Source organism: Streptomyces sp. NPDC002306, assembly GCF_053593435.1.
Genome location: NZ_JBSFCK010000007.1, coordinates 56412 through 113722, shown reverse-complemented (window position 1 = coordinate 113722; position 57311 = coordinate 56412). Strand labels below are relative to the sequence as shown.

General features: G+C 71.9%; 47 protein-coding genes and 3 tRNA genes (2 of these 50 cut by a window edge). 31 read left to right on the top strand and 19 right to left on the bottom strand.

Going from position 1 to position 57311, the window contains the following annotated elements; translation table 11 throughout:
* The 5 genes from chvE to ACWCQK_RS16305 form a co-directional block, all read left to right on the top strand.
* Window positions 1–389, top strand: the end of a protein-coding gene (gene chvE, locus ACWCQK_RS16325; RefSeq protein ID WP_451155804.1) for a multiple monosaccharide ABC transporter substrate-binding protein. Its footprint begins 718 nt before the window's first position; the window shows 389 of its 1107 coding nt (coding positions 719–1107); its start codon lies beyond the left edge, outside the window; the stop codon is at window positions 387–389.
* A 42-nt stretch (window positions 390–431) separates the two neighbouring features.
* On the top strand, window positions 432–1982 hold the full coding sequence (gene mmsA, locus ACWCQK_RS16320) for a multiple monosaccharide ABC transporter ATP-binding protein (protein ID WP_451155803.1): 1551 nt from the start codon (window positions 432–434) through the stop codon (window positions 1980–1982).
* Complete coding sequence (gene mmsB / locus ACWCQK_RS16315; RefSeq protein ID WP_451155802.1) at window positions 1979–3223, top strand: multiple monosaccharide ABC transporter permease; 1245 nt, start codon at window positions 1979–1981, stop codon at window positions 3221–3223. Before mmsA ends, mmsB begins: the two co-directional genes overlap by 4 nt.
* A 51-nt stretch (window positions 3224–3274) precedes the next feature.
* The gene (locus ACWCQK_RS16310) at window positions 3275–4420 is read left to right on the top strand and encodes an aldose epimerase family protein (RefSeq protein ID WP_451155801.1); all 1146 of its coding nucleotides are present in this window, start codon (window positions 3275–3277) and stop codon (window positions 4418–4420) included.
* A gap of 153 nt (window positions 4421–4573) precedes the next feature.
* The gene (locus ACWCQK_RS16305; RefSeq protein WP_451155800.1) at window positions 4574–6238 is read left to right on the top strand and encodes a pyridoxal phosphate-dependent aminotransferase; all 1665 of its coding nucleotides are present in this window, start codon (window positions 4574–4576) and stop codon (window positions 6236–6238) included.
* Here ACWCQK_RS16305 and ACWCQK_RS16300 read toward each other — a convergent pair.
* Window positions 6162–6728: an ATP-binding protein gene (locus tag ACWCQK_RS16300; protein ID WP_451155799.1), complete on the bottom strand. Its 567-nt coding sequence runs from the start codon at window positions 6726–6728 to the stop codon at window positions 6162–6164. The genes ACWCQK_RS16305 and ACWCQK_RS16300 overlap by 77 nt on opposite strands.
* A 128-nt stretch (window positions 6729–6856) precedes the next feature.
* On the opposite strand from ACWCQK_RS16300, the gene ACWCQK_RS16295 reads away from it, so the two are divergent.
* Together ACWCQK_RS16295 and ACWCQK_RS16290 are read left to right on the top strand one after the other, a co-directional pair.
* Window positions 6857–7687: a helix-turn-helix domain-containing protein gene (locus ACWCQK_RS16295; protein WP_451155798.1), complete on the top strand. Its 831-nt coding sequence runs from the start codon at window positions 6857–6859 to the stop codon at window positions 7685–7687.
* Complete coding sequence (locus ACWCQK_RS16290; RefSeq protein WP_451155797.1) at window positions 7684–7926, top strand: DUF397 domain-containing protein; 243 nt, start codon at window positions 7684–7686, stop codon at window positions 7924–7926. The genes ACWCQK_RS16295 and ACWCQK_RS16290 overlap by 4 nt, the downstream gene beginning before the upstream one ends.
* Window positions 7927–7963: 37 nt before the next feature.
* On the opposite strand, the gene ACWCQK_RS16285 is transcribed toward ACWCQK_RS16290, so the two are convergent.
* Together ACWCQK_RS16285 and ACWCQK_RS16280 are read right to left on the bottom strand one after the other, a co-directional pair.
* Window positions 7964–8617 (bottom strand): DUF4360 domain-containing protein, encoded by a 654-nt coding sequence (locus ACWCQK_RS16285; protein ID WP_451155796.1) that lies wholly within the window; start codon window positions 8615–8617, stop codon window positions 7964–7966.
* A gap of 430 nt (window positions 8618–9047) precedes the next feature.
* Window positions 9048–9506, bottom strand: a complete 459-nt coding sequence (locus ACWCQK_RS16280; RefSeq protein ID WP_451155795.1) for an RrF2 family transcriptional regulator — start codon at window positions 9504–9506, stop codon at window positions 9048–9050.
* 216 nt (window positions 9507–9722) lie between these two features.
* Here ACWCQK_RS16280 and ACWCQK_RS16275 point away from each other — a divergent pair, with 216 nt between their 5' ends.
* Genes ACWCQK_RS16275 through ACWCQK_RS16255 form a run of 5 tightly spaced genes read left to right on the top strand, consistent with a single transcriptional unit; the run spans window position 9723 to window position 15278 of the window.
* A complete protein-coding gene (locus ACWCQK_RS16275; protein ID WP_451155794.1) occupies window positions 9723–10937 on the top strand; it encodes an MAB_1171c family putative transporter in 1215 nt (404 codons plus the stop codon).
* Between the two features lie 33 nt (window positions 10938–10970).
* Complete coding sequence (locus ACWCQK_RS16270) at window positions 10971–11495, top strand: toxin (protein ID WP_451155793.1); 525 nt, start codon at window positions 10971–10973, stop codon at window positions 11493–11495.
* A complete protein-coding gene (locus ACWCQK_RS16265; protein WP_451155792.1) occupies window positions 11492–12676 on the top strand; it encodes an MAB_1171c family putative transporter in 1185 nt (394 codons plus the stop codon). The genes ACWCQK_RS16270 and ACWCQK_RS16265 overlap by 4 nt, the downstream gene beginning before the upstream one ends.
* Complete coding sequence (locus ACWCQK_RS16260) at window positions 12673–13884, top strand: MAB_1171c family putative transporter (protein WP_451155791.1); 1212 nt, start codon at window positions 12673–12675, stop codon at window positions 13882–13884. Before ACWCQK_RS16265 ends, ACWCQK_RS16260 begins: the two co-directional genes overlap by 4 nt.
* Entirely contained in the window at window positions 13881–15278 is a 1398-nt protein-coding gene (locus ACWCQK_RS16255; protein ID WP_451155790.1) for an FAD-dependent monooxygenase, read from the top strand. The genes ACWCQK_RS16260 and ACWCQK_RS16255 overlap by 4 nt, the downstream gene beginning before the upstream one ends.
* A 7-nt stretch (window positions 15279–15285) precedes the next feature.
* Here the strand turns inward: ACWCQK_RS16255 and ACWCQK_RS16250 are convergent, their stop codons facing one another.
* Entirely contained in the window at window positions 15286–16131 is an 846-nt protein-coding gene (locus ACWCQK_RS16250; protein ID WP_451155789.1) for an SMP-30/gluconolactonase/LRE family protein, read from the bottom strand.
* The gene (locus ACWCQK_RS16245; protein ID WP_451155788.1) at window positions 16128–16901 is read right to left on the bottom strand and encodes an IclR family transcriptional regulator; all 774 of its coding nucleotides are present in this window, start codon (window positions 16899–16901) and stop codon (window positions 16128–16130) included. The genes ACWCQK_RS16250 and ACWCQK_RS16245 overlap by 4 nt, the downstream gene beginning before the upstream one ends.
* A 110-nt stretch (window positions 16902–17011) precedes the next feature.
* On the opposite strand from ACWCQK_RS16245, the gene ACWCQK_RS16240 reads away from it, so the two are divergent.
* From ACWCQK_RS16240 to ACWCQK_RS16230, 3 genes are all read left to right on the top strand, one after another.
* Complete coding sequence (locus tag ACWCQK_RS16240; RefSeq protein ID WP_451155787.1) at window positions 17012–17644, top strand: hypothetical protein; 633 nt, start codon at window positions 17012–17014, stop codon at window positions 17642–17644.
* A gap of 141 nt (window positions 17645–17785) precedes the next feature.
* Window positions 17786–19231, top strand: coding sequence for an acyl-CoA synthetase (locus ACWCQK_RS16235; protein ID WP_451155786.1), 1446 nt, complete (start codon window positions 17786–17788; stop codon window positions 19229–19231).
* Entirely contained in the window at window positions 19228–20562 is a 1335-nt protein-coding gene (locus tag ACWCQK_RS16230) for a carboxyl transferase domain-containing protein (protein ID WP_451155785.1), read from the top strand. The genes ACWCQK_RS16235 and ACWCQK_RS16230 overlap by 4 nt, the downstream gene beginning before the upstream one ends.
* Window positions 20563–20660: 98 nt before the next feature.
* Here ACWCQK_RS16230 and ACWCQK_RS16225 read toward each other — a convergent pair whose 3' ends face one another.
* Complete coding sequence (locus ACWCQK_RS16225) at window positions 20661–24299, bottom strand: S8 family serine peptidase (RefSeq protein ID WP_451155784.1); 3639 nt, start codon at window positions 24297–24299, stop codon at window positions 20661–20663.
* A gap of 732 nt (window positions 24300–25031) precedes the next feature.
* Between ACWCQK_RS16225 and ACWCQK_RS16220 the strand changes: the two genes are divergently transcribed.
* From ACWCQK_RS16220 to ACWCQK_RS16210, 3 genes are all read left to right on the top strand, one after another.
* The gene (locus ACWCQK_RS16220) at window positions 25032–26069 is read left to right on the top strand and encodes a rod shape-determining protein (protein WP_451155783.1); all 1038 of its coding nucleotides are present in this window, start codon (window positions 25032–25034) and stop codon (window positions 26067–26069) included.
* A gap of 19 nt (window positions 26070–26088) precedes the next feature.
* Window positions 26089–27600 (top strand): GAF domain-containing sensor histidine kinase, encoded by a 1512-nt coding sequence (locus ACWCQK_RS16215; protein ID WP_451155782.1) that lies wholly within the window; start codon window positions 26089–26091, stop codon window positions 27598–27600.
* Between the two features lie 432 nt (window positions 27601–28032).
* Window positions 28033–30498, top strand: coding sequence for a lamin tail domain-containing protein (locus tag ACWCQK_RS16210; RefSeq protein WP_451155781.1), 2466 nt, complete (start codon window positions 28033–28035; stop codon window positions 30496–30498).
* A 66-nt stretch (window positions 30499–30564) separates the two neighbouring features.
* Here the strand turns inward: ACWCQK_RS16210 and ACWCQK_RS16205 are convergent, their stop codons facing one another.
* Genes ACWCQK_RS16205 through ACWCQK_RS16195 form a run of 3 tightly spaced genes read right to left on the bottom strand, consistent with a single transcriptional unit; the run spans window position 30565 to window position 31524 of the window.
* Window positions 30565–30768 (bottom strand): hypothetical protein, encoded by a 204-nt coding sequence (locus ACWCQK_RS16205; protein WP_451155780.1) that lies wholly within the window; start codon window positions 30766–30768, stop codon window positions 30565–30567.
* A gap of 4 nt (window positions 30769–30772) precedes the next feature.
* A complete protein-coding gene (locus tag ACWCQK_RS16200) occupies window positions 30773–31261 on the bottom strand; it encodes a hypothetical protein (RefSeq protein WP_451155779.1) in 489 nt (162 codons plus the stop codon).
* A gap of 2 nt (window positions 31262–31263) precedes the next feature.
* Window positions 31264–31524, bottom strand: coding sequence for a hypothetical protein (locus tag ACWCQK_RS16195; RefSeq protein WP_451155778.1), 261 nt, complete (start codon window positions 31522–31524; stop codon window positions 31264–31266).
* Here ACWCQK_RS16195 and ACWCQK_RS16190 point away from each other — a divergent pair.
* The 8 genes from ACWCQK_RS16190 (at window position 31523) to ACWCQK_RS16155 (ending at window position 38780) form a co-directional block, all read left to right on the top strand.
* A complete protein-coding gene (locus ACWCQK_RS16190; protein WP_451155777.1) occupies window positions 31523–31813 on the top strand; it encodes a LamG domain-containing protein in 291 nt (96 codons plus the stop codon). The genes ACWCQK_RS16195 and ACWCQK_RS16190 overlap by 2 nt on opposite strands.
* 478 nt (window positions 31814–32291) lie before the next feature.
* Window positions 32292–33473, top strand: coding sequence for an ATP-binding protein (locus ACWCQK_RS16185; RefSeq protein WP_451155776.1), 1182 nt, complete (start codon window positions 32292–32294; stop codon window positions 33471–33473).
* Window positions 33470–34321: a roadblock/LC7 domain-containing protein gene (locus ACWCQK_RS16180; RefSeq protein ID WP_451155775.1), complete on the top strand. Its 852-nt coding sequence runs from the start codon at window positions 33470–33472 to the stop codon at window positions 34319–34321. Before ACWCQK_RS16185 ends, ACWCQK_RS16180 begins: the two co-directional genes overlap by 4 nt.
* Complete coding sequence (locus tag ACWCQK_RS16175) at window positions 34311–34694, top strand: DUF742 domain-containing protein (RefSeq protein WP_385778169.1); 384 nt, start codon at window positions 34311–34313, stop codon at window positions 34692–34694. Before ACWCQK_RS16180 ends, ACWCQK_RS16175 begins: the two co-directional genes overlap by 11 nt.
* Window positions 34695–35258, top strand: coding sequence for a GTP-binding protein (locus ACWCQK_RS16170; RefSeq protein WP_451155774.1), 564 nt, complete (start codon window positions 34695–34697; stop codon window positions 35256–35258).
* Between the two features lie 10 nt (window positions 35259–35268).
* Window positions 35269–36651 (top strand): cytochrome P450, encoded by a 1383-nt coding sequence (locus ACWCQK_RS16165; RefSeq protein WP_451155773.1) that lies wholly within the window; start codon window positions 35269–35271, stop codon window positions 36649–36651.
* Window positions 36652–36750: 99 nt separating this feature from the next.
* Window positions 36751–37995, top strand: a complete 1245-nt coding sequence (locus tag ACWCQK_RS16160; protein WP_451156028.1) for a cytochrome P450 — start codon at window positions 36751–36753, stop codon at window positions 37993–37995.
* Window positions 37992–38780, top strand: a complete 789-nt coding sequence (locus ACWCQK_RS16155) for an enoyl-CoA hydratase/isomerase family protein (protein ID WP_451155772.1) — start codon at window positions 37992–37994, stop codon at window positions 38778–38780. The genes ACWCQK_RS16160 and ACWCQK_RS16155 overlap by 4 nt, the downstream gene beginning before the upstream one ends.
* 137 nt (window positions 38781–38917) lie before the next feature.
* On the opposite strand, the gene ACWCQK_RS16150 is transcribed toward ACWCQK_RS16155, so the two are convergent.
* The 4 genes from ACWCQK_RS16150 to ACWCQK_RS16135 all read right to left on the bottom strand — a co-directional run bounded on the left by ACWCQK_RS16150 (window position 38918) and on the right by ACWCQK_RS16135 (window position 42583).
* Window positions 38918–41884 (bottom strand): FG-GAP-like repeat-containing protein, encoded by a 2967-nt coding sequence (locus tag ACWCQK_RS16150; protein ID WP_451155771.1) that lies wholly within the window; start codon window positions 41882–41884, stop codon window positions 38918–38920.
* A 305-nt stretch (window positions 41885–42189) separates the two neighbouring features.
* Window positions 42190–42266 (bottom strand) — tRNA-Ile (locus tag ACWCQK_RS16145).
* 166 nt (window positions 42267–42432) lie between these two features.
* Window positions 42433–42505 (bottom strand) — tRNA-Asn (locus ACWCQK_RS16140).
* A gap of 5 nt (window positions 42506–42510) precedes the next feature.
* Window positions 42511–42583 (bottom strand) — tRNA-Asn (locus ACWCQK_RS16135).
* Window positions 42584–42740: 157 nt separating this feature from the next.
* On the opposite strand from ACWCQK_RS16135, the gene ACWCQK_RS16130 reads away from it, so the two are divergent.
* The 4 genes from ACWCQK_RS16130 (at window position 42741) to ACWCQK_RS16115 (ending at window position 48379) form a co-directional block, all read left to right on the top strand.
* Window positions 42741–43046 carry a YtxH domain-containing protein gene (locus ACWCQK_RS16130; RefSeq protein WP_451155770.1) on the top strand — a complete coding sequence of 102 codons (306 nt, stop codon included), beginning with the start codon at window positions 42741–42743 and terminating at the stop codon, window positions 43044–43046.
* A 100-nt stretch (window positions 43047–43146) separates the two neighbouring features.
* Window positions 43147–44601 (top strand): FGGY family carbohydrate kinase, encoded by a 1455-nt coding sequence (locus ACWCQK_RS16125; RefSeq protein WP_451155769.1) that lies wholly within the window; start codon window positions 43147–43149, stop codon window positions 44599–44601.
* A 116-nt stretch (window positions 44602–44717) separates the two neighbouring features.
* A complete protein-coding gene (locus ACWCQK_RS16120; RefSeq protein ID WP_451155768.1) occupies window positions 44718–46451 on the top strand; it encodes an ABC transporter ATP-binding protein in 1734 nt (577 codons plus the stop codon).
* On the top strand, window positions 46451–48379 hold the full coding sequence (locus tag ACWCQK_RS16115) for an ABC transporter ATP-binding protein (protein WP_451155767.1): 1929 nt from the start codon (window positions 46451–46453) through the stop codon (window positions 48377–48379). The genes ACWCQK_RS16120 and ACWCQK_RS16115 overlap by 1 nt, the downstream gene beginning before the upstream one ends.
* 49 nt (window positions 48380–48428) lie before the next feature.
* Here ACWCQK_RS16115 and ACWCQK_RS16110 read toward each other — a convergent pair whose 3' ends face one another.
* The 5 genes from ACWCQK_RS16110 to ACWCQK_RS16090 all read right to left on the bottom strand — a co-directional run bounded on the left by ACWCQK_RS16110 (window position 48429) and on the right by ACWCQK_RS16090 (window position 56002).
* Complete coding sequence (locus ACWCQK_RS16110; RefSeq protein WP_451155766.1) at window positions 48429–49853, bottom strand: RNA polymerase sigma factor; 1425 nt, start codon at window positions 49851–49853, stop codon at window positions 48429–48431.
* 151 nt (window positions 49854–50004) lie between these two features.
* Window positions 50005–51909, bottom strand: coding sequence for a DNA primase (gene dnaG, locus ACWCQK_RS16105; RefSeq protein ID WP_451155765.1), 1905 nt, complete (start codon window positions 51907–51909; stop codon window positions 50005–50007).
* A gap of 212 nt (window positions 51910–52121) precedes the next feature.
* Window positions 52122–53384, bottom strand: coding sequence for an NAD(P)/FAD-dependent oxidoreductase (locus tag ACWCQK_RS16100; RefSeq protein WP_451155764.1), 1263 nt, complete (start codon window positions 53382–53384; stop codon window positions 52122–52124).
* 133 nt (window positions 53385–53517) lie between these two features.
* The gene (locus ACWCQK_RS16095) at window positions 53518–54816 is read right to left on the bottom strand and encodes a deoxyguanosinetriphosphate triphosphohydrolase (protein WP_451155763.1); all 1299 of its coding nucleotides are present in this window, start codon (window positions 54814–54816) and stop codon (window positions 53518–53520) included.
* Window positions 54817–55099: 283 nt separating this feature from the next.
* Window positions 55100–56002, bottom strand: a complete 903-nt coding sequence (locus ACWCQK_RS16090; RefSeq protein WP_451155762.1) for a sirohydrochlorin chelatase — start codon at window positions 56000–56002, stop codon at window positions 55100–55102.
* 235 nt (window positions 56003–56237) lie between these two features.
* Here ACWCQK_RS16090 and ACWCQK_RS16085 point away from each other — a divergent pair, with 235 nt between their 5' ends.
* Complete coding sequence (locus ACWCQK_RS16085; protein ID WP_451155761.1) at window positions 56238–56924, top strand: SanA/YdcF family protein; 687 nt, start codon at window positions 56238–56240, stop codon at window positions 56922–56924.
* 84 nt (window positions 56925–57008) lie between these two features.
* Here the strand turns inward: ACWCQK_RS16085 and ACWCQK_RS16080 are convergent, their stop codons facing one another.
* Window positions 57009–57311, bottom strand: partial view of a gamma-glutamylcyclotransferase family protein gene (locus tag ACWCQK_RS16080; RefSeq protein ID WP_451155760.1) — the 3' portion only. Its footprint extends 132 nt past the window's final position; the window shows 303 of its 435 coding nt (coding positions 133–435); the start codon falls outside the window, past its right edge; its stop codon occupies window positions 57009–57011.

Genomic DNA, 57311 nt, shown 5'->3' with positions numbered 1-57311 from the left:
GCCAGAAGGTCGACGCGGTCCTCTCGCCGTACGACGGGATCTCGATCGGCATCCTGTCGGCGCTGAAGTCGGACGACTACGGCTCCAAGAGCAAGCCGCTGCCGGTCCTCACGGGCCAGGACGCCGAACTGGCCTCGGTGAAGTCGATCATCGCGGGCGATCAGACGCAGACCGTCTACAAGGACCTCCGTGAACTGGCCAAGGTCGCCTCGAACATGGTCGACGCGGTCCTCAACGACAAGAAGCCGGAGACCAACGACACCAAGACCTACGACAACGGCTCGAAGGTCGTGCCCGCCTACCTGCTCCAGCCGGTGAGCGTCGACAAGTCCAACTACCAGCAGGTCCTGGTGGACGGCGGCTACTACACGGCGAACGAGCTCAAGTAACCGCCGGTCCCACTGATCTCTCACTGATTGGAAGGCACGACCATGGCGGGACCCGTCCTGGAAATGCGCTCGATCGTCAAGACCTTTCCCGGCGTCAAGGCGCTGTCGGACGTCACGCTGACCGTCCGCCAGGGCGAGGTCCACGCCATCTGCGGGGAGAACGGCGCCGGCAAGTCGACCCTGATGAAGGTCCTCTCCGGCGTCCACCCGCACGGCACGTACGAGGGCGAGATCCTCTTCGAGGGTGACGTCTGCCGCTTCAGGGACATCCGGGCGAGCGAGCAGCACGGCATCGTGATCATCCACCAGGAGCTGGCGCTGGTGCCGTTCCTCTCCCTCGCGGAGAACATCTTCCTCGGCAACGAGCACGCCAAGGGCGGGCTCATCGACTGGAACCAGACCCTGCGGCACGCCACCGAACTGCTGCGCCGGGTCGGTCTCGGCGACCACCCGGAGACCCGGGTCGCCGACATCGGCGTGGGCAAGCAGCAACTGGTGGAGATCGCGAAGGCGCTGTCGAAGAAGGTGAAGCTGCTCATCCTCGACGAGCCGACCGCGGCGCTGAACGACGAGGACAGCGGCAAGCTCCTGGACCTCATCCTGGAGCTGAAGAACCAGGGCATCACCTCGATCATCATCTCCCACAAGCTCAACGAGATCCGCCGGGTCGCCGACTCGGTGACGATCCTGCGCGACGGGCGGTCCATCGAGACGCTCGACGTGAAGGCGCCGGAGACCACCGAGGACCGGATCATCAGCGGCATGGTCGGCCGCGATCTCGACCACCGCTTCCCCGAACGCACCCCGCACGAGGCGCGGGAGGGCGCGGCGCCGGCCCTGGAGATCCGCGGCTGGACCGTGCACCACCCGATCGACCAGCAGCGCAAGGTGGTCGACGACGTGTCGGTGCAGGTGCGGCGCGGGGAGATCGTCGGCATCGCCGGTCTGATGGGCGCCGGCCGCACCGAACTGGCGATGAGCGTCTTCGGGCGGTCCTACGGCAGGTACGCGGGCGGCACGGTCCTCAAGGACGGCACGGAGATCCGTACGAAGACCGTCGCGCAGGCGGTCCGGCACGGCGTCGCGTACGTCACGGAGGACCGCAAGCACTACGGCCTCAACCTCATCGACACCATCAACCGCAACATCTCGCTGACCGCCCTCACCAAGGTCGCCCAGCGGGGCGTGGTGGACGAGCACGAGGAGCGCCAGGTCGCCGAGCGCTACCGCACGTCGATGAACATCAAGGCCCCGACCGTGTTCGAGCCGGTGGGCAAGCTGTCCGGCGGCAACCAGCAGAAGGTCGTCCTCAGCAAGTGGATCTTCGCGGGTCCCGATGTGCTGATCCTGGACGAGCCGACCCGCGGGATCGACGTGGGCGCCAAGTTCGAGATCTACACGGTCATCGACAAGCTGGCCGCCGAGGGCAAGGCGATCATCTTCATCTCCTCCGAGCTGCCCGAACTGCTCGGCATGTGCGACCGCATCTACACCATGGCCGCGGGGCGGCTCACCGGCGAGTTCTCGCGGGCCGAGGCCACGCAGGAAGTGCTGATGCGTCAGATGACGAAGGACAAAGAGGTAACGCGATGAGCACCGATGTGACCAACGTCCCGGCCGAGGCGCCGCCGGGAAGGAGCGGTGGCGGCGGCACCGGGGAGAACCTGCTGCGGCTGATGCTCGACGGCCTGCGCCGGAACATGCGCCAGTACGGCATGCTGATCGCCCTCGGCCTGATCGTCGTGCTCTTCGCCGTGTGGACCGACGGCGACCTTCTGCTGCCGCGCAACGTCTCCAACCTGGTCCTCCAGAACAGCTACATCCTGATCCTCGCGATCGGCATGATGCTGGTGATCATCGCGGGCCACATCGATCTGTCGGTCGGTTCGCTGACCGCGTTCGTGGGCGCGTTCGCGGCGGTGCTGACCGTGCAGAACGGCGTGCCGTGGCCCGCCGCCCTGGTGCTGTGTCTGCTGGTGGGCGCGGTGGCGGGCTCCTTGCAGGGCTTCCTGATCGCCTATCTCGGCATACCGTCGTTCATCGTCACCCTCGCCGGGATGCTGCTCTTCCGCGGGCTCACGGAGATCCTGCTCAAGGGCCAGACCCTCGGCCCGTTCCCGGACGGTCTGCAGAAGATGGGCAACGGCTTCCTCCCCGAGGCCGGCCCGCACACCAACTACCACAACATCACGCTGCTGCTGGGCCTCGCGGTGATCGTCTTCGTGGTCCTCCAGGAGGTCCGCGACCGCAGGCGCCAGCAGGAGTTCTCGCTGGACGTGCTGCCGGCCAGGCTGTTCCTGCTGAAGCTGGTCGCGCTGGTCGCGGCGGTGCTCACCGTCACGATGCTGCTCGCCAGCTACAAGGGCGCCCCGATCGTGCTGCTGATCCTCGGCGTGCTGGTGGTCGGCTACGGCTACGTCATGCGCAACGCCGTCTTCGGCCGTCACATCTACGCGATCGGCGGCAACCTCCCGGCGGCGAAACTGTCGGGCGTCAAGGACAAGAAGGTCACCTTCTACGTCTTCCTGAACATGGGCATGCTCGCGGCCCTGGCGGGTCTGGTGGTCGCCGCCCGCCTGAACGCGTCCTCTCCGAAGGCCGGCCTGAACTTCGAACTCGAGGCGATCGCCTCCTCGTTCATCGGTGGCGCGTCCATGAGCGGCGGTGTGGGCACCGTCCTCGGCGCGATCATCGGTGGTCTGGTCCTCGGCGTGCTGAACAACGGCATGAACCTCCTCAGCGTCGGCACCGACTGGCAACAGGTCATCAAGGGCCTGGCCCTGCTGGCCGCGGTCGGGTTCGACGTGTGGAACAAGCGCAAGTCCGGTTCGTAACTCAGCCGGGCCCCACCCGGTGGTGGGGCCCTCCATCTGCAGGAGCCGCACATGGACATGAGCAGACGTACGGTCATCGCGGGAGCGGCGGCAGCGGGTCTCACCGCCGCCGCCATGGGTACCGCCCACGCCTCGGGCGCCAGGAGGCCGGTGCGGGAGCTCTTCGGCACCCTCACCGACGGAACCAAGGTCCACCGCTGGTCGCTGGAGAACGGCGGCACCCGGCTGAAGGTGCTGTCCTACGGCGGCATCGTCAACGCCCTGGAGATCCCGGACCGCCACGGCCGGTACCGCAACGTCTCCCTCGGCTTCGCCACCATCGAGGACTACGTCGCCAAGAGCCCGTACTTCGGCGCCCTGATCGGCCGTTACGGCAACCGCATCGGCAAGGGGCGGTTCACCCTCGACGGCACGGCCCACCAGGTCAGCGTCAACGACGGCGTGAACAGCCTGCACGGCGGCACCCAGGGCTTCGACAAGCGCGTCTGGGACGTCGAGCCCTTCACCAAGGGCTCCGACGTCGGCCTGCACCTGCACTACGTCAGCATCGACGGCGAGATGGGCTACCCCGGCACGCTCCGTGTGAAGGTCACCTACACCCTCACCCGGTCCGGCGACTGGCGCGTCGACTACGAGGCGACCACCGACAAGGCCACCGTCGTCAACCTCACCAGCCATGTGTACTGGAACCTCGCCGGCGAGGGCAGCGGCTCGGTCTACGACCACGAGCTGTCCATCGCCGCCGCCCGCTACACGCCGGTCGACTCGGGGCTGATCCCCACGGGCGAGCTGGCCAAGGTCGCGGGCACCCCGTTCGACTTCCGCCGCACCAAGGCGGTCGGCGAGGACATCCGGGTCGCGAACCAGCAACTGCTGTACGGCAAGGGCATCGACCACAACTGGGTCCTCGACAAGGGCGTCACCGCGAGGCCCGTGCACGTCGCGGCCCTGCGGGACCCGTCCTCGGGCCGCTCCCTGAAGATCGCGACGACCGAACCCGGTCTCCAGTTCTACTCGGGCAACTTCCTCGACGGAACGCTCGTCGGGGGCGGCGGCCGCATCTACCGCCAGGGGGACGCCCTCTGCCTGGAGACGCAGCACTTCCCGGACTCGCCGAACAAGCCGTCGTTCCCCTCGACGGTGCTGCGCCCCGGCCAGACATACCGGACCTCTACCGTCCACACGTTCGACGCGTAAGTCCAAAACCCAAGAAGTCACACTTCTTTCACAAGAGTTGAACAGCGCCTCGCGCACCTCCGTATGTAAGGGCGGCCCGTGCTCCCCCGCGCGGGCCACCCAATGACGACGGGCCCGGTCGTCCCCGCCGGGCCCGCCCCATATGGAGGTTCCATGGCCGACAACGTCACCTCGTTGTTCCGCAGCACAGCGGCACACAGCCCGTCGATGGCGGCGCTGACGCGGGAGGGCGACGGATCGGGCCCCGTGGACTTCTGTATCCCCTGCAACCCCTATTTCCCCACCCCGGCGATGTTCGACGAGATGGCCTCCCGGCTGCGCGACATCATCACGTACTACCCGAGCGGCGCCGACACGATCACCGGCGAGCTGTGCAACCTGCTCCAGCTTCCGCCCCAGTGCGTGGCGATGGGCAACGGCTCCACCGAGCTCATCACCTGGATCGACCACCTGCTGGTCCGCGAGTCCCTCGCCATCCCCGTCCCCACCTTCGGCCGCTGGACCGACCAGCCGATGGAGACCGGCAAGCGCGTCGACATGTTCCCGCTCCAGGAGTCCAGCGGCTTCGCCCTGGACCTCGCGCAGTACGCCGAGTTCATCCGCAAGCGTGGCACCCGGGTCGCCGTCATCTGCAACCCGAACAACCCCGACGGCGGCTTCCTGCACAAGCAGGCGCTGGTCCAGTTCATGGACGCGATGGCCGACCTCGACCTGGTCGTCATCGACGAGTCGTTCCTGGAGTTCGCGGACGCGGAGGCGGAGCCGAGCGTCGTGCAGGAGGCGATGCTGCGTCCGAACGTCATCGTGCTGCGCAGCCTCGGCAAGAACTTCGGCCTGCACGGCATCCGCTTCGGCTACCTGGTCGCCAACCCGTCGCTGGCCGGCCGGGTCCGCTCCATGCTGCCCAAGTGGAACCTCAACGCGTTCGCCGAGCACGTGGTGTTCATGCTCAAGGAGCACGGCGCCGAGTACGCGCAGAGCCTCCATCAGGTCCGCCGTGACCGTCTGGACATGGCCGGCCAGCTCGCCGCGCTGCCCGGCCTGACCGTCTACCCCTCCCAGGGCAACTTCCTCTTCGTGCGCCTTCCCGTCGGCGCCGAGGGCACGGTGGTCCGGGACCGGATGCTGACCGAGCACCGGATCCTGGTCCGCGAGTGCGGCAACAAGGTCGGTTCGTCCAGCCGCTTCCTGCGTCTCGTGGTGCGCCCCCAGGTCGACGTGCGTCGCCTGGTGTCCGGCCTGGAACAGGTGCTCTACGGGACCAGGAGGGGAGCCGCCGTGCCCGAGCCTGCCACCGGCATCAACTACAGCTCGGGCACGGCGGCCGTGGACCGCCTGGTCAGCGCGACGAACGGAGCGGGTATCCCGGGCCTCGCCGCCCAGGCCATGGCCGTCGGCATGCCGGCCGCGCCGCAGGGCGGCCAGTCCATGGGCTCGGGCATGCCCATGCCCGCGGTGGCACAGGCGGCTCCGCAGCAGGTTCCCCAGCAGGTCGCGCCGCAGATCCCGCAGCAGATTCCCCAGCAGATTCCCCAGCAGGTGCCGCCCCAGATCCCGCAGCAGATCCCGCAGCCGATGATGGCGCCGGTCCCGGCCCAGTTCCCCGCGCAGATCCCGGCCGCCGCCCAGATGCCGGTGCCGGCTCCGGCTCCGGTCCCCGCGCCGATGACCGGCCCGACCCCGCCCGGTGTCCCGGCCCGCGGCGGCCTCACCGCGGCCCAGGTCAGGGGCACGAACGGCCTCACCCCGGCCCCGGCGACGGGCTGGCCGAGCGCCCAGAGCTGGCCGAACGCGGCGGGCATGGGCCAGACGGGCTGACGCCTTCCTCCCAGGTGCCCCGCACCGGCCCGCGCGCCCGGACCGGGGCGAGCCGGCCCGGCAGGTCCACCTCGGCCCGTACGGTCTTCCCCGGCGGCGGCTCCCGGTCCACCACCTCCCACCGGGCCGCGAGCGCCGACACCAGGACGAGCCCGCGCCCCGAGTCCGCGAGCGGCGGGGCGGGCCGTACGTCCGCCGGTCCCGGCGGGCGGGGATCGCCACGGGTGTCCGTCACCTCCACCCGTACGCACTCCGCGCCGAGCGAGAGCCGCAGCTCGAAGTCGCGGCCCGGCACCCGCCCGTGCGTCACCGCGTTCGCCGCCAGCTCGGCGACGATCACGGCGACGGCGTCGGACACGTCCGTGCCGTGCGGGACGCCCCAGGCGTGCAACTGGTTCACGGCGAGCCGCCGGGCGAGGCGGGCACCTCGCGGGGTGGCGCTGAGGCGTTGGGTGAACACACGTACGGTGACGGGTCTTTGCTGGGTCATGCCCCCCAATCTGGCGCCCCCGGCGGCCGTTTCTCCAGGCTGACACCGCGTACGCCGGTGCAGCGTACGTGAGGACGGGGTGGACAGTACCCGTCACCCAACGTGACCATGAGCGCGGGAGGTGACCGATGACGACGGACGGGTCGGCGGGCGAGCCGGAGTCCTCGGACAGTCTGCGGACGTTCGGGGCGGTGGTCCAGGCGTTGCGCGAGCACGCGGGGTACAGCAGGGAGGAGTTCGCGGAACTGGTGCGGTTCTCCAAGCACACGGTGGCGTCGGTGGAACTGGGCAGGCGCATGCCGGACCCGGCGTTCACCGAACGGTCGGAGGAGGTCCTGGGCAACACGGGCGCGCTACGCAGGGCGGCGGCCCATCTGGCACGCCAACCGGGGTTGGCGGCTTGGTTTCGCCAGTGGGCTCGGATGGAGGCCGTGGCGATCACGTTGTACACGTACGAATGCCGCATGATCCCGGGCTTGTTGCAGACGGAGGCGTACGTACGAGCCCTTGCGGCGGAGCAGTTACCGCCCCTTGGCGACGCCCAGATCGAGGAGCGCTGGACCGCCCGCACCGAGCGACAGAGGCTGTTGACGGAACGGCCGAACACCACGTTCAGCTTCATCCTCGAAGAGCATCTGTTCCTACGCCGTACCGGCGGGCGGGCGGTCACGCGACAGCTCGTCGATCACGTGCTGGGGTGCGCCGAACTGCGCAACGTCGAGATCCAGGTCATGCCCCTGGTGCAGGAGTCACATGCTGGACTCCAAGGACCTATCCGCCTACTGGAAACGCCCGAGAACCAGTGGTTCGCTTATAACGAGGGCCAGGAGAGCGGCCAGTTGATCACCGACCGAAAAGTGGTCAGCGTCCTCCAGGCGCGCTATGCCAGGATGCGTTCACAGGCTCTCACCATCCAGGACTCCTTGAGCCTGCTGCGACGGATGCGAGGGGATCTATGAACACGCCCGAACTGGCTTGGTTCAAGAGCAGCTACAGCAGCGCATCCGGCGACGACTGCGTGGAAGTCGCCCTCGCCTGGCGCAAGTCCAGCTACAGCAGCGGTGGCTCCGGCGACTGCGTCGAAGTGGCCGCCTGCCCCCTGGCCATCCACATCCGTGACTCCAAGAACGCCGACGGTCCGCGGCTCGCGGTGAGCCCCACCGCCTGGACGCACTTCCTCACGCACAGCGCGAGGTAGTGGCCGGGCGGCGGGGCCGGTAGCCGGTGGGACGGCCTCAGTTGCCGGGGCACTCCCTCCATGCCAGGTGGTAGACGGTGCTGATGTCACCGTCGGTCGAGTCCATGGTCATGAAGCTGACCTTGCCGGGCGCGGAGCTGCCCGCGTTCACGCGCAGTTCGGTGTTGATGTTGAAGTTGCGCTGGACTCCGCAGGGCGCCCAGACGAGCTGCGCCCAGTCCGTGCTGTCGGTGGCCTGCCAGTTGTCGTCGTAGGGGCCGTTGTACGGGTGGCTGCGGAACGCCGTGTTCGACGAGCCCTGGAAGTAGTACGAGGCCCGCTGGGTGGCGCTCGCGCCGGACTGGAGCGCGGCGTAACCGCGGTAGTCGGCGCTGGCGATGGCGTACGTGAAGCCGGACGGGACGTGGACCACCAGGTTGAGCTGGCAGTTCTTGCGGTAGGCCGTGGGGTCGGAGTTGCCGCCGGCCTGGGCGAGATAGGCGCTGTAGGTCACCGTGAAGGCGGTGTTGTCCTCGGAGACGGCGACGGCGGTCGTGCCCTGGGGACAGCCGGAGCCGTTCACCGTGGCGACCTTGATGATGATCTTGTCCGGGGGCGGGTCCTCGAACCCGGAGGACGCGCCCTGCGCCGGGAGCGCAGTGCTGAGCAGAGCGGCGGCGGCCGCTCCGCTCAGGAGGAGTCCGACAGACATGGTTCTCCCAATCGTTCAGTGGGGGGTGGCACGCGCAATCCCGGCCTGTGGAGAAACCATGAGCATGCTGTGAAGGCCGGGAGCGGTGGCATCGTAGGCGCGCCCGGACGGCGCGGTCAGGCCGAACTCCGGCCAACCGGAAGGCCCTTGCGGGACGCGACCGTGACCGGAGGTGTGGCTTCCGCCGCGGCCGGGCGCTCTCCGTCGCCCCGGGACCGACGGATGCGTAGAAACCCCTTAACCGCCACGGCCGTGGGCCCTGCGGCCGTGGCGGTGCTCGCCGCGTCCTGGACGGCCGCCGGTGGGCCGGCCGGCCGGGACGGCCCGGACGCCGTCGACGGGTGGGGTCTTCCGGTCAATCGGAATCCGTCCGAAAGCGCGCGGGACCGGGTGTGCGGGGTGCGAGCGGGGACACGTGAAGCGCGGCGCGCTACGGGTTCTCCCACGCGGCCGGCTCCGCCGCGAGCCGCCGTACCGGCTCGGGCAGGGCGTCCGCCGCGAGGTCGGCGACCGTGACGCCCTCCAGGACCCTGCGCACATTGGCCCGCAGCGCGATCCACAGGGGCAGCAGCGGCTGTGCGGTGCCGGTGTAGGAGAGGCCGGTCGGGCGCTCGCCGCGTACCGACACGATCGGGCCGTCCACCGCGCGGATGACGTCCGCCACCGTGATCGCCGAGGCGTCCCGGGCCAGCAGGTAGCCGCCGCCCCCGCCGCGCCGGCTGTCGACGATCCCGCCGCGCCGCAGATCGCCGAGGATCCCCTCCAGGAACTTGTGCGGGATGTCCTGCGCGGCGGCGACGGTCTCCGCCTTCACCGGCTCCCCGCCCCGCCGTACGGCGAGCTCCAGGACCGCCCGTACCGCGTAGTCCGCCCGTGCCGAGATCCTCATCCCCCCATTGTGCGGCGCACCGGCCGCCCCGCCGTCGGCGGCCAGGGAGCGCGCCACCGTGCGGAACTGTGCGGAACCGTCGGACACCGGCCAGGGCAAGGGTAGTTCGGTGTCGAACAACGGCCGGAGGACGACATGACGGGGACGCTCACGGGCGCGTAACCTCGGACCGGCTGCGCAGGCGGACGGCGAGGGAAGGTGGGGGAAGGGGGCACGATGGACGGTGGCGTCGGCTTCTCCATCTCCTTCTGGATCCCTACCGCTGTGCTGACCGCGGCCCTGGTGATCAAGCTGCCCACGATCATCCGGCTGTGGCGGGACCCGCTGCTGCGGGCCGTCGGCGGTCTGCTGGTGCTCGCCTGCTCGGTGTTCGTGTTCGTCACACCGTCGACGATCGCCTGGACCAACCGCGTCACCGGCGTGCCGAACATCTCCGCGCCCTGGGTGTACTCACTGCTCACCGCGTTCTGCGGGTCCTGTCTGCTGCTGATCATCGCCTGGCGCAACGGCCTGTCCGACCGCTCGGCCGAGACCCGGCGCGCCATGCGGTGGGTGATCTGCGTGTACTCGGGCGTGATCGTGGCGCTGTGGGTGCTGTTCGCCCTCGCGGACGTGCCCGTGGAGCGGCTCACCGACCTCGACACCTACTACGCCAACACGCCGTTCATGCGCGAGGAGATCCTGCTCTACCTGCTCGCGCACGCCGTGGCCGTGCTGATCACGTCCCGGCTGCTGTGGGACTGGGTGCGCACCGACGGGCTCGACGCCTGGCTGCGCTCGGGACTGACGTCCCTGTGCGTCGGCTACGGCCTGAACCTCATCTTCGACGTGTCCAAACTCGCCGCCGTCGTGGCCCGTTGGACCGGTCACGACCTGGACCGGCTGAGCACCGGCGTGGCACCGCCCGTGGCCTGTCTGTCGGCCATCGCGATCGCGGTCGGTTTCATCCTGCCGCACGTCGGCCAGTATCTGCACGACCGCTGGCGGGTCCGGCTCGCCCACCACGAACTGCGGGCGCTGTACCTGCTGACACGCTCCGTCCACGGCGGTCGCGTGCCCCGGCTGCCGCGCGGCACGGCCGAACTGCGCCTGACCCGCCGCGAGACCTTCATCCGGGACGTACTGCTGCCGCTGGCCCGGCACATCGACGAGAACCTGCGCGCCCGGTCGTACGCCGCCGCCGTCGCCCGCGGGCTGCCGCCGGAGCGGGCCAAGGCGCTGGCCGCCGCGATCGCGATCCAGGACGCCGTCGACGGGAGCCGGGGCCGCTCCGGCGGGGACGCCCGCGCCCAGGACACGGATCCCGGCGGCCACGCGGACACCACCGACCTGCTCCAGGAGATCGGGGCCGTGTCGCGGGCCCTGCGCAGCCCCCACGACCTCGACGCGGTGCGCGCTCTCGCGACGGCACCGGCGGCGGAGGTGAGGTAGCTGAAGCGGGGCCTGTCTTGGCATATTTCAACGGTGCGTACGAAGAAGGAGATGCGTCGGCTCGCCGGCACGCTCATCGATCCCATCCGGATCCCGATCCCGGCGGACCCCGAGGCACTCTTCGACGCACTCGTGGAGTCGGTCAGCCAGTGGCGCGGCCGGGAGGTCGTCGTCCACCGGCGGGTCTTCCCGCCGCACACCGCCAGCGGCCTCTGGCTGGACGGCGCGCACCACGACGACGTCGTCATCGACAAGCGGGCCGCCGTCTGGCACCAGATCGTGATCTTCTGCCACGAGGTGTGGCACATGCACCAGCAGGGCGTGGGCCACGCGGACGAGCCCGCCGCCGGTGACGGTCCCCGACTCGTCGCCGCGCGCACCGACTTCAGCCTCGCCGACGAGCAGGAGGCCGACCTGTTCGGCATGCTCATGGGCCGTCGGCTGCGCACCTGGCTGGAGGCGCCGGCCGACTCCGTGTACGCCGCCGACAGCAACGGCGCCCAGAACCTCTCCGGGCGCATCGGGGCCGCCCTCAACTACCGCGGGACACGAGGATGAGCGGCCTGATCAACTATGTGAGCTGTGGGGTGCTGTGGCTGGCCCTGGTGGTCAAGGCCCCCGACCTGATACGTCACTGGCGCGACCCCTACCTGCGCACCATCTGTGTCGTGCTGGGCCTGGCCGGAGCCTGCTTCTTCCTCGGCGCCCCGCCGACGGTCGGCACCATCAACGGTGTCAGCGGCATCCCGAACCTCGCCGCCCCGCTGACGTACGCGTCGATCACGGCGTACAGCGCGGCCGCCCAGATCCTGATCGTCTACTGGCGGGGCGGCCCGCGGGTGCACCGCTCGGCCCGCCGCTGGATCGTGGCGTACACCTTCGTCCTGGTCGGTATCGCGGCGATGTTCGCGCTCGGTGACGCGCCCGTGGAGCGCCGTACCGACCTGGACACCTACTACGCGACGACGCCGTTCATCGCCGAGATGATCGTGCTCTACCTGGCCGGGCATCTCGCCGCGGTGAGCGTGACCACCGTGTCGTCGCTGGGCTGGGCCCGTCAGGTGCACGGCTGGCTGCGCGCGGGCCTGGTGACGCTGGGCGTCGGCACGCTGTGCAACGCCGGGTACAGCGTGACCAAGCTCGCCGCGGTCGTCGCGCGCTGGTGCGGACAGGACTGGTCGGGGCTCGGTACGACCGTCTCGCCGGCCGCCGCCGGGCTGGGCGCGCTGGTCACGGTCACCGGCATCCTGATCCCGCTGGTCGGGCCGCGGCTGACGCAGTGGCGCGACTCCCGGCGGGCGTACACCCGCCTGGGACCGCTGGAGCGGGAACTCGACGACGTCCTCCGCCGCCGCGCGCTGCGGCTGCCCCGGCCCCGCTGGTCCTCCCCCACCACCCTGCTGATCTGGCGCCGGACCAGCATCCACAACGCGCTGAGCCACCTGGACGCGTTCTTCGACCGGGGCCTGTTCGACCGTACCCGCGAAGCCGCGCTCGCGGACCCCGGCGGCGACCCGGCCCAGGCCGACGCCGTCGCCTGGGCCGCCGTCATCACGGTGGCCGCGCGGGAGGAGCGATACCGGGAGAGGCCCCTCGCGGACGTCGACGGGGCCGACTGGATCGAGGACCGGACGCCCGGCCCGGACGCGCTCGCGCGCATCGCCGACGCCCTGGCGTCCTCCCCGCTCGTCGCGGCCGCCCGGCTCCGCAGCGGTACCACCACGACGGGCACCGCATGAGTGTCGTGGTCTACGTCGCCGCCGGTGTCCTCGCACTGTCCGGCGCGGTGCTGTTCCGCCGCCCCCGGGCCGGCGTACGTACCGTGCGCAACCCGCTGACCTTGTCCACCTGCGCGGCCATCGCCCTCGGCGCGCTCGTCCTCGTCTGCTCGGCGCCGCTGACCCTGGCCGCCGTCAACGACCTCACGGGCGTGCCCAACTTCGGCGCCCCGCTGACCTACGGCATGCTCTCCGCGTACAGCTGCTCCCTGTTCATCCTGCTGATCAACTGGCGGGGCGGGTCCCGGGAACGGATCCGGCGCATGGTGCTGCTCGGCATCGCCGCCTACGGGGCGCTGATCGTCGCCATCGTCGTGCTGTTCGCGCTGGCGGACGCGCACACCGAACGGCTCACCGACCTCGACACCTACTACGCCGGAACCCCGTTCATGCGCGAGATGATCGTGCTCTACCTGGTCGGGCACAGCGTCGCGACCATCGGGCTGTGCGCGGTGGGCGTCAAGTGGGGGCGCGAGGTCACCGGGCTGCTGCGCACCGGGCTGCGGCTGATCCTCATCGGGTCGATGCTGGACGTGGTGGGCTTCCAGCTGACGAAGTACACGGCCGTCGTGGCGCGTTGGACGGGTCACGATCTCGACTTCCTGTCCACCGTCATCGCCCCGCCGATGGCCTCGCTCGGCGCGCTGACCTGTTCCGTCGGGTTCGTGCTGCCCCGGCTGCTGCCCTCGCTCGCCGCGCACTGGCACAGTCTGCGCGATCTGCGGACGCTGGGGCCGCTGTGGTCGGCGCTGCGGTTCGCGTCCACCGCCCCGCCGCCGCCCGGCACTTGGTGGCGGCTGCCGCGCGAGCGGTTGCAGTGGCGGGAGGTCGCCATCCACGACGCGCTGCTGGCGCTGGCCCCCTATTTCGACGACCGGGTCCGGGAGCGGGCCCTCGGCGGTGCGCTGCGCGCGGGCCGCTCCCCGCACGGGGCACGGCTGACGGCGGAGGCGGCCATGCTCTGCGACGCCGTACGCCGGGCCGCCGCGCGGGGCCGGCCGCTGGAGACACCCAGCGGGTACCGGCTGCACGCCACGACGGCCTCCGGGACCAGTGGTCTGGTGGAACTGGTGGAACTGGCGCAGGAGTTCACGCGATCATCACATGTCGGAACCATACGTGTGGGTACGGTGACGACGACCCCCGACCGAACCCGAGGAGCCCCATGACGCGTAGAGCTGTTGTCATCGGTGCCGGCCTGGCCGGCATGCTGGCCGCGGCCGCGCTGTCCCCCAGCGCGGACGAAGTGATCGTGCTGGACCGCGACGAGCTGCCTGCCGGCCCGGACCACCGCAAGGGCCTGCCGCAGGGCCGTCACGCGCACGTCCTCATGGCCGGCGGCATGGCCGCGATGGAGGACCTCGTGCCGGGCGTGAGCATGCGCAAGCAGCTGCTCGCCGCGGGCGCCCACGAACTCGCCACCGGCCGGGACATGGTGGCGCTGACCCCCGAGGGCTGGTTCCGGCGCTGGCGCCACGAGGGACCCCGGATGATCGCGTGCAGCCGGGCGCTGCTGGACTGGTCGGTGCGGGTCGCGGTACTGGCGAACACCCGGGCCGAGGTTCGCCGCGGTCAGGTCGTGGACCTGCTGGGCGACGCGGGCCGGGTGACCGGCGTCCGCGTCTCCACCGGCGAGGCCGGCGACCTCGGCGAGACGGAACTCGCCGCCGACCTCGTCGTCGACGCAAGTGGCCGCGGGTCGCGGGTGGTGCGGTGGCTGGGCGGGCTCGGCGTGACCGGCATCCGCGAGCGGACCGTCGACACGGGCCTGGTCAACGCCACCCGTGTCTACCGCACCCCGGCGGGCGCGGAGCGCTTCCCCATGACGATCGTGCAGGCCGACCCGTACGTGTCCCGGCCGGGCCGCAGCGGGATGATCCTGCCGATCGAGGGCCGCCGCTGGATGGTCAGCCTCGGCGGCACCCGCGGCGGCGAACCGCCCGCCGACCCGGAGGGCTTCGTGCGCTACGCGCTGGAGCTGCCCCACCCCATCGTCGGCAAGCTGATCACCGGCGCCGAACCGCTCACCGACGTGCAGATCAGCCGCAGCACCCGCAACGACCGGCGCTACCTGGAGAAGGTCCGCGACTGGCCCGAGGGTCTGATCGTCCTCGGCGACGCGCTGGCCACGTACAACCCGGCCTACGGGCAGGGCATGGCGGTGGCCGCACTCGGCGCCCAGGTGCTCCGCCGGGAACTGGAGGGCACCGGGCTCACCGCCGCCGGCCTGGCCCGCCGGGTGCAGCGCGGGGCCGCCCGTCCGGTCGACGCGGCCTGGGCGGCGGCCGTCGGCCAGGACGTCTGGTACCCGGGGACCCACGGCGCCCGGCCCACCGTCGCCGACCGCCTGCTCACCCGCTTCACCCGCCGCCTGACCCTGGCGTCGACCGGTTCCTACGGCGCGGCGGCGGCCCTGTGGGACGTGACGAGCCTCCAGGCGGGCCCCTCGCGGCTGCTGCGCCCCTCCGCCCTCCTCGCGGTGCTGGGCGGACCGCTGCTGCCGCCGCTGGCGGGGCCCCCGTTGACGGAGGAGGAACGGCGGCTGGTGGCGGCCGCGGGCTGACCGGGGCTCAGCCGGCGAAGAGCGGCTGAGGCAGTCCCTTCCCGGCGCCCGGCACCACCAGCAGGGAGCCCGCCGCCGACGACGGCGCCGACAGGCCCGTACGGGCCGTGGTGACGTACAGGTCGGTCAGGTCCGGACCGCCGAAGGCGCAGGCGGTGGTGCGGGGGGTCGGCAGGGTGAGCACCCAGTCGAGGGTGCCGGACGGGGTGTAGCGGCGGACCGCGCCGCCGTCCCAGAGGGCCACCCAGACACAGCCGTCGGCGTCGACCGTGAGGCCGTCGGGGTAGCCGGCCCCCTCCTCGATCTCCGCGAACGGACGGCGGTTCGCGACCCGCCCGTCGGCGTGGTCGAAGACGTCGATCCGGCGGGTCGGGGAGTCGATGTAGTACATCAGGCGGCCGTCGGGGCTCCAGCCCGTGCCGTTGCTCACCGCCACGTCGTCCAGGACCACCTCGGCCGCGCCGTCACCGGTGACCCGGGAGAGCGTGCCGCCGCCCGGCGCCTCGTCGTAGCGCATCGTGCCGGCCCACAGGGAGCCGTCGGGGGCGACGGCCGCGTCGTTCGCGCGACGGCCGGGCACCGGGTCGTGGCGCAGCCAGCGGAAGGTGTCGTCCGGGTCGAGCAGCCCCACCCCGTCGCGCAGGTTCAGGACCAGACCGCCGCCCGCGCGCAGCTTCGCCGCGCCCACGTGCTGTTCCGTCGTACGGACCGTGCGACGGCCCGAGGCGGGGTCGTACGTGTGGATCCGCGAGCCCAGGATGTCCAGCCAGACGAGCCGGCCGGCCGCCGCGTCCCACGTCGGGCCCTCGCCGAGCGTCGCCTGCGCCCGCACCGCCACCTCGTAGGCCGTCATGCCACGTTCCGGTGGCCCAGGCGCTCCGACAGCTCTACGGCGCCCTTGGCGGCGAGCTGCTCCAGCTCGGCCCGGCGCTCGTCGCTCCAGCGGATCATCGGTACGGAGATGGACAGCGCGGCCACCACCTTCCCGGTGCGGTCGTGGACCGGGGCGGCCACACAGCTCACGTCCGGGTTGGACTCACGGCTCTCCACGGCGATGCCGCGCCGCCGGATCTCCGCCAGCGCCTCACGCAGGGCGGCCGGCGAGACGATGCTGTTCGGGGTCATCGCGATCAGGTCGGCGTCGTCCGGGATGCGCGAGGTGAGCTCCGGCTCGGGCAGCGACGCCAGCAGCATCTTGCCGACCGAGGTGCAGTGCGCGGGCAGCCGGCGGCCGGCGGCGGACACCATGCGCACGGCGTGCGTGGAGTCGACCTTGGCGATGTAGATGACGTCGGTGCCCTCCAGGATCGCCACGTGCACGGTCTCGTCGCAGGTCTCGGCGACCGAGCGGGCCACCTGCTGGCCCTCGGCGGCGAGGTCGAGCTGCTCGGCGTAACGGCTGCCGAGCTGGTACGGGCGTACGCCGAGCCGGTAGCGTCCGGGCTGACCGGGCACCGGCACGATGTACTGGCGGGCGGCGAGGGTGGTGACGAGTTCGTGCACGGTGGTGCGCGGCAACTGGAGCCGGCGCACGATGTCGGGGGCGGAGAGCGTCCCGTCCCCGTCGAGGAAGAGCTCGAGAATGTCGAGAGCTCGGGTCACGGCAGGTACAAGGCGTCCCACGACCGGCCCCTCCCTTGATGTTCGATATTTCAACAGATGACCGGGATAACGAACACAGGCTAGTCATAGTGAGGTTCCGCGGGCAATGGTCCTGCGGACGGTGGGCGACGATGGATGCCATGCCGTCCTCGAAGCCCCCCGCCGGCCCCTTCACCGTCCAGGACTTCCAGCTGGTCCTGCTGCGCCGCATGGCCGACCACAACCCCGGCCTGGTGGACGACGCCCGCCGCCGGCTGGACGCCTCCCTCGCCGACATGCGGGAGGCCAACAGGCGTTGGCAGGCCATGCTCCGCTCCCCGAGGTCCCGCTCCGCCGCCACGCGCTACCGCTCCGTCCTCGGCCCGCCCGAGTCCGTCACCGCCCGCAGGATCGGCGACCTCGACTGCGCGGCCTGGCGGTGGCCGGTCCCCCTCTGGCCCGACCTGCGCTTCGAGATCCTCGTCGGACCGGACCGGACGGTGTGGAACGAGTGGCTGGTGCGCGCGCCGGACGCCCCGGCCGCCGAGCCTCGCACCGTGGACGACCTGCGCCCGTGGTCCTGCACGGTCGACGAGGCGGCCCGCGCCTTCGCCCCCGCCCGGCCCCTGGAGGGAACCGCCCCCACCCGCTGGGGCCTGGCCTTCACCGCCCCGGACGCGCGGGGCGTACGACGGGAGGTGGTCGCCGAGTTCACCTGGGGACTGTTGCAGCGGACGGCGGTCGGCGAGCAGGAGGAGCCGAGGGCGGCGGCGGGCGGTGCGTAGCGGAAGGCGAGGGCGGCGGGCGACAAGCGGTGGGCGGAGTGACCGGTATCAACCCTCCGGCGGCGGCGCATCGCACCGGCGCTGGTGTAGGAACGGAGGTGTTGTTCCGGCCGTGTCCCCTCACCACCAGGAGTGCACCGCGTGACCTCCCTCTTTCCGGCCCTGACGGGCGATCCGGGTGAGCAAGTCGCCCTGCGGTTCGGCGACCGGTCCCTGACGTACGCAGAACTCTCGGCGGCCGCCGCCGCCGTCGGCGAACGGATCCGCGGGGCCGGCCGGGTGGCCGTCTGGGCGACCCCCTCGCTGGAGACGGCCGTCGCCGTGGTGGGCGTACTGCTGGCCGGCGCGGCCGCCGTGCCGCTGAACCCCAGGTCGGGAGAGAAGGAACTCGGGCACATCCTGTCCGACAGCGCGCCGGCCCTGGTGCTGGCCGGCCCGGATGACGAACTCCCGCCCGCCATGGGCGACTTGGTGCGCGTCGACATCGACGTCCGCGAGGCCGGCGTACTGCCCGTCGCCGACGACGCGGACGACTCGGCGCCCGCCCTGGTCGTCTACACCTCCGGCACCACCGGCCCGCCCAAGGGCGCCGTCCTCCCGCGCCGCGCGATCGCCTCGACCCTGGACGCCCTCGCCGACGCCTGGCAGTGGACCGGCGACGACGTGCTGGTGCACGCGCTGCCCCTGTTCCATGTGCACGGGCTCGTGCTGGGCGTCCTGGGCCCGCTGCGGCGGGGCGGCTCGGTCCGGCATCTCGGCCGGTTCGACACGCAGGGCGTGGCCCGCGAGCTGACCGACGGCGCGACCATGCTGTTCGGAGTGCCGACGATGTACCACCGGATCGCCGAGGCGCTGCCCGCCGACCCCGCGCTGGCCGAGGCGCTCGCCGGAGCCCGGCTGCTGGTGTCCGGCTCCGCCGCGCTGCCCGTGCACGACCACGACCGGATCACGACGGCGACCGGCCGCCGGGTGATCGAGCGGTACGGCATGACCGAGACGCTCATGAACACCAGCGTGCGCGCCGACGGGGAGGCCCGGGCCGGGACCGTCGGCGTGCCGTTGCCCGGCGTGGAGCTGCGGCTCGTCGAGGAGGACGGGACACCGATCACGGCGTACGACGGCGAGACCGTGGGCGAGATCCAGGTGCGCGGCCCGAACCTCTTCACCGAGTACCTCCACCGGCCCGACGCCACGGCCGACGCCTTCACCGCCGACGGCTGGTTCCGCACCGGCGACATGGCCGTGCGCGACCCCGACGGCTACGTCCGGATCGTCGGCCGCAAGGCCACCGACCTGATCAAGAGCGGCGGGTACAAGATCGGGGCCGGTGAGATCGAGAACGCGCTGCTGGAGCATCCGGGAGTGCGCGAGGCCGCCGTCACCGGGGAGCCCGACGCGGATCTGGGCGAGCGGATCGTGGCCTGGATCGTCCCGGCGGACCCCGGCTCCCCGCCCGACGCCGACGCGCTGGCCGACCATGTGGCCGCCCGGCTCGCCCCGCACAAACGCCCGCGCACGGTCCGCTACCTCGACGCGCTGCCCCGCAACGACATGGGGAAGATCATGAAGCGGGCGCTGCCGGTATGACCGACGGCCGCACCGCACGCGGGACCATAGCCCTCGTCACCGACGACTTCGCCGGACTCCCCGCTCCGGCCGGGGAGTCCCGGCCTCCCGACGGCCCGCTCGGCTGGCGGGGCTACGACGCGTCCCTGGCCCGCGCCGCGCGGCGCACCGGCGAGGAGGAGTCCGTCGTGTGCGGCACCGCGAGCGTCGAGGGCACCCGGGCCGTGCTCATCGCCTTCGAGTTCGGCTTCCTGGGCGGTTCGCTCGGCGAGCGCACCGGGGACCGGCTGGAGGCGGCGTACACGTACGCGCGCGAGCACCGGCTCCCCGTCGTCCCGCTGGTCGCCACCGGCGGCAGCCGGATGCAGGAGGGCATGCTCGCGCTGACCCAGCTCCAGCGCGTGGCCCGGCAGTCGGTCCTCACCCGCGAGGCGGGTCTCGCGCAGATCGCCGTGCTGCGGGACCCGACGACCGGCGGCGGCTGGGCCACGCTGGGCGCGGGCGCGGACGTGATCCTCGCGCTGCCCGGCGCCCAAGTCGGCTTCGCGGGCTCCCGGGTGCGGCCGCCGGACGCCGACCCGGCCGCGTACACGGCGGAGGCGCAGGTGGCGGCGGGCGCGGCGGACGCGGTCGTCCGGCCGGCGGAGCTGCGCCGGACGCTGGGGCGGTGGCTGCGCCTGCTGACGGGTTCATCGGCGGAGGCGGCCCCCGTGCCCCGGGCGCTCGGCTCCCCGGACCTCCCGGCGACCGGCTGGGACGCGGTACGGCGGGCCCGTGCCGCGCACCGCCCCCGGGCCGAGAGCTACCTGGACGCCTACTTCACCCACCGCGTGGCCCTGAGCGGCGACCGCTGCGGCGGCACGGACGCGGGCATGCTGTGCGGCTTCGGCGAGCACCAGGGGCGGACCGTCGCCTACGCCGCGCAGACGGGCACGGCGACGCGTCCCGCCGGCTACCGCACCGCCGCCCGGCTGATCCGCCTCGCGGACCGGCTCGGCATCCCGGTCCTGACCCTGGTGGACACCCCGGGCGCGGCCAACGACGCCGAGGCGGAACGGCAGGGAGCGGGCGCGGCGATCGCGGAGCTGTTCGGCGCGGTGGCCGCCGCCCGCACCCCGGTCACCACGCTGGTGATCGGCGAGGGCGGCTCCGGCGGCGCCCTGGCCCTGGCCGCGCCCGGCACCACCTGGGCCGCGCCGGACAGTTACTTCTCGGTCATCGCCCCCGAACTCGCGGCGGCCATCCTGAAGCGGCCCCCGACGGAGGCCGAGGCGACCGCGAACCAGCTCCGCATCCGGCCGCAGGACCTGGTGGAACTGGGTGTGATCAGAGCCGTGGCGACCGGGGAGTAGACCGGTCCGGGCCCACGGCCGTGTCCGCTCCGGGGCACGCGGCGGCGCCGTCTCCCTTGCCGGGAGGCGGCGCCACCTGCTTTCGGTGTGGGGCTACTTCACCGCTGCCTCACCCCCACCGCCCGGATGATCTCCTGCCGCACCGAGCCGCCCCGGTCGTCGCTCGCGGTCGCCCGCAGGGAGACGTACGCGGCGTCACGGGGCACGTTCAGCGTCCCGTGCCAGGCGGCCCGGCCGGATCCGGTGAGCCGCACCGGCCGCCAGGTCCCGCCGTCGTCGTAGGAGACTTCGAGCGTCCCGCCGCCGAGGGTTCCGGTGCCCGTGGCGTTCGCGACGTACTGGGCCCCGATCTCCACCGGCAGCCGGGCGCCGCCCCGGACCGTGCCCGCGAGGTCGGTGTCGACGTCGAAGGAGAGGTTGATCAGCGGCAGGTAGGTCCAGCGGTCCTCGGGGGTGGCCGCCGACCGGACGGTCCACTCGGCGTGGCCCTTCGTCGCGAGCTTCCAGCGCTCGGCGTCGAGCGTGGTGTCGGTGACGACCTTGTAGGTGTGCTCGTCGGCGGGCGCGTCCCAGACATAGGCGCCGGAGCTCTGCCGCCGGTCGACCCGCTCGCCGTCGAGGTAGACCTCGGTGAACTGGGTCATCCCGCTCCCGCCGGTCCACACGTCGCCGAAGCCGGTGTGGTCGGGCCCGGAGTCGCCCCAGCCGGGGGTGTTGAACTGGACCACGTTGCCGGAGCGCTGCTGCCCCCAGCCGAGTCCGGTGCCGAGCCAGGGGTGCCAGACCGGCTTGAACCAGTCGAGGTCCGGGCGGGAGCCGCCCCGGTAGGTGAGGACCCCGCTGCGTTGCTCCAGCGCGCCGTCGGCGGCCGTCACCGACTCGTGCCACCGCTGGCCGGGCCCGGTGGAGACGTAGTCGGTGCGCTCGGCCGGGTAGTCGATCCGCTCCGAGAAGCCGAGGCCGAGGGAGAAGGTGTCGGTGAGGGAGAAGCGGTACTCGCCGCCGCTCACCGGCCGCGCGGCGTGGAACCTCACGTCCACGGCGGCGAGTTCACGGCCCTTCGGCTCGTAGGTCAGGTCGTGGTCCGGGATCGCGCCGGGGTGGCCCTCCGAGAGGTCGTACACATAGGGCGTGTCGCGGGTGCCGGTCATGTCGACCTTGCCCGCATGGCGCAGCCGGGCCGCGTCGGCGGCGTTGACGGTGGCGATCGGGATCGGGCGGTCACTGCCGTCGTCCGCCCCCCACCAGGCGTTCAGGCGTCCGGCCGCGTCGTCGGTCACGAAGAGCGCCTCGGCCCCGGCGTCCTGGGCGGCCTGGGCGAGCGCTCCCGGGTCGGACCCGGCGGTGAGACGGGCGAGGACCGCCTTGCCGGCGACGCCGGTGAGGGGACCGTCCCCGACGTCGGCCAGCGCGAGCCTGGTCCGGCCCTCGACGAGGGTGGCGCCCGGCTGGAAGACCGCCTCGCCGACTCCCTTGACCTCCAGCAGCGGCTTGCCGAGCCGCCACACGGTCCGGTACTCGAAGGAGCCCCGCGTGACCTTCCTGGTGGGCGCGGCGAACACGCTGTCGTACTTCACCGGCACCTGGACCGCGCCGAACAGGTCGGACCCGTCGGCGCTGCGGTCGTACTCCATGAGCAGCTGCCGGGTCTCGGTCCGCCGGTCCACCTCGGCCCTGACCTCCCGCAGCCTCCGTCCGTCGAGGGTGATCTCGCGGTCCCGGTCGAGGGTGATCTCGGGCGCGGCGAGGAAGCCGAGGCCGAGCGAGTCGGCGCCGTGGCTGCCGCGCACGTCGAGGAAGGAGCTCAGGCTGTACGTGGCCGGCTTCAGGCGCAGCTTCAGGGTGCCCGAGTCGTCGACCTGCGCGGGGAAGGCGTCGACGCCCGCGACGAGTTGCTGGACGGCGAGGTCGGCGGCCGTGGGGGCTCCGTCGCGGTCCTTGACGTGGACGGTGAGCGTGTACCGCTCCTCCTCCTTGACCAGCCCGAACACGGTGTGAGCGAGGGGCGTGCCGTCGGCGGAGGCCACGATCTGCCCGCTGGTGGTGCCGACCGCCGCCGCGGCGCCGTCGCCGGTCACGGTGGTGGAGGCGGTGCCGTGCGCGGGCACGGTGAGGGTGGTGTCGGCGAGGGTGGCGACCCCGTCCGGGGCGCCCCGCACCGCCAGGGTGAGCCGTAGGTCCGCGTCACCGGAGTTGGTGTAGGTGACGGTCCTGGTCACCGGCTTCTCGTCCGCGTACGGCCAGCCGTGGAAGCCCAGGTCGGCGCTGCCGGTCGCGGTGAGGTGCGCGGCGACGGCGTCGGGCACGCTGACCCGGCCCGCCCCCAGCACGTAGGCGGAGGCGCCGAGTTGCTTCGACGTGGACATCAGCGCGTCCTTGAGCCGGGCGCCGGTCCAGTCGGGGTGCTCCTGGGCGAGCAGGGCGGCCACTCCGGCGACATGGGGCGTCGCCATGGACGTACCGCTCATGGAGGTGTAGAAGCCGCTGCCGCCGGCCAGCCGGGAGCGGGCGGCGAGGATGTCGACGCCGGGGGCCGAGAGGTCGGGCTTGAGGGCGTTGTCGCCGTGCCGGGGGCCGGCGGAGGTGAAGTAGGCGGCCTCGTCCGCGGAGTCGACCGCCCCGATGGTCAGGGCGGCGTCGGCGGCGCCGGGCGAGCCGACGGAGGAGGGGGCACCGGTGTTGCCGGCGGCGATGACGAAGAGGGCACCGGTCTCCTGGGAGAGGGTGTTCACCGCCTGCGCCATCGGATCGGTGCCGTCGCTCGCCTCGGTGGAACCGAGGCTCATGGAGACGACCTTGGCGTGCACGTCCCGCGCGGCCCACTCCATGCCGGCGATGATCTGCGACTCGCTGCCGGAACCCTCGTCGCTGAGCACCTTGCCGACGGCGAGGGTCGCGCCGGGGGCGACGCCCCGTTCCCCGCCGTCGGAGGCGGCGCCGCTGCCGCCGACGGTCGAGGTGACGTGGGTGCCGTGCCCGTTGCGGTCGGCGACCTCCTCGCCCTCGATGAAGCTCTTCGTGGCCGTGACCCGGTCCTCGAGATCGGGATGGCTCAGGTCGACACCGGTGTCGAGGACGGCGACGGTGACGCCCTCGCCGGTGAGCCCGGCCTCCCAGGCCCGCGGGGTGCCGATCTGGGCGTTGCTCTCGGCCAGGTCGGCGCTGACGCGGCCGTCGAGCCAGACGCCCTTCACCCCGTCCTGCGCGGTGAACGCCCGCCAGAAATCGCGGCCCTTGTCCGCCTCGACGGCCGCCCCGCGCACGCTGGGCAGCGCCCGGGTCCGCTCGGCGCCCCGCGGGGTGACGGCCCGCGCGCCCTTGTCGTAGGTCACGATCAGCGGCAGCTCGTCGGCCTTGTCGTCGGCGAGCCCCTGTCGTATCAGCTCGCCGACGTCGAACAGCCGCTCGTCGAGGGTGCCCGCCCGCAGATACGGCAGGGCCTCGTCCGGTACGACGCTGGTTCTGCCGTTGGTCGTCCGGGTCCGCACGGCGCCGGTGGCCCCCTCGGGCCGCTCGACCGTGATCGTCCTCTTCCCGTCGCCCAGGTCGGTCACGGTCACCTTGTCACCGGTGACGAGCGTGACGGTACGGGCGGTGCCGGCGGCCGCCGCGGTGCGCGCCGGGGTCGTGCCGGTCGGTCCGCCGTCCCGCGCGCCCGCGTCCACCGCCGGCAGCAGGGCGATCACGAGCCCCGCCGACAGGAGGGTCACCCCACGTCTGACTGGTCCTCTGGTCATCCACGCCTCTCCTCGTCGTGTGCTGCGAAGAGTCTCGGGGGGCCTGTGGCGCCGTGGAGTTGACCAGCACGGGCGGAAACGCGCCCTGGCGGGTTCCCGCCAGCGAATCCCCGCCCACCCGGCGGGCTCAGTCCGCCCGCGCCCACCGATTCCCGGGCAACACTTCCAAACGCCTTACGGAGTAGGAGAGTTCACTGAAGCCGCGCATCTCGGGGCGGGCGCCGGCGGACGGTGGACGGTGGAGCCGGCGGGAGGCACCTGCGGTTCGCGAAGAAGCCGTCACCGGGACGCGGCTCCGGTGGGGTCGGGTCCGTGTTCCGGGGGGCCGCCGTATCGTCGCCGTCTCCCGCACCCCCGGCCGGCGCACCCGGCACCCATCACCCGACACCCGGCGGCACCCCTCCGTCCTCCGCCCGACACCCGACCGGCACCCCTTCGCCCGACACCCGACCGGCACCCCTTCGCCCGGCACCCGGCGGCATCCCCTCCGCCCGGCACCCGACACCCGACCGGCACCCCTTCGCCCGGCACCCGGCGGCATCCCCTCCGCCCGGCATCGCGCCCACCGCCGTACCGACACGGCCCACTCCCCCTGACGCCAGCCCGAACCCCCCGTTCGGCCGCACCCCGCCCGGCCCCCTCCAGAAGGCGCCCGCCGCCCCGCCGCCGCACGATCGAGGGAGGCCCGCCACCCGGCAGGCCGCACGGTCTTGCTCCTCGGGAGGACCTGCCATGACCGCCAGTCTGGAGCAGCTGCGCCGCTGCCACTTCGCCGTCGACCTGGGCGCGGCGAGGACGCGGGTGTTCGTGAAGGGGGCGGGGCTCGTCGTCGACCAGCCGTCCGCCGCCGCCGTGAACACCCGTACCGGCGCGCTGATCGCGGTCGGTGAGTTCGCCGAGCAGATGACGGGCCGCACCCCCCACTACATCCGCGTCGTACGGCCGGTCTCCGGCGGTACGGTCGTCGACATCGAGATGGCACAGCGCATGCTGCGGCACCTGCTCGGCGACAAGATCCGCCGCAGTCTGCGCCGCAAGCCCCGGCTGCGCGCCGCCGCCTGCACCCCGCACGACGCCGACCCGCTGGCCCAGCGCGCGACGATCGAGACGCTGGTCGGCCTCGGCTCACGCCGGGTCGAGCTCGTCGACACGCTCATCGCCGCCGCCGTCGGCTGCGGACTGCCCGTCGAACGGCCGGAAGCCACCATGATCATGGTGTGCGGCGCGGCCGCCACCCAGGTCGCAGTGCTGTCCCTCGGCTCGATCGTGACCGCCGAGCGGATCCCCGTCGGCGGCGAGGCCGTCGACCACGCGATCATCCAGCACCTGCGCCACGCGCACGAGCTGATGCTGCCGAGCCAGTCCGTACGGCCCCTCCAACTCGCCCTGAACAACAACGGCTCCTCCCCGCACGGGCCCACGTCCACCGAGATCCACGGACGGGACGTGGCCACCGGCCTGGCCCGTTCCGTGCGGGTCGACACCGCCGCCGTACGGGACGCGATCGAGACCCCGCTGACCGCCGTCCTCGACGGCATCGGCCGGGTGCTGCGGGACTGCCCGCCCGACCTGGTGGCCGACCTCGTCGACCGCGGGATCATGATGGTCGGCGGCTCCGCGCTGCTCCCCGGGCTCGACCAGATGCTCCGGCACGCCACAGGCATGCCGGTGAACATCGCCGACCGGCCCGACGTGTGCGCCGTACAGGGCCTGGGCGCGATGCTGGAGGGCAGGGTCGAGCCGCTGACGCTGAACCCGCTGGCCGCCTGAGCGAGGGCACGGCACCGGTATGACCGACGCCCGGCCGCCGGGACTGCCTCCCCTCCTGGACGCCGTACTCAGCGTCGGCACCGACCTCGAACTGCGCGCCACCCTCCAGCACATCGTGGACGCCGCCGCCGAGCTGACCGGCGCCCGCCACGCGGCCGTCGGCACGACGGACGCGGACCGGGACGGGCTCGACCGGCCCGACCTGTCCGACCTGACCGACCTCCCCGACCTCCCCGACCTCCCCGACCTCCCGAACGGACTCGACGGGCCCGACCGGCCCGACCAGGTGTGCGCCGCGGGGCCGCCCGCCCGCCCCGGCGCGTCCGGCACCCTCGACGTGCCCATCCGGGTCGGCGACGAGATGTTCGGACGCCTGCGCCTCGCCGACAAGCGCGGCGGCGGCCCGTTCACCGCCGAGGACGAACAGCTGCTGCGCGCGCTCGCCGCCCAGGCCGGCATCGCGATCGGCAACGCCCGCCTGTACGAGACCGCCCGCCGGCGCGAGCGCTGGATCGAGGGCGCGGCGGCCGTGACGACGGCCCTGCTCACCGGTGGGACGGCCGCGGACGCGCTGATGACGGTCGCCGACCGGGCCCGCGTCCTCGCCGACGCGGCCGCCGGCGTCATCCTGCTGCCCACCGAGGAGGGCGGTATGGAGATCGTGACCGCCTCGACGCTCGACGACCCGGACGACGCCGTCGGCACGACCATCGAGCCGGGCAGCCCCGTCCTGAGCCAACTCCTGTCCGGTCAGGCGGTGTTCACCGACGACGCGGCGGCCGACCCGCGGCTGTCGACCCATGTCCCGCACCGGTTCGGCCCCGTGATGATGCTTCCGCTCCAGGCCGACGGGCAGCTGGTCGGCACCCTCGCCCTCCCCCGGCTGCGCGGTGACCGCCCGTACACCGCCGAGGAACGGCTCCTGGCCACGCAGTTCGCCTCCCAGGCCGCCCTCGCCCTGGTCCTCGGCCACGCCCGGCACGGCCGGGAACGGCTGGCGGTCTACGAGGACCGCGACCGTATCGCCCGCGACCTGCACGACCTCGTCGTCCAACGGCTGTTCGCCACCGGCATGATGCTCCAGGCCGCCCGGCGCCGGAGCGGCGGCACGGACGTCGACGAGATCCTGGGCCGGGCCGTGGACGAACTGGAGTCGACGATCCAGGAGGTCCGTACGGCGATCTTCGCCCTCCAGCAGCCGCCCGCCGAGGCCCCCACCACGTTCCGCGGCCGGGTACTGCGCGAGACGGCGGGCGCGGGCGCCCTGCTCGGCCTCCAGCCGTCCGTCCGTTTCACGGGCGCCGTCGACAGCCGCGTCCCGGACCGGGTCGCCGGCCATCTGCTGACCGCCCTGCGCCGCGCCCTGGCCGCGGTCTCCCGCCGTCCGTCCGTCACCCGCGTCGAGGTCACGGTGGACGCCACGGCGACCCTGCCGGACGGCCGCGCCTGCGTACGCCTGACGGTCCACGACGACGGCACGACACGGGACGGCGGCACCGGTACGACGACGACGTGGCGGTCCCCCTTGTGAACCGGACCACGCCCGCGTCCCGCTCCGGTGCGATCAGTAGGGCAGGATCCGCCCCGAGGGCGTCCTGCGGTCGATCTGTTCGTCCCGCGGGGCGGCGGGCCGACGGCTGACACGGACACGAACCCGGGCCTGACGATTCATGACGCCTCCTCGTGCTGCGTATCCGGTACGGAACCCATGCCCCGGACCCGATCCCTCCACCCTCACCGCGGTGAACGACATCGTTCCCACACAGGCCCCTCCCATGCACCCGGAGCACGAATACGTCGTACGGAACAAGACGGAACGTCAGCAACTGGACCCGCAGATTTAACGACGCGCCTCTTGTTCCGCCCTTTTCTACGCGCGTAACCTCAGTCGTTCCTATGGCCAGTCGGTCGTGAGGGCACCCCATGTGCCCTTCTCCCGGCGGACGTTGAAGGAGTCACCCTCGTGCCGATTCACAGACCCAGCGCAACGCGCGTAGCCGGCGCCGCGTTCGTGGCCGCCACCGCCACGGCGGCCGTCGTCGTGGCACCGCTGCCCGCCGCCTTCGCCACGCCGTCGGCGACTGTCGTGATATCGGAGGCGTACGGCGGCGGCGGCAACTCCGGGGCCACGCTCACCAACGACTTCGTGGAGCTGGCCAACCGCTCGACGAGCGCGTACCCGCTGGACGGGTACAGCGTCCAGTACCTCCCGGCCACCGCCTCCGCGGGATCGCTGTGGCAGGTCACCCCGCTCACCGGCACGCTCGCCCCGGGCGGCAGCTACCTGGTCTCCGAGAGCGCGGGCACCGGCGGCACCACCGCGCTGCCGAAGGCCGACGCGAGCGGCGGCATCGCCATGGCCGCCGCGAGCGGCACCGTGGCCCTGGTCAACGGCACCACGGCCCTGACCTGCAAGACGGTCGCCGACTGCACCGGCGACACCCGTGTCGTCGACCTGCTCGGCTACGGCACCGCCGTCGTCCGCGAGGGCTCCGCCGCGCCGACGGCGAGCAACACCGCCTCCGTGTCCCGGGCCGCCTCGCTCGCCGACACCGACGACAACGCGGCCGACTTCACCGCCGGTACGCCCACCGCGACCAACAGCGCGGGCGAGACCGCGAGCGGCGGCGACGGCGGCGGCCCGGGCGGCCCCACCGCGCCCGGCGCGTTCCGGATCCACGACATCCAGGGCACCACCCGCGTCTCGCCCCTCAAGGGCCAGAGCGTCGTGGGCGTCCCCGGCGTCGTCACCGCCGTGCGGACCACCGGCAGCAAGGGCTACTGGATCCAGGACCCGAGCCCGGACGCCGACCCCGCCACCAGCGAGGGCCTGTTCGTCTACACCGGCTCCGCCGCCCCCACCGTCTCGGTCGGCGACTCGGTCCTGGTCAGCGGCAAGATCTCGGAGTACTACCCGGGCACCGGCACCCAGTCGGTCACCGAGCTGGGCAGCCCGGTCTCCACCACCGTCGCCACGGGGGGCACCCTGCCGGACGCGGTCGCCCTGAACGACTCCACCGTCCCGGCCACGTACACCCCGACCGCGGCCGGCGGCAGCATCGACGCCCTGCCGCTCCAGCCGGCCGTGTACTCCCAGGACTTCTACGAGTCCGTCGAGGGCATGCGCGCCTCGGTCACCGACGCCCGGGTGGTCGGCGCGACCAACTCCTACGGCGAGATGTTCGTGACCGCCAAGCCGCACGAGCGCCCCACCCGGCGCGGCGGCACCCTCTACGGCGCCTACGACCAGCAGAACACCGGCCGTATCGAGATCGTCGCGGCCGACGGCTCCACGCCGGCCCTCAACGTCGGCGACGAGCTGTCCGGCACCACCACCGGCCCGGTCGACTACGCCTCCTTCGGCGGCTACCTGCTCGCCCCCTCCGCCGCCACCACCGGCACGGCCGTCGACAACGGCCTCAAGCCGGAGGTGACGCGCAAGCAGAAGGGCAAGGAGCTCGCCCTCGCCACCTACAACGTCGAGAACCTCGACCCGACCGACAGCGCCGACAAGTTCGCCCGCCTCGCCCGGGGCATCGTCACCAACCTCTCCTCGCCCGACATCATCACGCTGGAGGAGATCCAGGACGACAACGGCGCCACCGACGACGGCACCGTCACGGCGGAGGCGACCCTGACCAAGTTCACCGCGGCCATCAAGGCGGCGGGCGGTCCGAAGTACTCCTGGCGCTCGATCGACCCGGTCGACGGCAAGGACGGCGGCGAGCCCGGCGGCAACATCCGTCAGGTCTTCCTGTTCAACCCCAAGCGGGTCTCCTTCGTGGACCGCGCCTCCACCGGCGACGCCTCGACCACCGCCGTCTCCGTGGTCAAGGACAGGCGGACGCGCGAGGCCCACCTCTCCGCCTCACCGGGCCGCGTCAACCCCACCAGCAGCGCCTGGGACAACAGCCGCAAGCCCCTGGTGGGCGAGTTCAGGTTCCGGAACAAGACGGTCTTCGTGATCGCCAACCACTTCAACTCCAAGGGCGGCGACGACCCGCTGCACGGCCGCTTCCAGGAGCCCACCCGCTCCTCGGAGACCCAGCGCAAGCTCCAGGCCGCGGAGGAGAACGCCTTCGTCGACAGCCTCCTCGCCGCCGACCCCAGGGCCAGGATCGTGGCCCTCGGCGACCTCAACGACTACGAGTTCTCCGACGCGGTCAAGACCCTGACGGACGACGGTGACGTCCTCACGGACCTCATCGACACCCTCCCGGTCGCCGAGCGCTACAGCTACGTCTACGACGGCAACAGCCAGACCCTCGACCACATCCTGACCAGCCCCGCCGTCACGCACTACAGCTACGACGTCGTCCACATCAACGCGGAGTTCGCCGACCAGGCGAGCGACCACGACCCCCAGGTCGTCCGCATCGACGTGAACAACTGCGGCGGGACCTACCACCCGGACCCGCACCGGAACTGACCACCGGCCCCATCCGCCGAAGCCCCCCGCCCTCACGAGGTACGGGGGGCTTCGACGCCTGCCGCCTCAGCCCTGGACCAGAACGACAACCCCACCGGCCAACAAAAACACCCCACCCACGAGGGCGACCCCGGCGAGCACGCCGAGCACGGCCGGCCGCAGGATCAGCGAGGCGGACGGCCCGGCCGCGGTACTCGAGTGCCGACGCCGCAGCGCGAGTGCGCGGATACCGGCGTACACGCCGAGAAGCCCCATGAACAGATACGGCATGGCGTCAGCCCTCCAGGCTGTCGAGCAGGTCCGCGAGCTCGGCGATCACGGTGGCCGGATCTCCCTCGGCCAGGGGCCCGGGGTGACCGGGAACATGAAGCCGGAATTTTCCTGGCCGGTGGAACACCACGGACGCCACGATGTCGTGGGTGAAGGCGTGCCGCATGAAGAGAAGGTTGTGGCCCACGCCCGGGAAGAATCCGCGGACGACCGGATTCTCCGCGGCCAGTTCGACCACGTCCCGGTAGAGCTCCGCGCCGTCACGACGAACGATCCGCCATTGCGTCTCCAGCTCGTCGCCGCGCTCGTAGGCCAGTTGCAGCTCCGAGTAATTCACGAAGGGCCAGCGCGCGGCCATCTCCTCCAGCCGGGTCCCGGCGAGCCAGGCCCGAGCCGCTTCGGCCACCAGGCGCTTGTCCTGCGTGGCTCCGTGTGCCCAACCCCAGCCGTCCCGGACGAACGAGAGAGCGTAAGCGTCGTTGCCGGTGATCACGTTCACCTTCGAACGGCCGTCACTGATAAACGCCAGGGTGCCGTACCGCGCACCGATTTCACGTCCCCCTTCGCAGCACGCCCCTTCGCCACCGCGTTCCTGAACACAACCTGAGGATTGAGTTCACCTTCGTCCAGAGCGCCCAGGTCCACGAGGATGTGGATGTCCGGGTTTCCCAGAGCCGCGTTGACTTCATTGATCCACTGCGCGTTGCCCCCGCCGTCCTCGTGCTCGGCCGCGTACAGGGATCCGTTGAACGTCATGGCGCCCTGTTCCACCAGCGGCCAGTGGACCCACCTGGTCGGCGTCTACGACGCCACGGCCAAGGAACTGCGCCTGTACGTCAACGGCAAGCTCGCCGGCAGCAGGGACTGGACCTACACCCCCTGGAACGCTACCGGCCCGCTCCAGATCGGCCGCAAACTGTCCTCCGGCGCCTACGGGGAGTTCGCCAACGCGTCCGTGAGCGACATCCGTGTCTACCCCACCGCGCTGCCCCCGGCCGACGCGTCCGCCACAGGTGACGTCCCGAAGGTCACGCAGCTCGGCTGAGCCCTCACGACCGGCACACCCGACGCCCCGTCCCCGCCCCCCGGCGAGGGCGGGGCATCCGTGCGTGAACAGCGGGCCATCCGCCCGTGAACAGGGGGGTTCACCTACGGGCCGGGGCGCGGCCGGGTGTGAAAATGTCCTGGAGGTCGAAGCCCTGCCCAGGCATCGCCGGTTACTCAGAGCTATCCTGCAACCATAGGGCGTACCTGCCAGTGACGACGGCCCGACGCATCGTCAACTTGCTTGCCACAAAGGCCCGTTGTGCCCGATAGGGACCCCCGGGACCCCTCGATCCAGGCCCTGGACGCGGTGATAGCATTCCCGCGTCTGCGACCTTGATCGACTTCGCTCGGGCGGCGGCCCGGCATCGGTCAACTCCTCGTGCACCAACGGTTATGCAATCCCCCGTGGAGTGTCGCGGACCCTCGCGAGGTGTATCCGCGGAGGCCTGCATGCCACGCGCCGGGAAAGGTTTTCCATGAATCGAGACGCGCTTATGTGGTGCCTGGTTGCGGTCACGGCGATAGCCGTCGCCGCGGTTGTGGTGCTCGTCCTCCGCAACAGGGCTCTGGGGGTGAAGAAGAGGCAGTCCGAGGCCGCGCTGGGGCAGGAACTCGGCGCCGTCCAGGGACACCTGCACCTGGCCCAGGGCGAGCTGCTGAGGGTCCGGGGCGAGCAGGACCGGGTCATCCGGGACGCCGAGCAGTCGGCGGAGGCGAACACCAAGGACGTCCTCAAGGGCGCCGCCCGCTTCCTGCAGAGCCTCGCGGCCGAGCAGACCGTGCTGCTGGACGAGATCCAGCGCAAGTACGGAGGGCACACCGTCCTCGCCGACCTGATGGACGTGAACCACGCCAACGCCCAGATGGCCCGTAAGGCCCAGGGCATCGCGGTCATGTGCGGCGCTCCCGTCAGCCGCCGCAACCAGCCCGCCAGCGTCTACGACGTCGTACGCAGCGCCCAGAGCCAGATCCGCAACTTCAACCGGGTCGAGATCATGCAGCCGAGCGGCATCGCGCTGAAGGCGACCGCGGTCGCCCCGGTCGCCCTCGCCGTGGCGGAGCTGCTCGACAACGCCGCCAGCTTCTCCCAGGCGGACGCACCGATCGAGGTGACGTTCCAGCGGGTCCAGAAGAACCTGTGCATCGTGATCGACGACGCCGGCGTCGGCATGAACGACGAGGACCGGCAGAAGGCGACCGTGCTGCTGTCCGGGGACTCCGTCCCCCGGCTGTCGCAGCTGGGCACCCAGCCCAAGTTCGGTTTCCCCGTGGTCGGTCTGATCGCGAGTCAGTACGGCTTCAAGGTGGATGTCACCGGAGTCTCGCGCTACGGCGGCGTCCGGGCCGTCGTCCTGCTGCCAGAGGAGCTGTGGACCATGGAGGAGACGCCGGCCCCGGCCGAGGAGGCGCCCGTCAGTATCAGGGGCGTCGAGAGCCGCGATCAGAACAGCACGCGCACGGTGCACGGCCTGCCCAAGCGCGGAGCGCGCCAGACGCCCATCGCCAGTGTCCCCTCCGGCGACAGCGCCCCGCGAGGGACGCAGACGTCCAGAAGGACTTCCCGTGGGTCCGGCGGCGGCCTGGGCGCTTTCCAGCGCGGCACGCTCACGGGCCGCGACCTCACCGCTCCGTCGCCCGAAGGGTCCGAAGACGCATGACCACAGACATGTCGTGGATGGTCAAGGACATCGTCGACAACGTCCCCCGGGCCTTGCACGCAGTGGTGCTGTCCGCCGACGGCCTCCCCCGCGGGGCCACGGACGGTCTGAGCCCGGCGGACGTGCGGACGATCTCCGCCGCCATGGCCGGGATGCAGTCGCTCAGCAGGGCCACCGCCCACTTCGCCGGACCGGCGCGGGACCGGCAGTGGAACCAGACGATCATCGAGTTCTCGCACGGCTGGGTGTTCCTGATCGGTGCGGGGCAGGGCGCCTACCTGGCCGCCGCCGCCGAACCCGACGTCGACATGGAGCAGATGTCGTTCCGTATGAACCGTCTGGTCATGCGGCTCGGCGAAAACCTCGCCTCCCGGCCCCGGGTGAGCGTCGGGGAGGCGGCCGAGAGCGGCGACGGCCCCTCGGCGCAGCAGGCCGGGGCGGGCGGTCAGGGAATCGTCCTGCCCGAACTGGACGAGGTGATCTCGTCCGTGCCCGGCGCCCGGCACGCCGTGCTGCTCGGTGCCGACGGCCTGCCCCGCGGCACGAGTTCGGGGATGGACAAGGACCTGGCGGACACGATCTCCGCGGCCATGACGGGCATCCTCGCCTACAGCCGTGCGACCTCGCAGTTCGCCGGCGGCCAGGAGGCCGACGAGTGGCAGCAGACGGTGATCGAGTTCCAGCACGGCTGGATCTTCCTGATCTCCGCGGGCGGTGACGCGTTCCTCGCCGCCGCGGCCGAACACGACTGTGACATCGAGCAGTTCACCACGCGCCTCAAGGACGTGGTGCTCACGGTCACCCCGCAGCGGGTGCCGCAGGGAGGGAGGGCCGGCCATGCACGATGAAGGACCGGACGAACTGGAACTGACATCCGCGTTAGTCCCCCTCTTCGTCATCACCCAGGGACGTGGGCTGCCGGCGGACCACGAGTTCGAGCACACCACGCTGGTGATCGCCCACGCCGACACGTCGGCCGCGGCCCGCACCCTGTCCCCGGAGGCCCGGCGCGTCATGGACCTGATAGCCGACGGCTATCTGTCCGTGGCCGAGGTCTCCGGCCATACGCACCTGCCGCTGGGCATCGTGCGCATCCTGCTGGCGGAGATGGCGGAAAAGGACCTCATCATCGTGAGGAACCCCCCGGAGCGTGCCGAGCGTCACGACCGCGAACTGCTCGTCGCCGTACTCGACGGCCTGCGAACCCACCTGGGAGCGTAAGTGAAGCATCTTGATCCGGCCGTCTCCCAAGCGGTGAAGGTTCTCATCGTGGGGCACTTCGGGGTCGGCAAGACCACGTGCATCGGCAGCATCTCGGAGATCAAACCGCTGCAGACCGAGGAGGAGATCACCGAGGCCAGCGAGGGCTTCGACGACCTCTCGGGAACCCCGAACAAGACGACCACGACCGTGGCGATGGACTTCGGACGTCTGACGCTCAGCGACACCCTGGTCCTCTATCTCTTCGGAACGCCCGGACAGGAACGTTTCAAGGAGATGTGGGAGGGCCTGTCCCGGGGCGCGTTGGGCGCACTGGTCCTGGTGGATCCCGAGCGGCTGCACGAGAGCTTCCCCATCCTCGACCTGGTCGAGCGCTTCGGCCTGACCTACGCCATCGGCGTCAACCACTTCGACGGCACCCCGGCCTACCCGCTCGACGAAGTGCGCGAGGCGCTCAACCTCTCCGACCGGACGCCGATCGTGCACTGCGACGTCCGCGACCGGGGCTCCTCGGGGCAGGCACTCATCACCCTCGTCGAGCACCTCATGACCACACTTGGCTAGGAGTCAAGGCATGCAGCAGCAATTCGACCCCTCCGGGATACCGGCGGGGTGCCCCGCGCACGGCAACACCCAGCTGTTCGGGCCCGAGTTCGGCTCCGACCCGGAGGCCCACTACGCCCGCCTGCGCGCGAAGGGCCCGAGCGCCCCGGTCGACATCGCGCCCGGCGTCGAGGTCGAGCTGGTCACCAGCTACGACGCCGGCCTGTACATCCTCCAGAACGCCGGTTCGTTCGTGCGGGACTCGCGCCGCTGGGCGGACCTGAACGCGGGCCGCGTCCCCGAGGACAGCCCGGCGCTGCCCATGATGGGCTACCGCCCGAACGCGCTGTTCAGCGACGGCGCTGCCCACGCCCGTCTGCGGCAGGCGGTCACCGACAGTCTCGCCACCATCGACGAGGGCCGGCTCGCCCGGAAGACCCAGCAGTCCGCCGACTACCTGATCAGCGGGTTCAGCTCCGAGCCGCGGGGGCAGGCCGAGCTGATGGCCGCCTACGCGCAGCCGCTGCCGCTGCTGGTCTTCAGCGACCTGTTCGGCTGCCCGCCGGAGATCGGTGACCGTGTCATCGTCGGGATCAGCGGCATCTTCGAAGGCACCCCCGGCGCCGACGTGGTCCTGGGCGGCGCCCTCGCCGAACTGATCGCCCTCAAGCGCAGCCAGCCCGGCGAGGACCTCACCACCCGTCTGATGGTGCACTCGGCCCGGCTGACCGACGAGGAGGTGCTGCACCAGCTCGTGACGCTGCTCTCCGGCGGCACCGCGCCCCTGACCGCCGCCATCGGCACCAGCAGCGCCCTGTACCTCAGCGGCGACTGGCCGACCGGCCTGCCGATCGAGGACGCGGTCGTGCAGACGCTGTGGAACTACGCCCCGATCGCCAACTACGCGGCCCACTACCCCACCCACGACGTCGAGCTGGGCGGCCGGGTCCTTCGGGCGAACCACCCGGTGCTGATCTCCTTCGCGGCGGCCAACACCGACCCCAAGCTGACCGAGCACCGCGAACAGCTCAGCGCCAAGGCGCACCTGGCCTTCGGCGCCGGACCGCACGCGTGCCCGGCCAAGGACCCGGCGTTCATGATCGCCGCGACCGCCGTCGAGTCCCTGGTCAACCGGCTGCCGGACGTCGAGACGCGCGTCCCGTTCAAGGAGCTCGCCTGGGCGCCGAGCCCGTGGAGCCGCACGCTGGTGACCGTTCCGATCCGGTTCACCCCGCGCACGGTGCTGTCGGACGCCGCCTCCCGGTCCACCGCCGCCGGGGCGCCCCTGGGTACGCAGTCGTCGGGACCGGTCCCCCAGCCGGCCGCGGTTCCCGCGTCCCGGCCGGCGCACGCGGCGTCCCAGCCCAAGGGCGGCCTGTTCAGCCGCTTCCTGGCCTGGACCAGAGGCGAGTGACGTAGGTAACCCTAAGAGAACACAGTGGTATTGGATGCTTCAATCACCCCACGGGTACGTATGGCGGCTGTCGCTCAGAAAGGAGCCGTCATCGTGGGGTTGAGTGTCACGACTCCGTCGTCCGACCGTCGCGCCACCGTCTCTCTCTTCTCCCGTCTCCGGAAGCCCGAGGGTCAGACCGACCCGTTCCCCCTCTACGCGGAGCTCCGGTCGCAGGGCGGGGTCAGCCCCGCACCCTGGGGCGGTCTGCTCGTGACCGGTTTCAGCACCTGTGACCGGGTGCTGCGCAGCGGCGACTGGCTGGAGCCGGACAAGGACTGGAGGCAGCGGCAGGGGGAGCGCACCCGTTGGAGCGCTCCCTCCTCCCGTGAGATCAGCAGCACCCTGCCCGCGCTCAACCCGCCGGAGCACACCCGGGTACGCCGGGCGGCCGGCACCTTCGACCGCGGCACGATCGAGCGCATGGGGCAGCGGGTGGACGGGATCGTCGAGCGCCTCCTCGACTCCCTGCGGGACCATCTGGACGCCGGGGAGGCGGACTTCGCCGCCCTGGTCAGCGAGGAACTCCCGATCGCCACCATCGGGGACTGGCTCGGCCTGCCCGCCGCCGACTGGCCGCGGCTGCGGGAACTGACCCACGACCAGGTCTTCACCCAGGAACTACTGCCCTCCGCGAGCCAGCTGGCCCAGTCGGACGCGGCCATGGCCGAACTGCGGACCTATTTCCTGGAACTGGTGCGGGAGCGGCGCACCCGCCTCGGCGACGACCCCGTCTCGGACTGGATACGCAGATGGGACGCCCTGGAGCCGGACCAGGACAAGGCGGACGAAGGGGTCTACTTCCTGGCCCTGTTCGTGCTGCTGGCGGCCCTGGAGACCACCTCCACCCTCCTGTCGACCATGGTCCTCCTGCTCGTCGAGGACCCGGCACGGTGGCACATGGTCGCCGAGGACCCCGACCTCGTACCGGCGTTCGTCGAGGAGTGCCTGCGCTACGACCCGCCCACCCATGTGATCAGCCGAGTGGCCGCCAGGGACTGTCTGCTCGACGGCGTCGAGGTCGGCGCCGACCAGATGGTCCACCTCATGGTGGGAGCGGCCCACCGCGACCCGGAGAGACACGCGGACCCCGACCTCTTCGACCCTCGCCGCAAGCCCGGCCACCTCGCCTTCAGCGGAGGCATCCACTACTGCCTGGGCGCCCCCCTCGCCCGGCTCGAGGCCCACACCCTGCTCCGCCAACTGACCACGCGCCTGCCCCGCCTCACCCTGGTGCGCCGCCCGGCATGGGCCCCCAGGGTGGCGTTCAGACGCCTGCTGAACCTGGATGTCGCCCGCGCATGAACCCCTCCCCCTCCCCCCTCACGTTCCCCGCGCCGGTCCGCGAAACCCTCGCCGTCGAGCAGACCGGCTCCGTCCTGCACGTCCGGCTCAACCCCGCCGCCCGGGACGACACCCTGAGCACCGCCGTCCTCGACGACCTCCTCGCCCTGCTCGACGGCCTCCACGGGCAGCCCGACATCCGCGTCCTGGTCCTGTCGTCCCTGGGCAGGGACTTCTGCCTGGGAGCCGACCGCCAGGAATACCAGGACGCCGTCGCCTCCGACCCGACGGGGGCCGCGCTGCGTCGCATCGCGGACAAGGCCCACCGTCTGTGCCAGGCCCTGGAGACCACCCACGTCGTCACCGTCGCCCGGCTGCACGGCAGCGTCATAGGCGCCGGTCTCGCGCTCGCCGCCTACTGCGACCTACGGGCGGGCGCCGACACCTGCCGGTTCCGGATGCCGGAGGTCGGCCTCGGACTCTCCCCCGCCTGGGGAGGAGCCATGGGCCGTCTCATCTCGGAGGCCGGCGCGGCGAGCATCCGTGAACTCATGCTCACCTGCGACGTCTTCGACTCCTCGACCGCCCACCGGATCGGCGTCCTGCACAAGGTCGCCCCCCTCGACCAACTGGACGACACCGTCGCCCGCTGGACGAGGCCACTCGTACGCCGCTCACCCGAGGCCCTCGTCCTGACCAAGCGCATGCTGGCCGGCTACACGCGAGCCGACCGCCTGGCCGACGTCTCGCTCCTCGACTCCCACCTGCTGACGGCCCAGTTGACCGCCCCCCGAAGCGGTACATGACGCCGCCCCCCACCGTGCGACGGCACGTGACACCGAGGAAGTGATCCCCGAGGGGCCAGGACGCCGGATGCGGCGTCCTGGCCCCTCGGTGTCACGTGCCGCCGAACGGCCGGGCCCGGCAGGGTGATCGAGTGGGGTCAGGTCAGGTACAGATAGCTTCCCCAGTTCGTGGCGATCCGCGTACGCGCCGAGAAGGAGCCCGTACTCGTGCCGCTCATCCGCCACAGCCGGCCGGCGGTGTCGCGGGCGACCAGGTCGGGGCGTCCGTCGCCGGTGAGGTCGCCGGGAACGGCGAGCGCGTTGTACGAGGCGAAGCCCGAGGCGAGCTTGGTACGGGGCTTCAGACCGCCCTTGCCGTCGCCGAGGAGACGCCACAGGACGCCCGCCCGGTCCTTGGCGACCACATCGCCGATGCCGTCGCCGTCGAGGTCGCCGGCGCCCACCAGCCGCTGGTAGATCTGCTGGTTGGGGGCGCCCTTGACGGGGGCGCCGAGGCTGCCGTCCGCGGTGCCGGGGAAGGTCCACAGGACGCCCGCGGAATCGCGTGCCAACAGGTCGGCGCGGCCGTCGCCGGTCAGGTCGCCGGGGGAGGTCAGCACGTTGTAGGCGTTGAAGCCGGTGCCGATCGGGACGTGGGGGTTCATCGGGGCGATCAGCCCTCCGGATCCGTCGTAACGCGTCAGCGCCCCGGAGGAGTCGCGGATCAGCAGGTCGGCCAGGCCGTCGTCGTTCATATCGCCGAAGGGGACCGGGTAGGAGCCCTTCGGCCAGCCGCCCGCCAGCGCCTTGTGCACCGAGTCGATCCCGCCGCGCCCGTCACCGGGCTGGACCGCCAGCCGACCGGCGCCGTCCATCGTGACGACGTCACCGATGCCGTCCTTGCCGAAGTCGTGACGCGGCACGACCGACGACCACACCGCCAGCGAACCCGTCGAGGTCACCGTCTGGCCCGCGTGGTCGGCGGCCTGCGCGGTGAGCGTCCAGCGGTACATACCCGAGGGGACCTTCTTGCCGTCGGCGTCGGCACCGTCCCAGATCGCGGCGATCTTGCCGAAGACCGGACCGTGGGCGAGGGTACGGACGGTCTTCCCGTTGCGGGCGGTGATCGTCAGCTTCCAGCCCGCCGCCGGCTTCGACAAGTGCCACACCCCCGTGTACTGACTGCCGTCCGCACGCAGATCCGCGGTGGTGGGGCCGTCGGTGGAGATGAGAGTGAGGGGAGAGGTGGCGACCTGCGGCCATTTGACCGTCACGTCCCCCGCGTCGGTGAGGTAGGCGACGGGGCCGCCGAACCGGTCCACTCCCCAGAACCGTCCACGCCGGTCGGCGGTGGCGCCCACCTGGTCCTTCAACGGCCCCAGCTCACTGGTGCCCACGCGGGCGGCCGGGACCGCGCCGGGGAGGTAGGTGATCAGCAGCTTCGTCCCGGCCGCGTTCTGGCTGACGAGGTAGCCGTCGGCCAGTTCCGCGTAGCCGGACGGCACTGTGATCACGTGCTTCGTGGTGCGGTCGTAGACGCCGGCCTTCCCGGTGGGGCCGCAGGACCAGTAGATCCACCGGCCCACCACCTGGATCTCCGTGGGCGTGCAAGGTGCGCCCACGGACACCGGGGAGCCGAGTGGCTCCAGTGACGGCGATGTCAGGGACAGAGCGACGACGGTGCCGCTCTTACTGCCCGCGCGCCACAGCTGACTGCCCCACAGGGAGGCGGCGTACCAGGGAGAGGAGGAGGACAGCTTCGTGTATCCGTCGAGGACGAACTGCCTCCTGGAGTCGGGGCGCGTGATGCTGTACCTGCCGGATGCCGCGAACACCGGGTCGTAGCCATACTCATAGGGGTTACCGACGACGGCGCCTTCCCCGTTGCCGACCAGTCGCAGGCACTCGCCGGTGCACTGGTAGTCGTTCGCGGGATCTCCGTCCTCCGGTTGATAGCCGCGGTCGCCGACATTGCGCGGCGGCGTGGCGTTCAGCGTGCCCCCGGTCAGCGACAGGGAGGAGCCGGAGAGGTACGTGAGCGCGCGCGAGACGCCGTACGGCACGTGCAGCGTGCCGACCCGCAGTTGTCCCTGGTCGACCGCGACACCGCCGACCTCGTACACCGTCTGCCGGGGCAGCGGCACCAGCACGCCGACGACCGGGGTCCCGTCGGCGCCCAGCGAGATGCGCCGGACCGCCCAGTCGTCCGTGCCCGAGCCGCCCACGACGTAGACGGCACCGTCCGCGCCCATGATGGTCTGGCCCTGGGAGTTCGGCAGCAGGGTGCGGACCGCGCCGCCGGCGGCGGGCTGGGCCAGTACGTCGCCGTCTTTGGTGTACACCGCCCAGTCGCCCAGCAGCGACACATCGGCGCCGTCGCCCGCCTGGAGGCGGGTTCGGGGCGCGTCCGGGTGGTCGCGGTCGACGAGGTAGCGGTCGAAGCCGGTGTTGGGCGAGTACAGAACCTTCGTGGCGCTGAGCGAATTCAAGTACGTCGCTGAGGTGCCGTCGTCGGGCACGACGGTCAGGCGGCGGGTCGCGAAGTCCAGCAGTGCGTGGAAGCCGTCCGGGCCCCCGAAGTCGATGGCGGCTCCCCGGGAGTCCACCAGCGCGTCGGCGACGGTTCCCGGCAGGGGGGTCGGGACGCCCGACACCGGCCGGTCGACCGGCGGGCCGCCCGCCGCCGGGATCTCGAGCAGGTGCAGCGTCCACGTGCCGTGTGTGTTCCGCAGCGTCAGCAGGCGGTTCTCGGCGAACACCGTCGTGGCCTTGTCGCCGGCCGGCAGATCGAACTGCACGACCTTGCCGGTGTCGTAGTTCCGGATCCGGTAGCCGCGGGTGGTGCCGACCTGCTCCAGACCGAAGCGGCCGTTGACACCCCACATGTCGCCGATGCGGAGCGGCGTGGGCAGCCCGTTCACGAACGTACCGTCCGGCCGCTCCCAGGTGAACTTCTCCCCCATCGACAGGAAGCCGGAACCATCGGCGCTGATCGGCACCGCCGGCTTCGTCAGCAGCCCCGGCTCCCCCTTGAGGGTGACCGACGGCATCACCGCGGTGTCCGCGACCGCGGGCCCCGCCTCCATCCACGGCACCAGCCCGGCCCCGACCACCAGGACCGTCACGGCCGAGGCCGCCCCCGACCTGGCCTTCCGCCACCCTTGCCGACGTCTCTCCCGCGCCATGCGTCCCGCCCCTGATCCGTTGATCCCGTGCACACGATGTGTGATCGCCCGGCACCGCGAACGGCTGGCGGCCGCTGTGCCGCTCCATCTGACGAGCGACCAGAACGGAGGGTTGTACGGGGACCGTCGCCTCCTCGTGCCGCCGAAGGCCCGGCCACCGATCCCCGGAAACGCACGAAGCCCCCTCCGTCCGAAGGGGGCTGACACACTGTCGCAGGTGAAAACGTTCCTGCACTGACCGGGAATGGTGGGGCGGGTGGGACTCGAACCCACGGCCGACGGATTATGAGTCCGCTGCTCTAACCGGCTGAGCTACCGCCCCGTACGGCGTGTCGCGTACATGTGTACGCGCCGTCTGCCGCAGCATAGCCGCTCATACGATCTCCTGCTTCGTATGGTCGACTTCGTATGACCATGAGGACCGTGCTGCCGTCCGAGCGGTTCCCCCGGACATGAAAAAGGACCCCTAAGGGTCCTCGTTCAGCATGCTCCCCCGACTGGACTCGAACCAGTAACCTGCCGGTTAACAGCCGGCTGCTCTGCCAATTGAGCTACGGAGGACCGAGCTCCCCCGACTGGACTCGAACCAGTAACCTGCCGGTTAACAGCCGGCTGCTCTGCCAATTGAGCTACGGAGGAATGCCTCGTTGCATCGAACGCATCTCCCTGGGTATTCGCCAGGGGGCGGACGCTCGCTGCGACACATACATTAGCGCAAGCAGGGGGGTGCTCCGCCAATCGGTACTCCCCGGCTCGATGCCGCGCCAGAGACCTACGCAAGGGAAGGGCGGTCGCCATGCGCTACCGGCTCACGTTCGTCGCCGGAATCGTCCTGGGTTACGTGCTGGGCACGCGGGCCGGGCGCGAGCGCTACGAACAGCTGAAGAAGTCCGCGCGCCAGATCGCGCAGAACCCCGCCGTGCGCAACACCGCGGAGTCGGCCGCCCAGCAGGGGCGCCAGATCGCGGGCAAGGCGTACCACGCGGTGAGCGAGAAGGTGGGCGAGCGGATGCCCGACTCGGTCTCGGACCGGGTGCGCTCGCTGCGGACGCGCAACGGTGCCGGACCGGGCGAGGACGACTGGGGCACCAGCAATACGTAACGCAGGTCACAGGGCCGGATGCCGGGTGACAGACGAACTGCAACGTCCCAGAGGCTTCACCGGGCACTGACACCTCTCCCGGTGCGGCAGAATTTTGAGCATGGGGATAGTCGCCGGGTTGGACAGTGCGCCCGATTTCACTCGTATCGTCGTCTGCGACGCGGACACGGGAGCCGTGCTCAGGCAGGGCTATGCGCCGCACCCGCTGGAGGCAGGCGAGGGCGGCGGGCGGCCGGCCGACGTCGATCCGCAGGCCTGGCTGCTGTCCCTGGGCGAAGCCGCGGGCGGCGGCCTCCTGGAGGGCGTGCAGGCCATCGGCGTCTCCGCGCAGCAGAACGCGATCGTGCCGCTGGACAGCCAGGGCAACACCGTGCGTCCCGCGCTGGTCGGCGGCGACCGGCGGGCCCAGGTCGCCGCGGCCGACCTGGTGGACGCCCTCGGCGGGCGCGAGGCCTGGGCGCAGGCGGTGGGCTGTGTGCCGCAGGCGGCGCAGCCGGTGACCAAGCTTCGCTGGCTGGCCCGTAACGAGCCCGACAACGCCCGGCGCACCGCCGTCCTGCTCCAGGCCCACGACTGGCTGGTGTGGCAGCTGCTGGGGCGTCCGGGGCGCCGGACCACCGACCGGGGCGGGGCCTCGGGCACCGGGTACTGGTCGGCCGCGAGCGGCGCCTACCGGCCCGACCTGGTCGAACTGGCGCTCGGCCACCAGGCGCTGCTGCCGGACGTGATCGGCCCGTCCGAGGCGGCCGGTACGACCCCGGAGGGGCTGCTGATCTCCGCCGGTACCGGCGAGACCATGGCCGCCGCCTTCGGGCTCGGCCTCGGGTTCGGTGACGCGGTCGTGTCGCTGGGGGCGTCCGGTTCCGTGATGGCCGTCCACCCCGAGGCGCTGGTCGACCAGAACGGGATGATCACCTCCCTGGCCGACGCCACCGGCATGCACCTGCCGGTCGTCACCACCCTGAACGCCGTACGCACCCTGCGCGGCACCGCCGAGCTGCTCGGCCTCGCCGATCTGGAGGCCCTGTCCGAGCTGGCGATGAAGTCGACGCCGGGGTCGCACGGTCTGGTGCTGCTGCCGTATCTGGAGGGCGAGCGGACGCCGAACCTGCCGCACACCGCCGGGACCCTGGCGGGCCTCAGACGCGAGTCGATGCGGCCGGAGCACCTGGCGCGGGCCGCGTTCGAGGGCATGCTGTGCGGGCTCGCGGACGCGCTCGACGTGCTGCGCGGCCGGGGCGTGGAGGTGAGGCGGGTGTTCCTGCTGGGAGCGGCCGCCGAGCTGCCCGCCGTCCAGACCGCGGCGCCCGCGCTGTTCGGCGCGCAGGTCGTGGTGCCGCAGCCCGCCGACTACGCGGCGATCGGCGCCGCCCGGCAGGCCGCCTGGGCCCTCGGCGCCTCCCAGGGAGCCCTCGACCCGCGTACCCCGCCCGCCTGGCAGGGCGCGGCCGCGCAGGTCCTGGAGCCCGGCGAGGATCTGGCGGTGGGACAGGCGGTACGCCAGCAGTACGTGTCGGTGCGGGAGCAGACCCATCCGGGCGCGTTCCGCGGCTGAGCGCGAACCCGTCGGGTCAAGACGGGTTAATCGGTTGAGGTAACACCGGTGGAGTGTCCGACGATAGGGGCCAGGGGCAACCGTCCGCCCCTCCCGCCCACTCCGAGAGACGTAGCGTGCTCATACGACTTCTGCGGGCCTATCTCAGGCCCTACAGAAAACCCATCGCTCTCCTGGTGCTGCTGCAGTTCCTGCAGACCTGCGCCACCCTCTACCTGCCCACGCTGAACGCGGACATCATCGACAAGGGTGTCGTCGACGGCGACACGGGCTACATCCTCAGCTACGGCGCCGTGATGGTCGGCATCTCGCTGGCCCAGGTCGTGTGCAACATCGGCGCGGTCTACTACGGCGCCCGGACGGCGTCCGCTCTCGGCCGGGACGTGCGGGGTGCCGTCTTCGACCGGGTGCAGTCGTTCTCCGCCCGCGAGGTGGGCCGTTTCGGGGCTCCCTCGCTGATCACCCGGACGACCAACGACGTGCAGCAGGTCCAGATGCTGGCCCTGATGACGTTCACCCTGCTGGTGTCGGCGCCGATCATGTGCGTGGGCGGCATCGTGCTGGCGCTCGGGCTGGACGTCCCGCTGTCCGGGGTGCTGGTCGCGGTCGTCCCGCTGCTGGGCATCTGCGTGACGCTGATCGTGCGCCGGCTGCGCCCGCTGTTCCGGGCCATGCAGGTGCGCCTGGACACCGTGAACCGGGTGCTGCGCGAGCAGATCACCGGCAACCGGGTCATCCGCGCCTTCGTGCGCGACGACTACGAGCAGGAGCGATTCCGGAAGGCGAACACCGACCTCACCGACCTCGCCCTGGGCACCGGCAACCTGCTGGCACTGATGTTCCCGGTGGTCATGACGACCGTGAACCTGTCGTCGATCGCCGTGGTGTGGTTCGGCGCCCACCGCATCGACAGCGGCGGCATGCAGATCGGCGACCTGACCGCGTTCCTCGCCTATCTCATGCAGATCGTGATGTCCGTGATGATGGCCACCTTCATGTTCATGATGGTGCCGCGCGCGGAGGTGTGCGCCGAGCGCATCCAGGAGGTGCTGGAGACCTCCTCCAGCGTGGTGCCGCCGGTCACGCCCGTGCGTGAGCTGCGCCGCCACGGCCATCTGGAGATCCGCGGGGCGGGCTTCCGCTATCCGGGGGCCGAGGAGCCGGTGCTCAAGGCCGTCGACCTGGTGGCGCGCCCCGGTGAGACGACCGCGGTGATCGGCTCGACCGGCAGCGGCAAGTCGACCCTGCTGGGTCTCGTACCGCGGCTGTTCGACGCCACCGACGGCGAGGTGCTCGTCGACGGGACCGAGGTCCGCGACCTCGAACCGCGGCTGCTGGCACGGACGGTCGGGCTGGTGCCGCAGAAGCCGTACCTGTTCGCGGGCACGGTGGCGACCAACCTGCGCTACGGCAATCCGGACGCCACGGACGAGGAGCTGTGGCACGCGCTGGAGGTGGCGCAGGCCAGGGAATTCGTCGACCGGCTGGAGGGCGGCCTCGACGCGCCGATCGCGCAGGGCGGTACGAACGTCTCGGGCGGTCAGCGACAGCGGCTCGCCATCGCGCGCACGCTCGTGCAGCGGCCGGAGATCTACCTCTTCGACGACTCCTTCTCCGCCCTCGACTACGCCACCGACGCGGCGCTTCGCGCGGCGCTGGCCGACGAGACCGCCGAGGCGACCGTCGTCATCGTCGCCCAGCGCGTGTCGACCATCCGCGACGCCGACCGGATCGTCGTGCTCGACGAGGGCCGGGTCGTGGGCACCGGACGTCATCACGAGCTGATGGCGGACAACGAGACCTACCGGGAGATCGTGCTCTCCCAGCTGACGGAAGCGGAGGCCGCCTGATGGCCGGGCCGATGGGGCGGATGATGGCCGGGACCGGCCCGGACAACCGCTCGCTGGACTTCAAGGTGTCGGGCAGACGGCTGCTGGGCCACTTCAAACCCGAACGGGTCACCATCTACGTGCTGCTGTCGTGCGTGGTGCTGAGCGTGGGCCTGAACGTGATCGGGCCGAAGATCCTCGGCAAGGCCACCGACCTGGTCTTCGCGGGGATCATCGGACGGCGGATGCCGGCCGGTGTCTCCAAGGAGCAGGCGCTCACGGCGATGCGCGAGCGGGGTGACGGCTCGGTCGCCGACATGCTCCGCAGCACGGACTTCACGCCGGGCCGGGGCATCGACTTCGACGCCGTCGGCAACGTGCTGCTGCTGGCGCTGACCACGTTCCTCGTCGCTGGTCTGCTGATGGCGTTCGCGACGCGGCTGGTGAACCGGGTGGTCAACCGGACGATGTTCCGGATGCGGGAGGACGTGCAGACGAAGCTGTCGCGGCTGCCGCTGTCGTACTTCGACCAGCGTCAGCGCGGCGAGGTGCTCAGCCGGGCCACGAACGACATCGACAACATCGGGCAGACGCTCCAGCAGTCGATGGGCCAGCTCATCAACTCGCTGCTGACGATCATCGGTGTGCTGGCGGTGATGTTCTGGGTGTCGTGGCTGCTGGCGCTGGTCGCGCTGGTCACCGTGCCGCTGTCGTTCGTGGTGGCGACCCGGGTGGGCAAGCGGTCGCAGCCGCACTTCGTGCAGCAGTGGCGCTCCACCGGCAAACTGAACGCGCACATCGAGGAGATGTACACCGGGCACACGCTGGTGAAGGTGTTCGGGCGGCAGGAGGAGTCGGCGCAGCAGTTCGCCGAGCAGAACGACGCGCTGTACGAGGCGGGTTTCAGGGCGCAGTTCAACAGCGGGGTGATGCAGCCGCTGATGATGTTCGTGTCGAACATCAACTACGTGCTGGTGGCCGTCGTCGGCGGTCTGCGGGTCGCCTCCGGCTCGCTGTCGATCGGTGACGTGCAGGCCTTCATCCAGTACTCGCGCCAGTTCTCGATGCCGCTGACGCAGGTCGCGTCGATGGCGAACCTGGTGCAGTCGGGCGTGGCCTCGGCGGAGCGGGTCTTCGAACTCCTCGACGCGCAGGAGCAGGAGGCCGACCCGATGCCCGGCGCCCGGCCCGAGGAACTGCGCGGACGGGTCGCGCTGGAGCACGTGTCGTTCCGCTACGACCCCGAGAAGCCGCTCATCGAGGACCTGTCGCTCAAGGTCGAGCCGGGGCACACGGTCGCCATCGTCGGCCCGACCGGCGCGGGCAAGACCACGCTGGTCAACCTGCTCATGCGGTTCTACGACGTCACCGGCGGGCGCATCACCCTCGACGGCGTGGACATCGCGCGGATGTCGCGGGACGAACTGCGCGCGGGGATCGGCATGGTGCTCCAGGACACCTGGCTGTTCGGCGGCACGATCGCCGAGAACATCGCGTACGGCGCCGCGCGGGAGGTCACCCGCGGGGAGATCGAGGAGGCGGCGCGCGCCGCGCACGCCGACCGGTTCGTACGGACGCTGCCGGACGGCTACGACACCGTGATCGACGACGAGGGCAGCGGGGTCAGCGCCGGTGAGAAGCAGCTCATCACCATCGCGCGGGCGTTCCTGTCCGACCCGGTGATCCTGGTGCTGGACGAGGCGACGAGTTCCGTCGACACCCGCACGGAGGTGCTGATCCAGAAGGCGATGGCGAAGCTGGCGCACGGGCGGACGTCGTTCGTCATCGCGCACCGGCTGTCGACGATCCGGGACGCCGACACGATCCTGGTGATGGAGGACGGGTCGATCGTGGAGCAGGGTGCGCACGCCGAACTGCTCGCGGCGGGCGGGGCGTACGCGCGGCTGTACCAGGCGCAGTTCGCCGAGGCCGTGGCCGAGGTCGACTGAGGAGGCCGACCTACGGCCCCGGGGGCCGCTCACCCGAGGTGGGCGGCCCTCAGTCCAGGTAGCCCCGCAGCTGGTCCGCGAAGGTGTGGTCGCGCAGCTTGTTCAGCGTCTTGGACTCGATCTGGCGGATGCGTTCCCGGGTCACCCCGAAGATGCGGCCTATCTCCTCCAGCGTGCGCGGGCGGCCGTCGGCGAGCCCGTAGCGCAGCTGGACGACCTTCCGCTCGCGTTCGCCGAGCGTGGAGAGCACCGCTTCCAGGTGCTGCCTGAGCAGCAGGAACGCCGCCGACTCCACCGGTGAGGCCGCGTCTCCGTCCTCGATGAGGTCGCCGAGGGCGACGTCGTCCTCCTCGCCGACGGGGGCGTGCAGCGAGACCGGTTCCTGGGCCAGCCGCAGCACCTCGCTGACCCGCTCGGGGGCCAGGTCGAGGTGGTCGGCGACCTCTTCCGGAGTGGGCTCGTAGCCGCGTTCCTGGAGCATGCGGCGCTGGACGCGCACCACGCGGTTGATCAGTTCGACGACGTGCACCGGGACGCGGATGGTGCGGGCCTGGTCGGCGAGGGCGCGGGACATGGCCTGGCGGATCCACCAGGTGGCGTAGGTGGAGAACTTGTAGCCGCGGGCGTAGTCGAACTTCTCGACGGCCCTGATCAGGCCCAGGTTTCCCTCCTGGACCAGGTCGAGCATGGTCAGACCGCGGCCGACGTACCGCTTGGCGACGGAGACGACGAGCCGGAGGTTGGCCTCGATCAGACGGCGCTTGGCCATCCGGCCCAGCACGACCAGCCGGTCCAGGTCCAGCGCCAACTGGCTGTCCAGGTCGGGGGTGTTGAGGAGCTTCTCCTCGGCGAACAGTCCGGCCTCGACGCGGCGGGCGAGGTCGACCTCCTCGGCGGCGGTGAGCAGCGGGATGCGGCCGATCTCGCGCAGGTACTGGCGGAACAGGTCCGAGGACGGGCTGCCGGTCTCGGCGCGGGCGGGCGGGAGTTCGACGGGTTCGGGGGCCTCCTCCCGCGCCGCCTCGTCGGCGGACGGCTCCGCCGCCTCGGGAGGTTCCGCCGGCTCGGGCGAGATCTCCGGATCCGCTTCGGGATGGTGCGCGGCACGGTCCTGTGGGGGCACGGCGACCAGCACGTCGGTCTCGGCGTCCGGCTCCACGCCGTCCACGCCGCCGTCCGTACCGCCGTCCGTGGCGCCGTTCGTACCGCCGTCCGTACGACTGTCCGTACGGCCGTCGGTCCTGCCGTTCTTGCCGCGGTTCTTACTGCGGTGCGTGCTTGCGTCGGTCTGGGTCAGGGTCTGGGTCTGCACGGGGGCGACCTCCAGGATGATCGCTGCTGAGGTGTGCGGCAGCGGTACTTCGGGGACGGAGTGGGCGGCCTCGCCGCTGTCCGTCCCGTACGCGATGAGCGGAACCGCGGGGGTGTGGGACCCGTCGGGGACGGATCGGCCGCGCTCCGAGGACTCAGGCACCGGAACCCAGTGTGGAGTACGACACATCGCCGCCACGAGGGGCGTGCGGTGACTTTTTGCGTCCGCTCCGTGACCGCGCGGTTATCTCGGCGTACGGGTACGCGTTCGCGCGGGACTCAAACCCCGGGCACGGGGGACGGCCGATTCCGCGTCAGAGCGCGGCCGCGCCCCGCTCCCGCAGCGCCTGGTCGTACTGCTGGAGGATCCACAGCTCGTTCTGTACGGCGGCGAGTTGGGCCGGGTCGCCGTGCGAACCGAGGCGGGTGAGGCTGGACTGGATGTCCCGGATACGGCGCTCCACGGCCCGGCGGCGCACCGTCACGAGCTGCTCGCCCGCGTAGTTCTCGTCGACCGTCCTGCGCATGATCGCCTCGACCGCCAGTTCCGTCACCATCGCGCGCACGGTGTCGTCGGGGGCGGCCTCACGGACCCGGACCAGGTACTCCTGCCCGTCCTGCGTCCCGTACTCCGCGCCGCCCGCCTCCATGACGGCCTGGCGTACGGCCGCGTAGGCCGCGGCGGTGAACTCGTCGACGCCGTACGCGTCGAAGGCCGGGGAGACCAGCTCCGGGCGCTGGAGGGCGAGCTTGAGGAGCTCGCGCTCGGTGGCGTAGACGGGGTTGCGGAGGTTGAGGGCGGGACCGCCGCCGGCGGGGCGCGGGGCGGCGTCGTAGGGCTGTGCGCCGCCACGGGCCGGTGCCGGTGCGCCCTTGCCGCCGCGGTCGCGGGCCCAACGGGCCAGCTGGGCCACCCGCTTGACCACGAACTGGGTGTCCAGGATGCCGAGCATGCCGGCGAGCTGGACGGCGACCTCGTGCTGGGCGCCGCTGTTCTTGATGCGGGCGACGATCGGGGCGGCCTCGTCGAGGGCGGCGGCGCGGCCCGCGGGGGTGTCGAGGTCGTAGCGCACGACGATCTGGCGCAGCGCGAACTCGAAGAGCGGGGTGCGCGGCTCGACCAGGTCGGCGACCGCCTCGTCCCCCTTGGCCAGCCGCAGGTCGCACGGGTCCATGTTGTCCGGCGCGATCGCGATGTACGTCTCGGCGGCGAACTTCTGGTCGTCCTCGAAGGCGCGCAGGGCCGCCTTCTGGCCGGCCGCGTCACCGTCGAAGGTGAAGATCACGCGGGCGCTGCCGTTGTCCATCAGCAAGCGCCTGAGGATCTTGATGTGGTCGCCGCCGAAAGCCGTGCCGCAGGTGGCGATCGCGGTGGTGACCCCGGCGAGGTGGCAGGCCATGACGTCCGTGTAGCCCTCGACGACGACCGCGCGGCTGGACTTCGCGATGTCCTTCTTCGCGAGGTCGATGCCGTACAGGACCTGGGACTTCCGGTAGATCGGCGTGTCGGGGGTGTTGAGGTACTTGGGGCCGTTGTCCGCCTCGTACAGCTTGCGGGCGCCGAAGCCGACGACCTCGCCGCCGATGTCGCGGATCGGCCACATCAGGCGGCCGCGGAAGCGGTCGATGGGGCCGCGGCGGCCCTCCTGGGAGAGACCGGAGAGGGTCAGCTCCTTGTCGGTGAAGCCCTTGCCGCGCAGGTAGCGGGTGAGGTGGTCCCAGCCCTGGGGGCTGTAGCCGACGCCGAAGTGGACGGCGGCCGCCTGGTCGAACCCGCGCTCGGCGAGGAAGATCCGGCCGGTCTCGGCCTCGGGGCTGGTGGCGAGCTGCTCGGCGTACCACTGGGCGGCGACCTTGTGGGCCTCGACCAGGCGGATGCGTTCGCCGCGCTGGTGGGAGGGGTTGTACCCGCCCTCCTCGTAGCGCAGGGTGATGCCGGCCTGGGCGGCCAGGCGCTCGACCGACTCGGAGAAGGTGAGGTGGTCGACCTTCATCACGAACGTGATGGTGTCGCCACCCTCCTGGCAGCCGAAGCAGTGGAAGAGTCCCTTGCTCGGGCTGACCTGGAAGGACGGCGACTTCTCGTCGTGGAACGGGCAGAGTCCCTTGAGGTTGCCGCCGCCCGCGTTGCGCAGCTGGAGGTACTCGGACACGACGGCGTCGATCGGGACCGCGTCCCGTACCGCCTTCACGTCCTCGTCGTTGATCCGTCCTGCCACGTGGTGATTCTACGGGGGCGCACCGACACCCGAGCGCTTCGCCGGACGCGCGGTGCCGAAGGCGCGGGCCGTGCGGTGCCGAAGGCGCGGGCCGTGTGTGGCCGATCGCGCGTGCCGTGCGTGGCCGAAGGCGCGGGCCGTGCGTGGCCGGCCGCCCGGTTCCCCGCGCCTCGTTCCGGCGCGGGTACCGCGACGGACCGCGTCACGACCGCTCAGGGGGCGAGGCTTTCGAGGGAGACGTGCGGATCGGCCAGCGCCTCCGTGTCCACCTGGGCCCTGGACCGGATCAGCCGCTGGATCGGCTCTGTGACATCCCACACGTTCACGTTCATTCCGGCCAGCAGCCTGCCCTCCTTGAGCCAGAACGCGATGAACTCGCGCTTGCCCGCGTCGCCCCGGATCACCACCTCGTCGTACGACCCCGGCGGCGCCCATCCGCTGTACTCCATCCCCAGGTCGTACTGGTCGGAGAAGAAGTAGGGCACACGGTCGTAGGTGACGTCCTTGCCGAGCATGGCGCGGGCGGCGACCGGTCCGGCGTTCAGCGCGTTGGCCCAGTGCTCCACACGCAGCCGGCCGAAGAGGGGGTGCGGGAAGGAGGCGACGTCACCGGCCGCGTAGATGTCGGGGTCGGACGTGCGCAGCCGGGCGTCCACCACGATGCCGCCGCCGTCCGCGCGGTCGGCGAGCTCCAGGCCCGCGGCCTCCGCGAGGGAGACGCGGGGGGCCGCGCCGATCGCCGCGAGGACGTCGTGCGCCGGGTGCTCCTCGCCGTCGTCGGTGCGGGCGGCGAGGACCATGCCGTCCTGCCCGACGATCTCCGTGAGGCGGACACCGAAGCGGAAGCGGACCCCGTGCTCGCGGTGCAGCTCGGCGAAGACGTTGCCCAGCTCGGGGCCGAGGACGCCGTGCAGCGGGGTCGGCTCGGGCTCGACGACGGTGACCTCGGCGCCGTACTCACGGGCCGCCGCCGCGATCTCCAGGCCGATCCAGCCGCCGCCCGCGATCACGAGGTGTCCGTTGTCCCGGCCGAGGGCGGCCAGGACGCCCTTGAGGCGTTCGGCGTGGGCGAGCCTGCGCAGATGGTGGACGCCGGCCAGGTCCGTGCCCGGCACGTCCAGCCGGCGGGGTTCGGCGCCGGTGACGATCAGCAGTTTGTCGTAGTGCACGAGGGTGCCGTCCTCGCCGAAGCGGACCGTCTTCGCGGTCCGGTCGACGGCGTCGACGGTCTGGCCCAGGTGCAGTTCGATGTCGTTCTGCGCGTACCAGGCGGGCTCGTGCACGAAGACGCTGTCGCGTTCCTCCTTGCCGAGCAGGTAGCCCTTGGACAGGGGCGGGCGCTCGTAGGGGTGGTCGCGTTCGTCGCAGATCAGTATCACGCGGCCGGTGAAGCCCTCCGTCCGGAGCGTCTCGGCCGCCTTGGCTCCGGCCAGGCCGCCTCCGACGATGACGAATGTCTGATCCGCGTCGACCACTTGATGCCTCCTCGTAAGGGTGTCGCCATATGCGAGCGTCCCGCACGCGGCGTGGTGCGGGAAGAGGGGGTGACCCGATCAGGCCACGCAGGGTCACCTTCGAGTGCCCTCCCGCCTCAGGATCGAACTCCGTTCACACGCCTCGCGGTGCTGTCAGCCAGGTGTGCAGCGAACGGGCCGAGGCGTCGGTCAGGGAGGCGATCTGGTCGACGATCACCCGTTTGCGGGCGCGGTCGTCGCCCGCCTGGTCGAACAGCGCGCGGAACTGGGGATCCAGGCCCTCCGGCGCGCGGGCGGTGAGCGCCTGCGCCAGTTCCGCGACCACGATCCGCTGGTCGGCCCGCAGCCGCTCCTGCTCGGCGCGCTGCATGACGTAGCGGTCGGCGACCGCCTTGAGGACCGCGCACTCCAGCCGGACCTCGTGCGGGACGACGAGTTCGGCGCTGTAGCGCGTGAGGCGTCCGCTGCCGTGGGCCGCGCGCGTGGCGCCCTCGGCGGCCAGGCAGAAGCGGCCGATGAGCTGGCTGGTGGCGTCCTTCAGGCGGGCCTGGGCGACCGCCGAGCCGTCGTAGCCGTGCGGCCACCACTCCTGGTCCTGGAGCCGGTCCAGGGCGTCGGCGAGCTCGGCCGGGTCGGTGTCCGCCGGCACGTACCGGCCGACGGCGACCGCGAAGACCTCCTGGCGCTCCGGCTCGGCGTGCAGGCAGTTGGGGTCGATGTGGCCGGCGTGCAGGCCGTCCTCCACGTCGTGCACCGAGTACGCCACGTCGTCGGCCCAGTCCATGACCTGGGCCTCGAAGCACGTACGCGTGCCAGGGGCGTCCTTGCGGACCCAGTCGAAGACCGGGCGGTCGTCCTCGTAGACACCGAACTTCGGGGAGCCGGGGGCGGTGGGGTGCGCGCCGCGCGGCCAGGGGTACTTGGTGGCCGCGTCCAGGGCGCCCCGGGTGAGGTTGAGGCCGACGCTGACGAGGTCGCCGGACTCGGGGTCGCGGACGAAGCGTTTGGGCTCGATGCGCGTGAGGAGCCTGAGCGACTGGGCGTTGCCCTCAAAACCGCCGCAGTCGGCCGCGAACTCGTTGAGCGCCTGCTCGCCGTTGTGCCCGAACGGCGGGTGGCCCAGGTCGTGGGAGAGACAGGCCGCCTCGACGAGGTCGGGGTCGCAGCCGAGGGCGGCGCCGAGTTCCCGGCCGACCTGCGCGCATTCGAGGGAATGGGTGAGCCGCGTACGAGGGCTGGCGTCCCAGACCTGGCCGCGCGTGCCGGGGGTCACCACCTGGGTCTTGCCGGCCAGCCTTCTGAGCGCGGCGGAGTGCAGGACGCGGGCGCGATCGCGCTGGAAGGCGGTACGACCGGGCCGTTTGTCGGGCTCGGGAGCCCAGCGCTCGACGGAGGCCGGTTCGTAACTGACGGGGAGTGCGGTGCCTTCCATGTCTCGACAGTAAGCGCCGACGGTGACAATCGGGGGGTGCGGGGGGCTGGGCGGGGCCTGGGCAAGAATCCGGGCGGGGGGCTGGGCAGGGATCTGGGCGAGGGTCTCGGCAGGGATCTGGGCGAGGGTCTCGGCAGGGATCTTGGCGGGGGCGGCTCCGCGGGAAGCGGGGGCGATTATCGGGGCGCGTCACGGGGAGCTAGCCGGGGTCCGGCCCTCGGTGGTGTGTGTCGCGGGGAATCGCTGTCCGGCCCTCGGCTGTGCGTCGTGTGTCGTGCGGGGATCAGGCCGTGGTCAGGTTCGGGGCTGTGGGGGTCGGGGCCGTCGGCGTGTGGTCGTAGCGGTGGAGGATCAGGCGGGCCAGCGCCGGGTGGGCGCCGAGGGGGGCGGAGGCCAGCCAGGGGGCGGCTTCGGCGCTTCGGGTGGCGAAGCCGCCCGGAGTGGTGAAGTACGCGGCCACGGCGACCCGGTGGCGGCCCCGCGCGATCATCGCGCGCACGGCGGTACGGACGTCGGGCGTGGCGGCCGAGGCGTAGGCGGGGACCACCGGGACCCCGAGGCGTTCGGCCAGGAGCCGGGCCGTGGCGCGGGTACCGGCCGCCGACTCGGGATCGCGGGAGCCGGCCGCCGCCAACACCACGCCGCTGCCCCGGCGTTCGGCCTCGCTCGGGCGGGTCCGCCAGCCGGCCTCGACCAGCCGCTCGTACAGGGCTTCGACGAGCAGCGGGTGCGGGCCGAGCGGGTCGGCCACGCGCGTGCGCACCCGCGCGTCGGCCGCCAGTCGCGGGATGTCCCGCTTGACGTGCCGGCCGCGCCCCAGCAGCAGCGGCACGAGCACCGCCTCCTCGCAGCGCAGGGCGGCGAGCGTGTCGGACAGCGGTGGCTCGTTCAGCCCGAGGTGGCCGAGGTGCACGGGCAGTCCGGGGCGCAGCTCTCGGACCCGGTCGAGGAGCGTACGGACCGTGGCGGGGGCGCGCGGGTCGCGACTGCCGTGGGCCACCAGGACGAGCTCGGGAGGCGCGGGACGCCGTGTGCCGTCCGGACGGACACGGCTGAGCTGACTGGCGAGCTGGGAGCCGATCCGGTTCATGAGGTGGGCCGTACTGCCGAGCGGGACGCCCCCGGGCGGCCCGCCGCCCGAGCGGCGGGGGTCGGACTCGTCGGAGAAGGAGAGCGACGCCGTCATGAACCCATGGTGACGGTACGAGGTTGCCGTGCCGTTGCGCGGGAATGACGGGTCCTCTCCGCGCGTTCACCGCGGGACGCGCGGGGTGGGTGAGGTGTGGTGACCTGCCCTGACGGCATCGAACACGGGTCCGGTCCTCGGCGCGGCGACGAAACCGGATCACCGTATGCCGCGTCTTCCAGGTCGAGAACCGGCCACGGCGCCCCGCCGCGGTCACCTGGGGAGGGACCGTCCGATGCGCCGACCGAAGCTGAGCGGACCCCGCCTGCCGCGCACCCGCGCGGGATGGCGGCGGCTGACGCAGGTCGTGATGGCCGGGTGCGTGCTCGTCCTGTCCCCGGCGACCTGGCTGTACGTCGGGACCGGCGACCGGCTGCACACCACGGCCGACGTCCCGCGCACCGAGGTCGCGGTGGTCTTCGGCGCGGGCCTGTGGGACGGCGAGCCGTCGCCGTACCTCGCGCACCGCCTCGACGCGGCGGCCACGCTGTATCGCGCGGGCCGGATCCAGGTCGTCCTCGTCACCGGTGACAACAGCCGTGAGGACTACGACGAGCCGGACGCGATGCGTGCCTATCTGACCCGGCACGGCGTGCCCGACGGACAGATCGTCAGCGACTACGCGGGCTTCGACACCTGGGACTCCTGCGTCCGCGCCAAGAAGATCTTCGGCGTGGACCGGGCCGTACTGATCAGCCAGGGCTTCCACATCCGGCGGGCGGTCGCGCTGTGCCAGGCGGCGGGCGTGACGTCGTACGGCGTCGGCGTCGACGACGTCCACAACGCGACCTGGTACTACGGCGGCGCCCGGGAGGTCTTCGCGGCGGGCAAAGCGGCGCTGGACGTGCTGTTCGAGCCGGACCCCCGCTTCCTCGGCCCGAAGGAGCCGGGGGTGACCCGGGCACTGGCGGCCTCCCGGTGAGGGGGCGGGCGGTGAGATGCGGTGCGCGGCTCGCGGCTCAGATGAGGCTGGGCGCGCCTTGCGGCGCCGGGCGCGCGGCCGGGGTCAGCGGGTCGGCCGCCACTCGCCGCTCTCGATGAGCCGGCCGCCGGCCCGCAGGCGCGCGGCGACCGCGGGCGCGGCGACGTACACCCAGGCCCGCACGGCCGTGCCGTCGGCGACGCGGGCGACCTCGCGCTCGACGCGTTCGTAGAGACTGCGCGGATCGCCGGGCACGTACTCCTCCAAGCGGTCTAGTTCGACGAGCAGTTCGGCGTAGGCGTCCGGGAGCGCGGTGACGAGTTCCCCACGCACGCCCGCGCCGCCGGGCTCCTCCACGGCGTACGGGTATCCGGGCCCGTCGTACAG

What these genes read in the sequence shown, in the direction of transcription:
- mmsA (WP_451155803.1), top strand. Translation starts at nt 432, where the DNA reads ATGGCGGGACCCGTCCTGGAAATGCGCTCGATCGTCAAGACCTTTCCC.
- mmsB (WP_451155802.1), top strand. Translation starts at nt 1,979, where the DNA reads ATGAGCACCGATGTGACCAACGTCCCGGCCGAGGCGCCGCCGGGAAGG.
- ACWCQK_RS16310 (WP_451155801.1), top strand. Translation starts at nt 3,275, where the DNA reads ATGGACATGAGCAGACGTACGGTCATCGCGGGAGCGGCGGCAGCGGGT.
- ACWCQK_RS16305 (WP_451155800.1), top strand. Translation starts at nt 4,574, where the DNA reads ATGGCCGACAACGTCACCTCGTTGTTCCGCAGCACAGCGGCACACAGC.
- ACWCQK_RS16300 (WP_451155799.1), bottom strand. Translation starts at nt 6,728, where the DNA reads ATGACCCAGCAAAGACCCGTCACCGTACGTGTGTTCACCCAACGCCTC.
- ACWCQK_RS16295 (WP_451155798.1), top strand. Translation starts at nt 6,857, where the DNA reads ATGACGACGGACGGGTCGGCGGGCGAGCCGGAGTCCTCGGACAGTCTG.
- ACWCQK_RS16290 (WP_451155797.1), top strand. Translation starts at nt 7,684, where the DNA reads ATGAACACGCCCGAACTGGCTTGGTTCAAGAGCAGCTACAGCAGCGCA.
- ACWCQK_RS16285 (WP_451155796.1), bottom strand. Translation starts at nt 8,617, where the DNA reads ATGTCTGTCGGACTCCTCCTGAGCGGAGCGGCCGCCGCCGCTCTGCTC.
- ACWCQK_RS16280 (WP_451155795.1), bottom strand. Translation starts at nt 9,506, where the DNA reads ATGAGGATCTCGGCACGGGCGGACTACGCGGTACGGGCGGTCCTGGAG.
- ACWCQK_RS16275 (WP_451155794.1), top strand. Translation starts at nt 9,723, where the DNA reads ATGGACGGTGGCGTCGGCTTCTCCATCTCCTTCTGGATCCCTACCGCT.
- ACWCQK_RS16265 (WP_451155792.1), top strand. Translation starts at nt 11,492, where the DNA reads ATGAGCGGCCTGATCAACTATGTGAGCTGTGGGGTGCTGTGGCTGGCC.
- ACWCQK_RS16260 (WP_451155791.1), top strand. Translation starts at nt 12,673, where the DNA reads ATGAGTGTCGTGGTCTACGTCGCCGCCGGTGTCCTCGCACTGTCCGGC.
- ACWCQK_RS16255 (WP_451155790.1), top strand. Translation starts at nt 13,881, where the DNA reads ATGACGCGTAGAGCTGTTGTCATCGGTGCCGGCCTGGCCGGCATGCTG.
- ACWCQK_RS16250 (WP_451155789.1), bottom strand. Translation starts at nt 16,131, where the DNA reads ATGACGGCCTACGAGGTGGCGGTGCGGGCGCAGGCGACGCTCGGCGAG.
- ACWCQK_RS16240 (WP_451155787.1), top strand. Translation starts at nt 17,012, where the DNA reads ATGGATGCCATGCCGTCCTCGAAGCCCCCCGCCGGCCCCTTCACCGTC.
- ACWCQK_RS16230 (WP_451155785.1), top strand. Translation starts at nt 19,228, where the DNA reads ATGACCGACGGCCGCACCGCACGCGGGACCATAGCCCTCGTCACCGAC.
- ACWCQK_RS16225 (WP_451155784.1), bottom strand. Translation starts at nt 24,299, where the DNA reads ATGACCAGAGGACCAGTCAGACGTGGGGTGACCCTCCTGTCGGCGGGG.
- ACWCQK_RS16220 (WP_451155783.1), top strand. Translation starts at nt 25,032, where the DNA reads ATGACCGCCAGTCTGGAGCAGCTGCGCCGCTGCCACTTCGCCGTCGAC.
- ACWCQK_RS16215 (WP_451155782.1), top strand. Translation starts at nt 26,089, where the DNA reads ATGACCGACGCCCGGCCGCCGGGACTGCCTCCCCTCCTGGACGCCGTA.
- ACWCQK_RS16205 (WP_451155780.1), bottom strand. Translation starts at nt 30,768, where the DNA reads ATGCCGTATCTGTTCATGGGGCTTCTCGGCGTGTACGCCGGTATCCGC.
- ACWCQK_RS16190 (WP_451155777.1), top strand. Translation starts at nt 31,523, where the DNA reads ATGGCGCCCTGTTCCACCAGCGGCCAGTGGACCCACCTGGTCGGCGTC.
- ACWCQK_RS16195 (WP_451155778.1), bottom strand. Translation starts at nt 31,524, where the DNA reads ATGACGTTCAACGGATCCCTGTACGCGGCCGAGCACGAGGACGGCGGG.
- ACWCQK_RS16185 (WP_451155776.1), top strand. Translation starts at nt 32,292, where the DNA reads ATGAATCGAGACGCGCTTATGTGGTGCCTGGTTGCGGTCACGGCGATA.
- ACWCQK_RS16180 (WP_451155775.1), top strand. Translation starts at nt 33,470, where the DNA reads ATGACCACAGACATGTCGTGGATGGTCAAGGACATCGTCGACAACGTC.
- ACWCQK_RS16175 (WP_385778169.1), top strand. Translation starts at nt 34,311, where the DNA reads ATGCACGATGAAGGACCGGACGAACTGGAACTGACATCCGCGTTAGTC.
- ACWCQK_RS16165 (WP_451155773.1), top strand. Translation starts at nt 35,269, where the DNA reads ATGCAGCAGCAATTCGACCCCTCCGGGATACCGGCGGGGTGCCCCGCG.
- ACWCQK_RS16155 (WP_451155772.1), top strand. Translation starts at nt 37,992, where the DNA reads ATGAACCCCTCCCCCTCCCCCCTCACGTTCCCCGCGCCGGTCCGCGAA.
- ACWCQK_RS16130 (WP_451155770.1), top strand. Translation starts at nt 42,741, where the DNA reads ATGCGCTACCGGCTCACGTTCGTCGCCGGAATCGTCCTGGGTTACGTG.
- ACWCQK_RS16125 (WP_451155769.1), top strand. Translation starts at nt 43,147, where the DNA reads ATGGGGATAGTCGCCGGGTTGGACAGTGCGCCCGATTTCACTCGTATC.
- ACWCQK_RS16115 (WP_451155767.1), top strand. Translation starts at nt 46,451, where the DNA reads ATGGCCGGGCCGATGGGGCGGATGATGGCCGGGACCGGCCCGGACAAC.
- ACWCQK_RS16095 (WP_451155763.1), bottom strand. Translation starts at nt 54,816, where the DNA reads ATGGAAGGCACCGCACTCCCCGTCAGTTACGAACCGGCCTCCGTCGAG.
- ACWCQK_RS16090 (WP_451155762.1), bottom strand. Translation starts at nt 56,002, where the DNA reads ATGACGGCGTCGCTCTCCTTCTCCGACGAGTCCGACCCCCGCCGCTCG.
- ACWCQK_RS16085 (WP_451155761.1), top strand. Translation starts at nt 56,238, where the DNA reads ATGCGCCGACCGAAGCTGAGCGGACCCCGCCTGCCGCGCACCCGCGCG.